General features: G+C 69.3%; 56 protein-coding genes (2 of these 56 running past the window's edge). 24 read left to right on the forward strand and 32 right to left on the reverse strand.

The features are described 5' to 3' along the window. A protein-coding gene (locus ABZW60_RS00235; RefSeq protein WP_355472404.1) for a discoidin domain-containing protein crosses the window boundary here: on the forward strand, nucleotides 1-2102 show its 3' portion. 1738 nt of this gene lie to the left of the window's left edge; 2102 of the gene's 3840 nt are visible here — the last part of the coding sequence; its start codon lies beyond the left edge, outside the window; its stop codon occupies nucleotides 2100-2102. Between the two features lie 36 nt (nucleotides 2103-2138). Here ABZW60_RS00235 and ABZW60_RS00240 read toward each other — a convergent pair whose 3' ends face one another. Together ABZW60_RS00240 and ABZW60_RS00245 are read right to left on the reverse strand one after the other, a co-directional pair. Beyond that, nucleotides 2139-2915, reverse strand: a complete 777-nt coding sequence (locus ABZW60_RS00240) for an FCD domain-containing protein (RefSeq protein WP_355472406.1) — start codon at nucleotides 2913-2915, stop codon at nucleotides 2139-2141. A gap of 39 nt (nucleotides 2916-2954) precedes the next feature. Next, nucleotides 2955-3410 carry a helix-turn-helix domain-containing protein gene (locus tag ABZW60_RS00245; RefSeq protein WP_355472408.1) on the reverse strand — a complete coding sequence of 152 codons (456 nt, stop codon included), beginning with the start codon at nucleotides 3408-3410 and terminating at the stop codon, nucleotides 2955-2957. Between the two features lie 112 nt (nucleotides 3411-3522). Between ABZW60_RS00245 and ABZW60_RS00250 the strand changes: the two genes are divergently transcribed. The 4 genes from ABZW60_RS00250 to ABZW60_RS00265 are packed head-to-tail and all read left to right on the forward strand — an operon-like array spanning nucleotide 3523 to nucleotide 7410. Continuing rightward, nucleotides 3523-4434: a nitrilase family protein gene (locus tag ABZW60_RS00250; protein ID WP_355472410.1), complete on the forward strand. Its 912-nt coding sequence runs from the start codon at nucleotides 3523-3525 to the stop codon at nucleotides 4432-4434. 4 nt (nucleotides 4435-4438) lie between these two features. Further along, on the forward strand, nucleotides 4439-5605 hold the full coding sequence (locus tag ABZW60_RS00255) for a hypothetical protein (protein ID WP_355472412.1): 1167 nt from the start codon (nucleotides 4439-4441) through the stop codon (nucleotides 5603-5605). Further along, nucleotides 5602-6894 (forward strand): amidase, encoded by a 1293-nt coding sequence (locus ABZW60_RS00260; RefSeq protein WP_355472414.1) that lies wholly within the window; start codon nucleotides 5602-5604, stop codon nucleotides 6892-6894. Before ABZW60_RS00255 ends, ABZW60_RS00260 begins: the two co-directional genes overlap by 4 nt. Before the next feature lie 24 nt (nucleotides 6895-6918). Beyond that, nucleotides 6919-7410 (forward strand): hypothetical protein, encoded by a 492-nt coding sequence (locus ABZW60_RS00265; RefSeq protein WP_355472416.1) that lies wholly within the window; start codon nucleotides 6919-6921, stop codon nucleotides 7408-7410. On the opposite strand, the gene ABZW60_RS00270 is transcribed toward ABZW60_RS00265, so the two are convergent. The 6 genes from ABZW60_RS00270 to ABZW60_RS00295 all read right to left on the reverse strand — a co-directional run bounded on the left by ABZW60_RS00270 (nucleotide 7309) and on the right by ABZW60_RS00295 (nucleotide 14305). Continuing rightward, nucleotides 7309-7686, reverse strand: coding sequence for a RidA family protein (locus ABZW60_RS00270; protein ID WP_355472418.1), 378 nt, complete (start codon nucleotides 7684-7686; stop codon nucleotides 7309-7311). The two genes, ABZW60_RS00265 and ABZW60_RS00270, sit on opposite strands and share 102 nt — an antisense overlap. Next, nucleotides 7683-8924 (reverse strand): FAD-dependent oxidoreductase, encoded by a 1242-nt coding sequence (locus tag ABZW60_RS00275; RefSeq protein ID WP_355472420.1) that lies wholly within the window; start codon nucleotides 8922-8924, stop codon nucleotides 7683-7685. The genes ABZW60_RS00270 and ABZW60_RS00275 overlap by 4 nt, the downstream gene beginning before the upstream one ends. Before the next feature lie 44 nt (nucleotides 8925-8968). Then, nucleotides 8969-9961: a membrane dipeptidase gene (locus tag ABZW60_RS00280; protein WP_355472422.1), complete on the reverse strand. Its 993-nt coding sequence runs from the start codon at nucleotides 9959-9961 to the stop codon at nucleotides 8969-8971. Between the two features lie 44 nt (nucleotides 9962-10005). Further along, nucleotides 10006-11451 carry an amidohydrolase family protein gene (locus ABZW60_RS00285; protein WP_355472424.1) on the reverse strand — a complete coding sequence of 482 codons (1446 nt, stop codon included), beginning with the start codon at nucleotides 11449-11451 and terminating at the stop codon, nucleotides 10006-10008. Nucleotides 11452-11517: 66 nt separating this feature from the next. After that, entirely contained in the window at nucleotides 11518-12963 is a 1446-nt protein-coding gene (locus tag ABZW60_RS00290; RefSeq protein WP_355472425.1) for a serine hydrolase domain-containing protein, read from the reverse strand. 136 nt (nucleotides 12964-13099) lie between these two features. Further along, nucleotides 13100-14305: a helix-turn-helix domain-containing protein gene (locus ABZW60_RS00295; RefSeq protein ID WP_355472427.1), complete on the reverse strand. Its 1206-nt coding sequence runs from the start codon at nucleotides 14303-14305 to the stop codon at nucleotides 13100-13102. Nucleotides 14306-14536: 231 nt separating this feature from the next. Between ABZW60_RS00295 and ABZW60_RS00300 the strand changes: the two genes are divergently transcribed. The 3 genes from ABZW60_RS00300 to ABZW60_RS00310 all read left to right on the forward strand — a co-directional run bounded on the left by ABZW60_RS00300 (nucleotide 14537) and on the right by ABZW60_RS00310 (nucleotide 17050). Continuing rightward, a complete protein-coding gene (locus ABZW60_RS00300) occupies nucleotides 14537-15760 on the forward strand; it encodes an MFS transporter (RefSeq protein ID WP_355472429.1) in 1224 nt (407 codons plus the stop codon). A 4-nt stretch (nucleotides 15761-15764) separates the two neighbouring features. Continuing rightward, nucleotides 15765-16145 (forward strand): GNAT family N-acetyltransferase, encoded by a 381-nt coding sequence (locus ABZW60_RS00305; protein WP_355472431.1) that lies wholly within the window; start codon nucleotides 15765-15767, stop codon nucleotides 16143-16145. A 131-nt stretch (nucleotides 16146-16276) separates the two neighbouring features. After that, nucleotides 16277-17050, forward strand: a complete 774-nt coding sequence (locus tag ABZW60_RS00310) for a GNAT family N-acetyltransferase (protein ID WP_355472433.1) — start codon at nucleotides 16277-16279, stop codon at nucleotides 17048-17050. Nucleotides 17051-17076: 26 nt separating this feature from the next. On the opposite strand, the gene ABZW60_RS00315 is transcribed toward ABZW60_RS00310, so the two are convergent. Then, nucleotides 17077-17715, reverse strand: a complete 639-nt coding sequence (locus ABZW60_RS00315; protein ID WP_355472435.1) for a TetR/AcrR family transcriptional regulator — start codon at nucleotides 17713-17715, stop codon at nucleotides 17077-17079. A gap of 151 nt (nucleotides 17716-17866) precedes the next feature. On the opposite strand from ABZW60_RS00315, the gene ABZW60_RS00320 reads away from it, so the two are divergent. The 3 genes from ABZW60_RS00320 to ABZW60_RS00330 are packed head-to-tail and all read left to right on the forward strand — an operon-like array spanning nucleotide 17867 to nucleotide 20230. After that, on the forward strand, nucleotides 17867-18307 hold the full coding sequence (locus ABZW60_RS00320) for a DUF5709 domain-containing protein (protein ID WP_355472437.1): 441 nt from the start codon (nucleotides 17867-17869) through the stop codon (nucleotides 18305-18307). Nucleotides 18308-18332: 25 nt separating this feature from the next. Beyond that, nucleotides 18333-19370, forward strand: coding sequence for a GNAT family N-acetyltransferase (locus ABZW60_RS00325; protein ID WP_355472439.1), 1038 nt, complete (start codon nucleotides 18333-18335; stop codon nucleotides 19368-19370). After that, nucleotides 19367-20230, forward strand: a complete 864-nt coding sequence (locus tag ABZW60_RS00330) for an alpha/beta fold hydrolase (RefSeq protein ID WP_355472441.1) — start codon at nucleotides 19367-19369, stop codon at nucleotides 20228-20230. The genes ABZW60_RS00325 and ABZW60_RS00330 overlap by 4 nt, the downstream gene beginning before the upstream one ends. Before the next feature lie 50 nt (nucleotides 20231-20280). Here ABZW60_RS00330 and ABZW60_RS00335 read toward each other — a convergent pair whose 3' ends face one another. Next, complete coding sequence (locus tag ABZW60_RS00335; RefSeq protein ID WP_355472443.1) at nucleotides 20281-20916, reverse strand: sigma-70 family RNA polymerase sigma factor; 636 nt, start codon at nucleotides 20914-20916, stop codon at nucleotides 20281-20283. Nucleotides 20917-21075: 159 nt separating this feature from the next. On the opposite strand from ABZW60_RS00335, the gene ABZW60_RS00340 reads away from it, so the two are divergent. Then, on the forward strand, nucleotides 21076-21681 hold the full coding sequence (locus tag ABZW60_RS00340) for a uracil-DNA glycosylase family protein (RefSeq protein ID WP_355472445.1): 606 nt from the start codon (nucleotides 21076-21078) through the stop codon (nucleotides 21679-21681). Here the strand turns inward: ABZW60_RS00340 and ABZW60_RS00345 are convergent. Further along, nucleotides 21625-21873, reverse strand: coding sequence for a hypothetical protein (locus ABZW60_RS00345; protein WP_355472447.1), 249 nt, complete (start codon nucleotides 21871-21873; stop codon nucleotides 21625-21627). The genes ABZW60_RS00340 and ABZW60_RS00345 overlap by 57 nt on opposite strands. A gap of 174 nt (nucleotides 21874-22047) precedes the next feature. Between ABZW60_RS00345 and ABZW60_RS00350 the strand changes: the two genes are divergently transcribed. Beyond that, entirely contained in the window at nucleotides 22048-22962 is a 915-nt protein-coding gene (locus tag ABZW60_RS00350) for an NADP-dependent oxidoreductase (protein ID WP_355472449.1), read from the forward strand. A 58-nt stretch (nucleotides 22963-23020) separates the two neighbouring features. Here ABZW60_RS00350 and ABZW60_RS00355 read toward each other — a convergent pair whose 3' ends face one another. The 5 genes from ABZW60_RS00355 to ABZW60_RS00375 form a co-directional block, all read right to left on the reverse strand. Continuing rightward, nucleotides 23021-23404 carry a nuclear transport factor 2 family protein gene (locus ABZW60_RS00355; protein ID WP_355472451.1) on the reverse strand — a complete coding sequence of 128 codons (384 nt, stop codon included), beginning with the start codon at nucleotides 23402-23404 and terminating at the stop codon, nucleotides 23021-23023. 38 nt (nucleotides 23405-23442) lie between these two features. Next, complete coding sequence (locus ABZW60_RS00360) at nucleotides 23443-24039, reverse strand: sulfite oxidase-like oxidoreductase (RefSeq protein ID WP_355472453.1); 597 nt, start codon at nucleotides 24037-24039, stop codon at nucleotides 23443-23445. Continuing rightward, complete coding sequence (locus tag ABZW60_RS00365; protein ID WP_355472455.1) at nucleotides 24039-24161, reverse strand: hypothetical protein; 123 nt, start codon at nucleotides 24159-24161, stop codon at nucleotides 24039-24041. Before ABZW60_RS00365 ends, ABZW60_RS00360 begins: the two co-directional genes overlap by 1 nt. 42 nt (nucleotides 24162-24203) lie before the next feature. Next, nucleotides 24204-24338: a hypothetical protein gene (locus ABZW60_RS00370; RefSeq protein ID WP_355472457.1), complete on the reverse strand. Its 135-nt coding sequence runs from the start codon at nucleotides 24336-24338 to the stop codon at nucleotides 24204-24206. 87 nt (nucleotides 24339-24425) lie between these two features. Next, nucleotides 24426-25151, reverse strand: coding sequence for a helix-turn-helix transcriptional regulator (locus ABZW60_RS00375; RefSeq protein ID WP_355472459.1), 726 nt, complete (start codon nucleotides 25149-25151; stop codon nucleotides 24426-24428). A 72-nt stretch (nucleotides 25152-25223) separates the two neighbouring features. Between ABZW60_RS00375 and ABZW60_RS00380 the strand changes: the two genes are divergently transcribed. From ABZW60_RS00380 to ABZW60_RS00395, 4 genes are all read left to right on the forward strand, one after another. Beyond that, a complete protein-coding gene (locus ABZW60_RS00380; RefSeq protein ID WP_355472460.1) occupies nucleotides 25224-26753 on the forward strand; it encodes an FAD-dependent oxidoreductase in 1530 nt (509 codons plus the stop codon). Further along, the gene (locus ABZW60_RS00385; RefSeq protein ID WP_355472461.1) at nucleotides 26746-27873 is read left to right on the forward strand and encodes a cellulase family glycosylhydrolase; all 1128 of its coding nucleotides are present in this window, start codon (nucleotides 26746-26748) and stop codon (nucleotides 27871-27873) included. Before ABZW60_RS00380 ends, ABZW60_RS00385 begins: the two co-directional genes overlap by 8 nt. 60 nt (nucleotides 27874-27933) lie before the next feature. After that, nucleotides 27934-30489, forward strand: coding sequence for a glycosyl hydrolase (locus ABZW60_RS00390; RefSeq protein WP_355472463.1), 2556 nt, complete (start codon nucleotides 27934-27936; stop codon nucleotides 30487-30489). Between the two features lie 128 nt (nucleotides 30490-30617). Further along, entirely contained in the window at nucleotides 30618-31577 is a 960-nt protein-coding gene (locus ABZW60_RS00395; RefSeq protein ID WP_355472465.1) for a hypothetical protein, read from the forward strand. A 46-nt stretch (nucleotides 31578-31623) separates the two neighbouring features. Here the strand turns inward: ABZW60_RS00395 and ABZW60_RS00400 are convergent, their stop codons facing one another. Continuing rightward, nucleotides 31624-33144 (reverse strand): alpha-L-arabinofuranosidase C-terminal domain-containing protein, encoded by a 1521-nt coding sequence (locus ABZW60_RS00400; RefSeq protein ID WP_355472467.1) that lies wholly within the window; start codon nucleotides 33142-33144, stop codon nucleotides 31624-31626. 118 nt (nucleotides 33145-33262) lie between these two features. Between ABZW60_RS00400 and ABZW60_RS00405 the strand changes: the two genes are divergently transcribed. Further along, nucleotides 33263-34480 carry an ROK family protein gene (locus ABZW60_RS00405; RefSeq protein WP_355472469.1) on the forward strand — a complete coding sequence of 406 codons (1218 nt, stop codon included), beginning with the start codon at nucleotides 33263-33265 and terminating at the stop codon, nucleotides 34478-34480. Here the strand turns inward: ABZW60_RS00405 and ABZW60_RS00410 are convergent. Genes ABZW60_RS00410 through ABZW60_RS00450 form a run of 9 tightly spaced genes read right to left on the reverse strand, consistent with a single transcriptional unit; the run spans nucleotide 34477 to nucleotide 45744 of the window. Further along, on the reverse strand, nucleotides 34477-36459 hold the full coding sequence (locus tag ABZW60_RS00410) for a hypothetical protein (RefSeq protein WP_355472471.1): 1983 nt from the start codon (nucleotides 36457-36459) through the stop codon (nucleotides 34477-34479). The genes ABZW60_RS00405 and ABZW60_RS00410 overlap by 4 nt on opposite strands. A 17-nt stretch (nucleotides 36460-36476) precedes the next feature. Then, nucleotides 36477-38075, reverse strand: coding sequence for an arylsulfatase (locus ABZW60_RS00415; RefSeq protein ID WP_355472472.1), 1599 nt, complete (start codon nucleotides 38073-38075; stop codon nucleotides 36477-36479). Between the two features lie 30 nt (nucleotides 38076-38105). After that, a complete protein-coding gene (locus ABZW60_RS00420) occupies nucleotides 38106-38840 on the reverse strand; it encodes an SDR family oxidoreductase (RefSeq protein WP_355472474.1) in 735 nt (244 codons plus the stop codon). Beyond that, entirely contained in the window at nucleotides 38837-39670 is an 834-nt protein-coding gene (locus ABZW60_RS00425; RefSeq protein WP_355472476.1) for a carbohydrate ABC transporter permease, read from the reverse strand. The genes ABZW60_RS00420 and ABZW60_RS00425 overlap by 4 nt, the downstream gene beginning before the upstream one ends. Continuing rightward, a complete protein-coding gene (locus ABZW60_RS00430; protein ID WP_355472478.1) occupies nucleotides 39660-40580 on the reverse strand; it encodes a sugar ABC transporter permease in 921 nt (306 codons plus the stop codon). Before ABZW60_RS00430 ends, ABZW60_RS00425 begins: the two co-directional genes overlap by 11 nt. Further along, complete coding sequence (locus tag ABZW60_RS00435; RefSeq protein ID WP_355472480.1) at nucleotides 40549-41712, reverse strand: enolase C-terminal domain-like protein; 1164 nt, start codon at nucleotides 41710-41712, stop codon at nucleotides 40549-40551. The genes ABZW60_RS00430 and ABZW60_RS00435 overlap by 32 nt, the downstream gene beginning before the upstream one ends. After that, entirely contained in the window at nucleotides 41709-42935 is a 1227-nt protein-coding gene (locus ABZW60_RS00440) for an ROK family protein (protein ID WP_355472481.1), read from the reverse strand. Before ABZW60_RS00440 ends, ABZW60_RS00435 begins: the two co-directional genes overlap by 4 nt. Beyond that, complete coding sequence (locus ABZW60_RS00445; RefSeq protein ID WP_355472483.1) at nucleotides 42932-44251, reverse strand: extracellular solute-binding protein; 1320 nt, start codon at nucleotides 44249-44251, stop codon at nucleotides 42932-42934. The genes ABZW60_RS00440 and ABZW60_RS00445 overlap by 4 nt, the downstream gene beginning before the upstream one ends. After that, nucleotides 44248-45744, reverse strand: coding sequence for a sulfatase-like hydrolase/transferase (locus ABZW60_RS00450; protein WP_355472485.1), 1497 nt, complete (start codon nucleotides 45742-45744; stop codon nucleotides 44248-44250). Before ABZW60_RS00450 ends, ABZW60_RS00445 begins: the two co-directional genes overlap by 4 nt. A gap of 229 nt (nucleotides 45745-45973) precedes the next feature. Between ABZW60_RS00450 and ABZW60_RS00455 the strand changes: the two genes are divergently transcribed. The 3 genes from ABZW60_RS00455 (at nucleotide 45974) to ABZW60_RS00465 (ending at nucleotide 48598) form a co-directional block, all read left to right on the forward strand. Beyond that, the gene (locus ABZW60_RS00455) at nucleotides 45974-46876 is read left to right on the forward strand and encodes a LysR substrate-binding domain-containing protein (RefSeq protein ID WP_355472487.1); all 903 of its coding nucleotides are present in this window, start codon (nucleotides 45974-45976) and stop codon (nucleotides 46874-46876) included. Between the two features lie 24 nt (nucleotides 46877-46900). Further along, the gene (locus tag ABZW60_RS00460) at nucleotides 46901-48001 is read left to right on the forward strand and encodes an enolase C-terminal domain-like protein (protein WP_355472489.1); all 1101 of its coding nucleotides are present in this window, start codon (nucleotides 46901-46903) and stop codon (nucleotides 47999-48001) included. Nucleotides 48002-48082: 81 nt separating this feature from the next. Further along, nucleotides 48083-48598, forward strand: a complete 516-nt coding sequence (locus tag ABZW60_RS00465) for a hypothetical protein (RefSeq protein WP_355472491.1) — start codon at nucleotides 48083-48085, stop codon at nucleotides 48596-48598. Here the strand turns inward: ABZW60_RS00465 and ABZW60_RS00470 are convergent. Both ABZW60_RS00470 and ABZW60_RS00475 read right to left on the reverse strand, forming a co-directional pair. Continuing rightward, nucleotides 48588-49079: a hypothetical protein gene (locus tag ABZW60_RS00470; protein ID WP_355472493.1), complete on the reverse strand. Its 492-nt coding sequence runs from the start codon at nucleotides 49077-49079 to the stop codon at nucleotides 48588-48590. The genes ABZW60_RS00465 and ABZW60_RS00470 overlap by 11 nt on opposite strands. Continuing rightward, nucleotides 49076-51523 carry a nitrate reductase gene (locus ABZW60_RS00475; protein WP_355472495.1) on the reverse strand — a complete coding sequence of 816 codons (2448 nt, stop codon included), beginning with the start codon at nucleotides 51521-51523 and terminating at the stop codon, nucleotides 49076-49078. The genes ABZW60_RS00470 and ABZW60_RS00475 overlap by 4 nt, the downstream gene beginning before the upstream one ends. A 200-nt stretch (nucleotides 51524-51723) precedes the next feature. Here ABZW60_RS00475 and ABZW60_RS00480 point away from each other — a divergent pair, with 200 nt between their 5' ends. Further along, on the forward strand, nucleotides 51724-52449 hold the full coding sequence (locus ABZW60_RS00480) for a sigma-70 family RNA polymerase sigma factor (RefSeq protein WP_355472497.1): 726 nt from the start codon (nucleotides 51724-51726) through the stop codon (nucleotides 52447-52449). A gap of 69 nt (nucleotides 52450-52518) precedes the next feature. Here ABZW60_RS00480 and ABZW60_RS00485 read toward each other — a convergent pair whose 3' ends face one another. Then, nucleotides 52519-52842, reverse strand: a complete 324-nt coding sequence (locus tag ABZW60_RS00485) for a plasmid stabilization protein (RefSeq protein ID WP_355472499.1) — start codon at nucleotides 52840-52842, stop codon at nucleotides 52519-52521. Nucleotides 52843-52961: 119 nt separating this feature from the next. On the opposite strand from ABZW60_RS00485, the gene ABZW60_RS00490 reads away from it, so the two are divergent. Beyond that, on the forward strand, nucleotides 52962-53111 hold the full coding sequence (locus ABZW60_RS00490; RefSeq protein ID WP_355472501.1) for a hypothetical protein: 150 nt from the start codon (nucleotides 52962-52964) through the stop codon (nucleotides 53109-53111). Between the two features lie 4 nt (nucleotides 53112-53115). On the opposite strand, the gene ABZW60_RS00495 is transcribed toward ABZW60_RS00490, so the two are convergent. Together ABZW60_RS00495 and ABZW60_RS00500 are read right to left on the reverse strand one after the other, a co-directional pair. After that, a complete protein-coding gene (locus ABZW60_RS00495; protein ID WP_355472502.1) occupies nucleotides 53116-53427 on the reverse strand; it encodes a hypothetical protein in 312 nt (103 codons plus the stop codon). Nucleotides 53428-53877: 450 nt separating this feature from the next. Next, complete coding sequence (locus ABZW60_RS00500; RefSeq protein ID WP_355472504.1) at nucleotides 53878-54864, reverse strand: iron-containing redox enzyme family protein; 987 nt, start codon at nucleotides 54862-54864, stop codon at nucleotides 53878-53880. A gap of 43 nt (nucleotides 54865-54907) precedes the next feature. On the opposite strand from ABZW60_RS00500, the gene ABZW60_RS00505 reads away from it, so the two are divergent. Next, nucleotides 54908-55102, forward strand: coding sequence for a CDGSH iron-sulfur domain-containing protein (locus tag ABZW60_RS00505; protein WP_355472506.1), 195 nt, complete (start codon nucleotides 54908-54910; stop codon nucleotides 55100-55102). Here the strand turns inward: ABZW60_RS00505 and ABZW60_RS00510 are convergent. After that, nucleotides 55071-55266: the 3' end of a glutamate-cysteine ligase family protein gene (locus tag ABZW60_RS00510; RefSeq protein ID WP_355472508.1), read on the reverse strand. Its footprint extends 905 nt past the window's final position; the window shows 196 of its 1101 coding nt (coding positions 906-1101); its start codon lies beyond the right edge, outside the window; the stop codon is at nucleotides 55071-55073. The two genes, ABZW60_RS00505 and ABZW60_RS00510, sit on opposite strands and share 32 nt — an antisense overlap.

The following is a 55266-nucleotide window of genomic DNA, read 5'->3' on the forward strand; positions in this document are numbered from 1 at the left end:
ACAGCAGGCAGCTCTACCTGCCGAAAGACAAGAACGGCCAGGTGGTCGACGGTCTGAAGCAGTACGAGCAGGCCGTGAAGCGGTACGGGATGAAGTTCGGGCTGTACTACGCCACCGAGGGCGGCGGGCTGCAGCACTACTCCACCGACGTGTTCGTGCAGAACGTCGAGGACCTGATCGGGCGCTACGACCCGGCGTACCTGTACTTCGACGGTCCGCAGGCGATGCCGAACGCGAACTACGACGTGATGTACAGCGCGGTACGGGATCACAGCAACGACATCGTCATCGACTCGAACGCCTGGGGTCAGGAGTACGGCGACCCGGACCTGCGTACCGGCGAGGCATCCGGCATCTATTCCAACGCGTCCGCGAACCACCTGGTCAAACGGACACCGATGGAGCCGTGGAAGATGATCCGCACCAAGAACCAGGTGTCGCCGTACTACGGCCAGCGCGACGACTTCCGCCAGGTCACCCAAGAGATGATCATGAACGCCGGCCGCGGTTACGTCGACAACAACGACCAGTCCGTGATCGACAGCCGGGGCCCGAACTGGGACTCCCCCACGGTGATCGCCACCAGATACCCGAAGGGCGTGCAGGAGTTCATCGACGTCCGGCAGAACCTGACCGACTGGTTCGCTCCCGCCGGCCTTCCCGAGCGGCACGAAGCGACCACCGGCACGACGCCGTACTTCCTGGCGGGGTACGGCTACGAGGACGACGGTCGCGGCAACTACGAGAAGTTCGCCTTCCCGAAGAGCACGACCGGGCCGCAGTGGGGCTACGCCACCGGGCGCGACAACAACATCTACTTGCACGTCGTGAAGGGACCGGACGGCAAGAAGGGCTTCGGCGCGATCCCCGGCCGGACGCTCACCATCAGCCCGGTCAAGGATCGGGTGACCTCGGTGACCTGGCTGAACCGGAACCTCCCGGTGACCTCGTTCAGCCAGACCGGCGACAGCCTGACGATCGACCTCGGTAACGTCGAGGAGGACCCGGTCGACTCGATCGTCAAGGTCGTCACCGACAACCCGGCGCGGACGTACAAGCTCACGAACGTCGTCGCCACCGGGGAACAACTCTCACCACGGGTCCTGCGGATCCGGCCCGAGGGCTACATGACGTACCCGGCGCTGAAGGCCGGCCTCTCCGCGGTCCGCTACACGAGCGCGGATCCCGGTATCGCGAAGGTCGTGCCCTCCGGTGTCGTGACGGGCGTCTCGAACGGCACTACGACGATCACCGTCACGGGCACTCACGAAGGCGTCACCAAGTCGGACAGCTTGAAGGTGTCGGTCACGGACGGCGTCGTCCGGGTCGGCGAGGACATGATCGGCGCGTCCCTCCTGGTCGGCGGCAAGGAGACGTACGGCGAGTTCGGCCTGAACGACGGACTCTCGTACCAGCTCGAAGGCCGCTCCGCCAAGGGCGGCGCGATCGGGCTCGACGCCGCCGAGGTCACCTGGCACGGCGGGATCGTGGACCTGGCCGGCGGCGACAAGTACACGCCGGTCGCGATCACGGAGGGCGGCTTCACCTTCGGGAACAATAAGATCGTCACCCCGCAGGTCGACCGCCTGACCAGAGGAGTCGTCTGGGCGGACGTCACCGTGAACGGCAAGACCGTGACGAGCAACAGGGTCTTCCTCGACCTGCAGCCCTATCGCAACCTGGCTGCTGCCGCGGAGGTCACCGCCGGCAACGACCAGGACGCGGCAGCGAGGTTGATCGACGGAAAGACCATCGACGCCACGCATTTCGACAGCGCGAAGTGGTCTGTCGCGGCCGGTACGCCGACGTGGCTCCAGTTCAAGCTGCCCGCGAAGGCCGAGCTGTCCAACCTGCAGCTGACCTTCAACACGCTCGATCAGCGGTATCTGAACACTCCCAAGACGATCACCATCCAGACCAGCGTCGACGGAGCGAGCTGGACCGACGTCAGCACGATCAACGGACCGACCGGACAGGCGTACTTCGGCGCCTACAACCAGTACCCGCTGAACGCGCAGGCGCAGTACGTCAGGTTGGCCTTCGACGGCGGAGCGAACGGGTCGGCGATCGACCTGCTCGAGGTCGCGGTCAACGGTAGGTAGCTCAACAGCCGTGGACGAGCATCGCCTGGCCGCCGGTCAGGCGGTGCCGTCCGCCGGGAACACCCGGCTGTGGATCTCCTGCTTGAACTGCTCGAGCGTCGTGTCGATGTGCTCGATCATCAGGGCCACCGCCTGCTGCTCGTCGCCCGCTCCGATGGCCGCCGCGATCGCCGCGTGCTGCTCCGCCGCCACCACGGTCGAGCCACCCGCGACACCGGCCAGGCCGATCACGCTGACCTGCCGCTGCAGCCGCTGCACCGAGTCGACACTCGCCGACAAGAACATGTTGGACGACGCGTCGCCGATCGCGCCGTGGAACTTCTCGTCCGCCCGGTTGAACGCCTCGAGGTCCCCCTGTGCCGCGGCGTCCGCGGTGAGCCGGGCCGCCTCGCGCAGTGCCTTGACCTGAGCCGGCGTGGCCCGCTGCGCGGCGAGCTCGGTCGTCTTGGTCTCCACGAACCGGCGGAACTCGAAGATCTCCTCGACCTGTCCGAGATCCGTCGGCAGGAAATGCACCAACGACTCCCGCCACAGCGCGGCTTCCGGCTCCGCCACATAGATCCCGCGGCCCATCTGCACCGAGATCCGCCCGAGCGCGGAGAGAATCTTGACCGCCTCCCGGACGATGGTCCGGGACATCCCCACTGCCTCCGCGAGATCCTTCTCGGTCGGCAGCCGATCACCGGGCTCCAGCCGAGCCTTGACGATGTACTCCAGGATCCGCTCGGCCGCGATCTCGTACCCAGGACGGTATCCGCGGTCCGCAGCCCCCTGCTGCTCCGCAGACGACAACCGCTCGGACCGGCCCGGCATCACATCCCCATTCTCCCGCTGACACACCGGATCCCAAGACTACTGCTCGTCCGAGACCTTGCGGACGAAGGCTTCGGTGGAGTCGAGGGGGCGGCCGGATTCGTCGGTGACGGTCAGCTTGCGGAGTGGTTTCTTGGTCTTGGTGTCGAGGAGGACCGAGTGGGGTTCGGTGGGTTCGAAGAGGTGGTCTTCGCCCCATTGCCGCAGGCTGACCAGGATGACGAACAGGTCGCGGCCCTTCTGGGTCAGGGCGTACTCGTGGTACGCCGTTCCGTCGGCAGCCGGGAGTACTTCGAGGATGCCGTGCGCGACGAGTTCACGCAGCCGTGACGACAGGATGTTCTTGGCGAGACCGAGGTTGCGCTGGAACTCGCCGAAGCGGGTGATGCCGTCGAAGGCGTCCCGGACGATGAGCAGGGACCAGCGATCGCCGATCACGTCGACGGCCCGCGCGACCGGGCACTCAGCTCCCTCATGCCTCACACGCTGCGGCATCAACTTTCCTTCCACCGAACCCTGAGCAAGTGGTTGCAAGTATAAACCAGATCCCCTACGCTCCAGATCTGGTTTCAAGGTGAAACCAGATTGCGAGCAAGGAGGCCCTGCCATGACGACACAGGCGCAGCACGAGGCGGATCCGAGGGTGAGCCCGGTGCGGGTCGCGGTCGTGCAGTTCGAGCCGCGCGTCGGCGTCGAGAACCTGAAGGCCAACGCGCTGGCGGTGGAGGAGCGACTGACGGCCGCCGCCGACGCGGGAGCCGGCCTGATCGTGCTCCCCGAGCTCGCGACGACCGGCTACGTGTTCGAGTCGCGGGAGGAGGCGTATGCCCACGCCGAGTCGGTGCCCGACGGGCCGACCGTGGAGATGTTCGCCCGGATCGCCGCCGCCCGGAACCTGTACATCGTCGGCTGCGTGGTCGAGCAGGTCGGCGCGAAGCTCTACGACACCGCCGTGCTGGTCGGCCCCGAGGGCTACATCGGCCGGTACCGCAAGACGCATCTGTGGAACACCGAGAAGCTGTGGTTCACCCCGGGCGACGAGGGTTTCGCGGTGTTCGACACGAAGATCGGGCGGATCGGCCTGCTCGTGTGCTGGGACATCTGGTTCCCGGAGACCGCGCGAATCGTGGCGCAGATGGGCGCCGACATCATCTGTATCCCGACCGGCTGGGTGTGGACGCCGCCGCCGCTGTACGACGCGAGCGGGGTCTGCATGGCGGCGTACCTGACGATCACCGCGGCCCACGCCAACAACGTCTTCATCGCCACCGCGGACCGGATCGGTCAGGAGCGCGGCGCGGGATTCATGGGCAACTCGCTGATCGCCGGGACGAACGGCTGGCCGATCGACCGGATCGCCGGCCCGGACGAGGACACGATCATCTACGCCGACGTCGACCTGACCGCCGCCCGGACGGCGCCGATCTGGAACCAGCTCAACGATCTGCATCGGGATCGCCGCACCGATCTGTACGACCAGATGCTCGGCTACAGCGACCGCGCTCCGCTGCCGAGGTGACTCCATGACAACAGTCCGCAGTACGACGGGCCTCACGGGCTCGCGCCGGACCGCTGTCTGGGCCGCATCCGCCTGCGTCGCGCTCCTGGCGCTCGCCGGCTGGACCTTCGCGCTGCTCTCCCACGACGCGCATCCGTGGAACGGCGACTACAGCCGGCCCAGCGGATTCGCGTCATGGCTGATGGGGTCGATCAGCGAACCCCAGTACTACGCCGTTGCCCCTGCCGGCGCGCTGCTGCTGATCGGGGGCCTGGTCGGCCACGTCGCGCACCGGATGTCGTGGCGATGGCAGGGCTTCGTCCAGGCATGCGGCTCCGGTCTGTGGCCGTGGGCCGCCGGGAGCGCGCTGCTCAGCCTGGTGCTCGGCAACGTCATCTGGGGATGGACCCTCGCCTCCGGAGGCTGGCAGCCGCTGTTCGTGCCGCTGGTCTCCGTGGCTCCGGCCATCGTCGTCCTCTACGGACCGGGCCGGAGGATCGCGCTCTCGGCGGCCGTCCTCGGCGCCGTCCTCACGCCGCCGGCATCGATCCTCGCCGTCAGATACATCTGCGTACCCCTCGATCTCCCGCCGGTCGTTGGCGCCACCACCGGTATGTGGGTCGGTGCCGCCGTCGCGTTCTGGATCTGCGGCCGGCTCAGCTGGATGCCACCGGCCGGAGCCTGGCGCGCCCAGCAGCGAGCCCAGCCGGGTACGGTAAGCGGTCGGCTCTGGGTCCCGCGCCGCGCCTTGGCGGACTTCTCCGAGGCGCAGTTCTTCGGCAACGAATGGGCCAGCGCGACCCTGCTCGCCGGTGCGATCGTCGCGCACGTGATCAGCCCGTCCAGTACGTCGTACGGATCCGGCCTCTTCACCGCGGTACTCGCGAGCCAGGTGATCACCGCGCTAGCCGGGGTCCTGATCTGGCGCCGACGCTGGGAACGGTACGGCTTCTACCCGACCTTCGTGCCGGTCGTCTCCGTGGCACCGGCCACCGTCCTTGCCTTCGGTGGGACGATCCAGGCGGTCCTGGCCGGAGCGCTGCTGGGTGCGCTGATCGCTCCGCCGGTCGCAGCCGCGATCTCGGCGCGGCTGCCGAACACCGTCCATCCTTTCGTCGGCAATGTCGCATCGATGAGCGTCTGTACTGCGCTGATCGTGCCTGCCCTTCGCCTCTTCCCAGGATTCGCATGACGACCGCCACCGAACTTGCCAGGGCACTGCGCCGCCGTGAAACCTCGGCGACAGCCGTCGCCGAGGCAGCACTACGCCGCAGTCACGAACTGAACCCCGACCTCAACGCGTTCGCGCTCATCGACGACGAAGGCGCTCGCGCCGCCGCGCGGCTGGCCGACGAACAACTTGCTCAGGGCATCGACCTGGGCCCGCTGCACGGCGTACCCGTGGCCGTCAAGGACATCATCGACATGGCCGGTCTGCCCACCACCTGTGGATCGGCCACCTCCTTCGGGGCCACCGCCACCGAGGACGCCGAGGTCGTCCGGCGCCTGCGCGCTGCCGGGGCCGTGATCATCGGCAAGACCACGCTGCACGAGTTCGCGTACGGCGCCACCGGCGACCGGTCCGTGCACGGCCCGTCCCGCAATCCCGACGATCCCCGCCGGATGTCCGGAGGAAGCAGCGGCGGCAGCGCGGTCGCAGTGGCCGCCGGCATGGTGCCACTGGCGCTCGGGACGGACACCGCCGGATCCGTCCGCGTACCGGCCGCGCTGTGCGGTGTGGTCGGCTTCAAGCCGGCGTACGACGCCCTTCCGACCGCCGGGACGTATCCGTTGGCGCCCAGCCTTGACCACGTTGGTCTCTTCGCGGCGACGGCTGAAGACGCCCTCGCCGGCTACGGAGCCATCAGCGGCCGGCCGAGCGAACCGTGGACCGGCAGCTTCTCGGTCGGATGGATACCGCCGCGGTCGATCGCCGTGACCGATCCGCGCATCGAAGACCTCACCATGCAGCTCGTTGATCAGGCCTTCGGTATCGCAGTGGTCGAGGGCCTTCCCAAGTGGGACCTGTTCGACGTGTTCTCGACACTCCAGGGCAGCGAAGCGTTCCGCGTGCACGAGCACCATCTCGACGCGGACGCCGACATCATCGATCCCGAGGTGCTTGCGCGACTCACCAAGGGTCGCGCGATCCCTGATCGGCTCTACGCCGAGGCCAACGAGGCGCGACGTGAACTCGCACAAGTCGTCGACGACCTGCTGTCGACGTACGACGTGCTCGCGCTGCCGACGGCGCCGATCGTGGCACCGGCGATCAACGAACGCACAGTGACAGTCGCCGGCACGGACCTCGAGGTGCGCTCAGCTCTGCTCTCCTTGACCAGCCCCTGGAACATGACCGGCTCGCCCGCGATCAGCGTGCCCGCGGGCCGGGTCGACGGGCTGCCGGTCGCCGTACAACTCATCACCGCACCGGGCAACGAGGGACTTCTCTTCGCTGCCGCGGACAAGCTCACCAGGTAGCTCACCAGGTAGAAAGGAACACCCATGCCGTCGATCCAGGTCGATCTGCCGCTGACCGCCGACGCAGCGACGAAACGCGCGTTCGCGCAACGTATCGGGGACATCTACGGGGAGATCATGCAGATCGGCAGGGATCTCCTCACCGTCTCCATCCACGACGTCGGCACCGGCGGGGTGTGGCGATGCCACGAGTCGGGCGCGCCCACCCCGTCGGGCCTGATCATGTGCGACATCCGGAACGGCCGTCCTCCGGAGACCAGGGCGCGGCTGGCGCAGTCGCTCATCGACGCCTGCGTGGAGACGTTCGACCTCGACGCCGTGTGGATGAAAGTCGAGTTCACCCAGCACGACGGCGACGAGATGTACCACCCGCACCTGGGCGGCTTCAACACCGACTGGACCGGCGACGAACGCTCACGTCGTCGCGCCGGGGTTGTCGAGCCACGCGACGACGTCGAGCTCGACGCGGAACGGCGGGAAGAGTTGCGCGCCGATCGTCGTACGGGCGGGGCGTAGGTCGGGGAACTCCTCGGTCCACACTTCGTTGTACGCGGCGAAGTGCTCGAGGTCGGACTGGTAGGCGGTGACCTTGAGGATCTGGTGCGGTTCGGCGCCGGCCTCGGCCAGTACCCGCCGGACGTTGCCGAAGGCCGCCCGCGCCTCGGCGTGAAACGTGTCGGTGACAGGGCACCAGCTCTCGTCAACGCCTACCTGACCTGACAACACCAAAAGATTGCCGTGCCTGCGGTACGACGGGGCGGGCGGCGGCGTGATTGCGCTCTGCGAGTTCACGCGCGGCGCCGTGGGTCGAACGGGGCCAGATCGGGGACGGCTGTGCCGGTCGTGATCTGGTCGGCCAGGAGCTTGCCGGTGATGGGGCCCAGCGTGACGCCCCACATGCCGTGACCGCCCGCAACGTGTACGCCCGGAACGTTGGACCGACCGATCACCGGCAGCCCGTCCGGCGTGAGTGGTCGGGGTCCGACCCATGGCTCGCGTACGTCGGTCCAGTCGGCGCCGTCGATCAGCGGGCGGATCGAACGCAGGATCGTGTCGAGGCGATGACTGTCGTACGGCGCGTCCCGGTCGGCGATCTCCATCGTGCCGGCGACGCGGACCCGCTCCCCGTACGGCGTGAGCGTGACGCGGACGCCGGGCAGATAGACCGGGCCCGCAAGCGATTCGGCCAGCCGGACGCTGCACGAATAGCCTCGCCCGGCCTGAACCGGCACCCGGAGGCCAAGGCGGCGCCCCAGTTCCGGAAGCCACGCCCCCGTGGCCAGTACGACGGCATCTGCCCTATATGGCGGCCGAGTCCACGTGTCCACCTGCAGCTCGCCGGGCCCGAACCCGACCGCGCGCACCAGAGCGCCCTCGACGATCTCACCGCCCCGCTCGCGCACCGAGTCGGCGAGCGCGTCGAGAAACAGGCCCGGTGCAAGGAACCGCTGGCCCTCCACGTGCAGGACCTGCGTGATCCGATCCGAGAACGGCGCCTCGTGCCCGGCAGCGATCCGGTGCGACACGTCCTGCCCGGCCGCGCGAGCAGCAGCAAGCTCGTGCTCGAGACCGGCACTGTCCTCGCCGGCGGTGAACCCGATCCGGATGCTCCGCTCATGGACCTCCAGCGGTACGCCGCCCTTGGCGAGCTCGTCGAACGCGTCGAGGCTGTCCACGGCCAACCGACTCAGCGCGGCCATCCCGCGCCGCCACCGCGGCCCGGTCGCGTTCCGGGCGAAGCCGGCCAGGAACGCGAGCGTCGTACCGGACGGCCGCCCGCGCAGCGTGACCGGCGATCCCCGGGTGAGCAGACCCTGGACACCTTCGCGCAGCAGCGCCGGCTCCGGGAGCGGCGCCACCATCGCGGGCGTGAGGTAACCGGCGTTGCCCCACGACGCACCGGCGCCGACCCCCGACCGTTCGAGAACGGTGACGTCCGCGCCGTGCTCCTGCAAGAACCACGCACACGACAGCCCGACGACTCCGGCTCCCACGACCACAACGCGTCGAGGTGAGGACGGTACGGTCATATCCACTCCTGACATGAGTCGTGCTGCCCGGTCGGTGCGACCGATCAGCGCCACACGTTCTCCGCCACCCGCAGGAAGTTGCCGCCGAGAATCCCCTCGACGGCCTCCGGCGGATAGCCGCGGTCCACCAGGGCATCCGTGATGGCGGGCAGGCGCTCCGGCTCGATGAAATTCACGTGATCCCACTGCGCGTAGCTCGGCGGGAACAGGTCGGGGTTCTCGGCGAGCTCGGCATCGGCACCGCCGAAGCAGAAGTCCAGCCCCAGCCCCACGTGCTGCCATCCGACGACCTCGACGGCATGGTCGAGGTGCCGCACGATCGCCTCGGTACTCGCATCGTTGGCGCCCAGAAAGATGCCCACACCGTTGATCCCGACGACGCCGCCGGTGGCCGCACACGCGAGCATCTGGTCGTCCCACACGTTGCGTTCGTGGTCGTGCACCGCACGCGCCGCCGTGTGGGAGAGCACGACCGGCGCGGCCGAGGTCTCGAAGATGTCCATCGACGTGCGGTAGGAACAGTGCGCGGCATCGACCACCATCCCCACCCGGTTCATCTCGGCAACGACCTGACTGCCGAACTCCGTCAGGCCGCCGTCGACCTCGTCGTGACAGCCCGAGCCCGCGGCGTTGCGATGGTTGTAGGTCAGCAACATGGTGCGTACACCGAGGTCGTAGTAGGTCTGCACCAGATCGACGCGCCCACCCAGCGGGCGGGTGTCCTCCAGGTCGAACGCGACAGCCAGCCGTCCGGAGGCCTTCGCCGTGCGTACGTCGTCGACCGAGCGCGCCAAGAGGTAGCGGCCGGGATTCGCCAAGATCTGCCGGCGGAACCCGGACAGCACCCGGATCGTGTCCGCGACGTCGTGCGGGGCGTAGCCGACGTTCACCGACACGTACGAAGCCCCCGCCTCGGCGTAGCGCCACAGCTCGTCGACATCGGTGTCCGGATCGAGCGGGAGGCAGCAGTGCTGCTCCCACACGACGGCCCGCGCATATCGGGCCGCGGATCCGAGCGTCGCCTCTTCCTGCGCCATGGTCCTCCCTTGTACCGACTTGTACCGAAGTCCGACCCCGGCCGTCAGTGCGTTCCGTTCGTACAGGCAGGACAACCGGGCAGTCGCGCACCATGGTGGAGGAACTTCTTGTGGTGGGCCTCTTCCTCGAGCGGAGGACGAAGGTCCGCGGTCAGCAGCGGCTGCTCCGGGAGCGCGTCGAGATTCACCACTGCGCCGTCCTTGATGACGGCGTGGATGCTCTGGTAGTTCTTGGCGCCCTGCAAGGGATCCTCGTCGAGCACCACCATGTCGGCGATCTTGCCCGCCTCGAGGGTTCCGAGATCGTCGTCGACCTGGTAGGCCTTCGCGATGTTGCGTGTCGCCGCGTGCAGCAACGCCATCGGCGACAGGCCCTTCTCCTCCATGGCGCGAAGCCAGACGAAATGCCCCGTCGCCAGCCGCCCCAGGCCCTCGTCCTCCGGCAATCCGTTCCACGTGCCCTTGATCAGCGGCTCGTTCATCACTTCCGGAGCGAGGATCCCGCCGTCGTTCGCGAGCAGGATCGTCGCCCCGGCGCTGATGAGATTGCGGGCGTTGGCATCCGAGGCCTTCCACATCGTCCATTCGAAGTCCGAGACGGAGTCCTTCAGGATCTTCAGGCCGCTGTCGGTCAACGGAAAGACGACGGCGCCGCAGTCGCCCTGGGCGAGGAGTTCGAGGGTCTCGCGCGGGATCTCGGTGGGCCCGGTCGCGTTGCAGTGCTGTACGAGATCACAGCCGGCGTCGATCGCCATCCGCAAGCCCTCGACCGAAGAGGTGTGGGCCTGCGCGGTCAGCCCGGCCCGATGCGCTTCCTCGACGATGACGCGCTGCGTCCGCTCCGAGAACTGGATGAACGCGCCGGCCGAGGTCCCGCCGTGCTCGTTCGACGCGTACTTGACGAAGTCGATCCCACGCTCGATGTACGTGCGCACCTCCGCGCCGACCTCCTCGGGGGTCAGCCACATCAGATGCCGGCCGGTGTTCTCGACCCACGTCGCATTCACCCGGTCGACGAAATGCGCGCTTCCCACGCCGGGGATCCGCCGGTCGAAATCATCGGAGAACGGGCCGTCGAACCCGACGATGTTGCCGGCGCAGCGGATCCGGCTGCCCGCGACGAGACCCCGATCGATCCGGTCCCGGACGGCCATCAGTGCACGGCGCGGGCCCCAGGTGTCGAAGACCGTGGTCAGGCCGCTCTTCAGGGCGACCTGGGCGGCCTCGGTGATCAGGTCCTCGTGGCGGTCCTCGTACCGGACGAGCGTCTCGAAGAGGACGTTGACCAGGAGATGCACATTGGCGTTCATCAGTCCTGGGATGATGAACTTCCCGCTGAAGTCGACGACTTCGGCGTCCGCCGGGGTCGGCAGGTCAGCCGGCCGGCCGATCGCCACGATACGGCCGTTCGCCACCAAGATCGCGCGATCGTCGACACCCTTGTCGGACACGCCGTCGATGACGGTCGCACCGGTCAGCAGCAGTGGCATCGTCTTCCTTCCTGATCGGCTGCCTCCGGTTCTCCGGACGCAGCGGGTCGAATGGTCGTACGGCGGTCAGGAGCGGCCGTCGGCGTGTTCGGCCGTCGATCGGCTGACCTTGGGGATGAAGCGGAGCCCGGTATGAATGCCGCGCGGTCGTCCGTGCGCGGCGGGGAGATCGGCGAGGAGGCTGAGCCGGCCGTAGAAGCCTGTGGTGGTTCGCGTATCGGCGCCCTCGGGCACGAAGAGGCCGGGGGCGGCTGGTACGTAGGTGACGGTGGACGAGCGAGGCATCCCGTAGGCATCCAGGATGCGCTCCAGCTCCTCGTCGTAGAACGGGACAGCCGTCCGGACGAGCAGCTTGCCGTCGCGGACTTCGATGTTCTTGTCGACGTGAAACGCGGCGTACTCACCGGCTATTGCGGGGTCTGTCGCCGTCTGACCCCCGGTGAACAACGCGGAGGCCTGCCGCCCGGTGAGGTGCTCGATGACGGTCGTGTGCAGCGTGTCGTTGAGCAGTGCGTTGGGGCCGCTGACGAAAGTGACGATGACGGCGTCGTGTTCGGGGACGATGCAGAAGCTCGACGCGCCGCCCGGTGAACCGCCACCGTGCCACGCCGCCGTCGTACCGGCAATCGGATCCAGCCACCAGCCGAGGCCGATCGGCGGCGCCGAGGGCAGCCCGAGATCGAAGGTCGGGGTCAGCATCGCCGCGGCGAGCTCCTGCGACAGCACGCGCCGGCCAGAAGGGGCCACGCCACCGGCGAGGTGCATGCGGCCGAATGCCAACATGTCGGCGACCGTCACGATTGGCGTCGCGCCCGCCCCGGCCGCGGACTCGGGCAGGGTGAACAGCGACGTGGCCCGCAGCGACCCCGGATCGTCGGAGGCGAGCGCGCCGATAGCGGTGGGCCGCAGGAACGCCTGGGTCTGGACCGCGGTGGCATCGCGCATGCCGCAGGGGTCGAAGAGCTCGGCCTGGATCGCCCTCTCGTACGGGAGCCCTGTCTGCTTCTCGATGATCCGTGCGGCGAGTACGAATCCGGGGTTCGAGTAGTGCAGGCCCGTGCCAGGCTCGAACAGGCAGCCGAAGGCGGGCAACCGGGCGACGTACGACCGGGTGGCGTCGCGTCCCCGGACCGCGGCGGGCATCAGGTCGTCGGCGTCGATGCCGTTGGTGTGGTTGAGCAGCATCCGCACCGTGATGGCCTCGGCGGTCCCGGCCTCCGCGAGGGTGAACTCGGGAAGGTACCGGTGGACTGGTGCGTCGAGGTCGACGGCGCCGGCCTCCACCAGCCGCAACAGGGCGGTCGTGGTCAGCACCTTGGTGACCGAGCCGAGCAACCATCCGGTGTCCGTCGTGAACTCCTGCCCGGTGTTGAGGTTCGCGGTCCCGTGCGCGAGCGTGAACTGGTCACCGCCCACCGCGACGCCGATCACGGCCCCGGCGACGCCGGTCGCGGCGGACTGAGCCGCGAGGATGTCGGCGATGCAAGCACGCAAGGAGACCAGATCGGCCACAGCGAGTTCCTTCGGATCGGCTGACGAGGCACATCGGGGTAGGAACGACAGACTGTCAGCTCATCCTGGTCCGGGCACGCGCAAGACGTCGAGTCTGCTGCTTCGGAACTCGACAGTTGTCAATCGGCGGCTGTGATCAAGTCCGTCCCAGCAGTCGCGCCACTTTGATGCCGAGATGAAGAACCAACCGCTGCTCACCGTCGGAAAGGTCGAAACCGGTCAGCTGTTCGATCCGGCGGATCCTGTTGTAGACGCTGGCTCGGTGCAGACCGAGCTGCTCCGCGACCACTCGTGAGTCGCCGGCGCGGTCGAGGAACAGCTCGGCCGTGACGAGCAGTGCCGGGTCGGGAGACAGCAGCGCATCGATGGCAGGCAGCACCTTCAGCGCGTCCAGTTGCTCCAGCGGCTGGGACGCGAGCAGTCCGTAGATGCCAAGCGCGTCGTACGCCGCAACCGGCCGAAAGGTGGGAACGACATCGGCCACCCTGATCGCCACGAGAGCCTGCTGACAGGAAATCCCGGCATCCGCGAAGCGTTGCGTCGCTCCACCGACGCCTGCCACCACCGCACGCCAGCGGTCGCCCGCGCCGAGCCGATCCTCCACAGCGGAGCGGAGGTCGTGGGGCACCCGCGGGAACCGCTCGAGGGTGGATTGCGGAAGGATGAGGACAGCGTGGCGCGGCCGCACAAGAGACAAGCACTCCCTCGGCGGAAGCGTGCTCACCGTGGAATGGAGCGCGGCGCTGAGCGCCAGTCGATCCCCCTCATGAACCTCGTGGCCGGCTGTGGGCAGCGGCTGTACGACGACGGCCACGACACCACCGCGAGACGCGAAGAATCCGCCCTCGATCAGCCCGTCGGCCGCCAGCTGCTGCGCCTCCGCGTCAGGCGACAGGAGATCCCTGACCAGCTCACCGACGCGAGCATCCCGGAGCTCGTCGATGACCCGCTCCCGGAACAGCACCTCCCCCGCGTCGCCGGCGGCAACCGTTGCGACCGCGAGGTCCTGATCGGAGAGGCTCTGATCGGCGTCGATCAGCCAGAGATAGCCGAACTGCAAGCCCTGGTGCCGCACCGGGATGGCCACCCGCGGGAGCAGGCCCAGCTCCGCGTCCGGCGGCAGGCGGACAGGGCCGGACGCCTGGCCGAGCCGGAAACGACGCAACCAGGCCAGCCCCTCGGGCGGCGCTTCCCGGGTCAGGATCACCCGCGCACGCATGTCGTCGATCGCACCGACCTGTGCGCTGTACGCGAGCAGGCGGAAGCTCGTGTCGTCCACGGCCACCGCCCGCCCCACCCGTCGCGCCAACGAGTCCACGACCCGTTGCAGCTCATCGCTCACGCTTCCGTCACCCGATCCCATCAGGTCGTGGACGCGACAAACGTCGCACTGCGATGGTGGCACACACGACGCCATACGCATGCCCTGCCACGTCCCGTCAGTGTCGGCCAGTCCGGCCGCCTTACGCGCACAACGCGTTCTGCCGGTAAGACAGCACGGCGCGATCGACGCTGACCAGAGACGCCACGACGGTACGGCGTGGCGCGGAGCTCTGGAGAGAGGCGCGACTCGATGCACGACGTGGCACCGGTGATCAATCTGCCCCGCCGGGACCGAGGGCTCGCACTGGCGTTCGCCTCCGCGGTGATCGCTCTGCTGGCGACGTTCGCCGCGGTGGGGTCGACGATCCCGCTCTTCAACATCTATCGCGCCGAGGAAGGGTTCACCAACGCCGACATCTCGCTGACCGTCGTCGCCTACTCCGCCGCGACGCTCAGCACACTGCTCTTCCTGGGACGACTGTCCAATCACGTGGGCCGACGACCGCTCGCGATCGCCGGCCTGGGACTGCTCGTGCTGGCTTGCCTGCTGCTCCTGAGCGTGCACGCCATCGGCATCCTGGTCGCCGGCCGGCTCCTGATGGGCCTCGGCGCCGGACTGGGCAGCAGCACCCTCACCGCCTACATCGTCGACGCCGCGCCGACCCGGCCTGCCTGGCTGGCTTCCGTTGCCTCGAGCCAGACAGTCATGCTCGGTCTGGCTGTCGGGGCCATCGCGTCCGGCGCCTTGGTCCAGTTCGGGCCCTGGCCACGTGACCTCATCTACCTGGTGGTCATCTGCCTGCTCCTGCTGTCTGTTGCGCTCGTAGCGGTCAGCCCGGAGACCGTGGGTCCAACGCCGGGTGGTTGGCGATCGCTGCGCCCGAGCGTTCGGCTACCGGTCCGGGGCAGGCACCTGGTACCTGTCGCGGCCGCCGTGTTCCTGGCGACCTGGGCGACCGGCGCCTTCTACCAAGCCTTTGTACCGGCACTGGTCGAGGATCAGCTCCACACCAGCAACTCACTCGTCCTCGGGCTGGTGTTCGCCGCGTACATGGGCCCCAGCGCTCTGGGCGCTCCCCTCGGCGGCCGGTTCTCACCGGCAACGGCGCAACGCCTCGGCATGGTCAGCTTCCTGGTCGGGTGGATCGGCATCATCACGGCTGTCGCCACTGGAACGCTCATGCTGTTCATCGCCGCAACCGTCGTCGCAGGCGCCAGTCAGGGCATCGCCATCAGCGCAGCCACCAGAGGGCTGCTGTACGGCAGCACCCTGTCCGACCGGGCACCGATCTTTGCCGTGGTGTATCTGCTCAGCTACAGCGGCGCGACCGTTCCCAGCCTCGTCTCCGCCCGGCTCTCCGGCATCTTCTCGGTGCCGCACATCTCCCTCGGGTACGGTGGACTCGCCCTCGTCGCCACGCTGTTCACCGTCCTCGCCGCACGTAATCCGCAGATCCATGCTGTGAAAGGCTGAGTTGATGAGCAACGAAGAACAGGTGTCGGTGGCCGAGGAGCTGATCGACAACACCGAGCAAGGGCGCTTCGAGCTCTACCGCGGTGGCGATCTGGTCGGCTGGCTCTACTACACCCACCTGCGGCCGAACCGGTACGCCCTGCTGCACACCGAGGTCGACCCGAGTCATCAGCACCAGGGCGTGGCCGGCGCCATGGTACGGCGGGTGCTCGACGAGGTCCGCACCCGCGAGGGCACGGTCACCGCGATCTGCCCGTTCGTGGCCGACTACTTCTCGCGTCCGACGGCCGATGCCGATCTGCTCGACCCGAAGCATCCGGGCTACCCCGACCGTGCCACCGCCGAGGCGGCCCAAGCGAAGTCCGCCCAGCGGCCGACGTCATAAAGAGGTCCGACCGGTCCACTTCCGAGCCTGTCGACTCGCGTGACTTCCCAGCCTTCTTCGAGGGTGGCCGTGATGCGGCCATCCTTGAGAGGACGATATAGTCCTCTTGGCGCAGCACAGAGGGAGTGGCGATGACTGATCAGATTGTTCGGCCCGACGGAACGGGCTTCCACCTTGCCGGTGGCGAGCTGTCCGTGACCGACCCGGACGCGCGCACAGCGCACAGCACTCCGCCGGTCGACGTCAGCGTTACCGCGGGCTTGTTCGGCAACGCCGACGTGGACCTGACCCTGGCCAGCTGGAGCCGCACGCGGACGGACGATCCCGACAGCGTGCAACCGGAAGAAGGGCGCCTGGTCCTGCCGTTGCGGACACAGCCGGTGATGCTCAACTCGCTTCCGAGCAAAGTGCGGGTGCAACTGCGGACCGGAGCAGACCATCACGAAACCGACGGCGCCTGGCAGCTCGCCCTGCACTTCCGCAACCAGGCGGGATCGAGCCTGACCTGGCACGCCGATCTCCCCCTCGAGGCGTTCGGCGCAGGCTGGCTGGCTCCGTTGGCCGACCTGCTGACCATCGACGACGCGCAGGCCGTCGCGCAGTCGTCCTCGTCCCCGACCCTCACTCTGGTCCATCACGCGGACGACGAGTACTACGAGCTCCTCGTCGACGGTCAACAGGCCGGACTCCTCGTCTATCACCTGATCGGCTCGCACCTGTCCATTACCCACACCGTCATCGAACCGACGTACCGCGGACGCGGACTGTCGTGGGAGCTGGTCGGCCGCGCTCTCGACGACATCCGCACGCGGTCCGTGACGGTGTCGAACTACTGCGCGGTCGTCAGCCGCTTCCTCGGGAAGAACCCGCAGTACGCCGATGTCCTCGGAGCTCCGCGGCCCTGAGTACGGGTGAAGGAACGCGCGGGCGGCTACTTCTTGCCGGGCGTCTTGGCGTACGCCCGGACCGAGTTCATCGCCAGGTCGAGCGCGACCTGCATCGGTTCGGCGTCACGGGCGGCCTGGGCGAGAACGTACCCACCCTGGAGGGCCGCCATGATTCCCGTCGCCAGGGCCTGTGGATCAGCGGCGTCGGACAGCGTGCCGTTCGACTTCATCCGCTCGAGCGCTCCGGCCAGCAGCGAGATCCAGGACGTCAGGTGCGCCTCGAGATCGATGCGCGCCGCCTCGTCCTGGTCGGAGAGCTCGGTCGACAACGAGCCGAGTTCACAGCCGCGCGCCCCGCGGCGGGCCGTGACGCGCTGCAGAATGGCCCGGCACCAGCGATCGAGTCCGCTGAACGAGTCGACCCTGCGGAGATACTGCTCCTCACGCTCGAGGATCCGGCCGCCCCGCAGCGCGATCACGGCCTGGACCAGGGCACTCTTGTCGCTGAAATGCCGGTAGAACTGCGACTTGCTCGTCCCGCTCGCCGCGGTCACCTCGTCGAGCGTGGTCGCCGCGGCACCCTTCAGTGACATCAGCTCGTCGGCAGCAGCGACGATCCGCGCCCGCGTGGCCGCACCACGGGCGGTCAGCCGGCGATCGACCTCGTTCACTGTCTCGGGCACGCACCGAGCTTATCGGTCCCGGCAACGACTGGTCGGCCGTCAGGGCAGGATGCGCAGCGGTGACCTCGCTCGACGGTAAGTATCGCCACCGGACCCGACACCAACCCTCCTGAGAAGCCGGCACGCTGCCGGCCGGTCGGCGGGAGGACGGATGGGCGAGGTCAGTCGGGAGTATTACGGCAGTTACAGCGTGGACGACGAGGACCAGCTCCAGTCCTCCGACACCCTCGACGAGCGCGGGGTCGCCGACCTGCTCGACGAGGGGTACTCACCGCCGGAGAAGTGGTCGGCAGGTGAGGGCTTCGGGACTACAGCGGAGGAAGCGTTGCGGGGTGAGACCTTCGAGCAACGGCTTGCCCAGGAGGAGCCGGACATCGACCCGTACGCCGACCCTTCGGAGTATGTCGACGGCCCGGAGGTCGGCCGGGTTCGCGCCGGTCGTCTCGTAGCTCCCGACGAGGGGTCCCCTGTCGATCTCGAGGAGGAGCTCATCGCGTCCGACGCCGGGATCGACGCAGGCGCGGCAAGCGCCGAAGAAGCCGCGATCCACGTCGTGGACGACGAGCCGCTGGAGCTCGATGAGGTCGACTGACCGGCGTACGGAGGACTGCGGAGCGATGCGAACCCTGTTGAACGACTCTGAGCGTGACCTGGTCGTGGCCGAGAACGACGAGCTGCGCCGGTACGAGCTAGACCTCGCGGGAACGACAGTAGGGACCCTCGACTTCCGTGTCCTCGGGTCGCGGCGGGTCCTCGGGCATACGGAGATCGCAGAGGATCAGCGAGGCCGTGGACTCGCTACAACGCTGATCAAGGCAGTTCTCGGCGACCTCATCGCCGCGGGTGTCCAGGTCACGAACTACTGTCCGGCGGTCCAGCGATTCCTGCACAGTAATCCGGAGTACGACGTGGTGCTCGACCGGTCGCATCGTGCGGGCGGAGGGCAACAACCGGATCGTTCCGCGCCACTGCGCGATGTCGTGCATGCCCAGCACTCGAGACTCAGGGAGCTTGCGGCGCGTTCTCAGGATCCGCGCGTCGACGGATTCGAGAGGCGTCGTGTCACGGACCAGTTCGCGGCTGTCGCCGCACAGCATGCCGCGGCCGTCGCCGATGTCCTGCTGAGCGCGGCGCGGACGACGTCCGCCGAGGACGCCGCGGTTCTGCTCGACAACCTCCGGCAGTTCGAGCAGGCGCTGCGGGTACTCAAGGGCAGGGCGTACGGCGACGCGCGCTTCCTGGATCTCAGCGCAGCCGAGACGTGGCAAGAGGTGGAGCGTCTATTGACCGAGCACGAATCGTCGGCGACGAGGATCGTGGCCGGCCTCGAGCGGACTCGCGGTTCCGGGGACGCCACCGAGCTGGCGCGAGCCTTGGTGAAACGGCAGTGGAGCTCTCCGACCAGACCGCATCCCAACTCGCCGCATTCCGGAGTCGCCGGACGTGTCGCGCGCCGGCTCTGGCGGATCGCCGACTCGACGTGGGACGAGCTGGAGGGCCGCGGGCTGCCGGCTGAGCCGACGGAGCACGCCAATCAGCATTCAGCCTTCTCCCATTACCTCTTCGGAACCGCCGACGACGCCGACCCGAGTCGGCCGTCCTCGACGCCCACCTACGGCTCAGGTCCCGGTGGAACGAGTGCGGAGTGCCGATGACGAGTTTTCGGACCGTGACTGCGGGTGGATTGGAGGTCTTCTATCGCGAAGCGGGGAAGCCGGGCGCACCGAAGCTCCTGTTGCTGGGTGGATTCCCGTCCTCGTCCCATCAGTTCCGGGACCTGATGCCGGCCCTCGCCGACAGGTTCCACCTGGTCGCGATCGACTGTCCGGGCTTCGGGAACACCGAGATGCCCGACCCCGCCGGTTGGGACTACACCTTCGATCACCTCGCGGAGATCGTCGACGAGGCGTTGCTCGCCATCGACTTCACCGGACCGATGGGGCTGTACATGCAGGACCACGGCGGACCGATCGGCAACCGGCTGATCTCGCTGCACCCGGACTGGCTGCGGTGGCAGGTCATCCAGAACTCCAACATGTACGACGAGGGGTTCGCGGAGATCTGGGACGGGATGCGGCACGCCCTGTGGATCGACCGCACCGCTGCGAACGAAGCACCAGTCGACGCCTTGCTCCGACCGGAGACGGTCAAGGCGATCTATCTCACCGGCCATGCCGATCCGACCAGGATCAGCCCGGACAACTGGAACCTGGATCTGTACTTCCTGGCCCGGCCGAACGCGCGCCGGGTCCAACTGGAGCTCTTCCACGACTACCGGACGAACGCCGCGCAGTACCCCGCCTGGCAACGGCGGCTGCGCCGCGACCAGCCCAGAACGCTGATCTTCTGGGGTCAGGGCGACCTCTTCTTCACCCCGGCCGGCGGCGAGGCCTACCTGCGCGATCTCCCGGACGCGCGACTGGTCCGCCTCGACTCCGGGCACTTCGCGCTCGAGGACTGCCTGCAGGAGATCGTTGACGGCATCAACAGTTTCTACGACGAGACCGTCAGGTAAGGCCGAGGTACGTCGCGTTCGACACCACGCGCGTGATCGTCGGGTAGAGCTCAGACCGCCTGCCGCTCGTGCAGGTAGCCGGCGTCGACCAGCGTGGCGCGCAGCTTGCGGCGGGCGTCGTACATCATCTTGTAGATCGCGTTGTGGGTCGCGCCGAGCTGATCGGCGAGCACGTCGGTCGGCATACCGTTCAGCACCAGCGCGACGAAAACCGTCCGTTGCTTCGCCGTCAGGCTCTCGTCGACGGCGCGACGTACGGCGGTCATCAGGTCCCGGCTCTCGGCCTGCGCCTCCGGTTCGATCCCCAGCCGCGCGGGCAGGCGGTCCCAGTCCTCCTCGTCGAACGCGACACCGGACCGCTGCCAGAAGTGCCGGTTGACCTTCGCCGCCACGTCGAAGATCACGAACTTGTACGCCCAGGTGGTGAACTTGCAGTCGCCGCGGAACGTCTCGACCTTGCCGCAGATCGCCAGCAGCGCGTCGGCGGCGGCCTGGTGCGCGATGTCGTCCAGCTCCGGCCCGGCGAGTCGCATCCTCGCCGCCCGGCGGCCGGCTTCCGCTCTCGCGGCGCGCAGGAGGACGTCGTACAACCGTCGGCTCGCGAGCTCGCGCCGATCGCCACTGCTGCTCAGGTCACGAACCCAGGCGCGGTTCTCCCGGGCTACCTCGGCGGAGACGGACGACAACTCGGAAACCTCCGGCGACTAACGGAACGCTCAACCAACTAGATGGACGATACCGTCCATTATTGAGCGCGTCCAGCCAGCTATTGCTGGTACTCTGTGCTCAACAACTGGTCTATGTCGTCCCATTTCTCCGGGCGACCTACGCATCCGAGGAGTCCCATGGACGAACTCGCAGTACTGCGGGACGAGATCCGGAACGACGCGTCGAACGCCTGGGCGGCGGAGCGTGGGTACGAACCGATCTACTCCGCGTCGCCTCGGGCGAGGATCGTCGTCATCGGCCAGGCGCCCGGCCGGCAGGCTCAGGAGACTCGGATCCCGTGGAACGACGCCAGCGGGGTCAAACTCCGGCAGTGGCTGGGAGTCACCGATGCCCAGTTCTACGACCCGGACACGATCGCCCTGCTGCCGATGGACTTCTACTACCCGGGCAAGGGCGCGCACGGCGACCTCCCGCCACGCCCGGACTTCGCGCCGCGCTGGCACCCGCGGATCCTGCAGGCGATGCCCGGACTTCGCCTCACCGTCCTGATCGGGAGCTACGCCCAGAAGCACTACCTGGGAACCGGCGCCGGGAAGAACCTCACCGAAACCGTCCGCGCCTATCGCGAGTACCTGCCCGACCGCATCCCGCTCGTCCACCCCTCACCCTTGAACTTCAGGTGGCAGGCCAGGAACCCGTGGTTCGAGACGGACGTGATACCCGCCCTACAGACCCTCGTCGCAGCCGCCGTCCAGCCGATCGTTCGAGATGGCGGTCAGTAGGCCGTCGGTGGCTTCCGCGCAGGATTCGCAGGCTGTCAGGTGGGCCGCTGCTCCGGGGTACCGGTCGGCAGGGTCGGTTCCCGCCGCGAGTTGCTCGGCGTAGAGGTGCAGGACGGCCCGCGTCTCGTCGCAGCCGACGTCGCGCGGGTCGGTGGCAAGGAACCGCTCCAGCTCTGCCCGCCCCCCGCTCATGACCCTTCGTCACCTCTACCTGTGATCAGTAGCCCCAGCCGGATATTCGTTAGTGATCGGCTGGTCGCGGATCTTACGCCTCCGGGCGGCGTAAGACGGCCAGGGTGTGGTGTCGCCAACGCTTGTGAACCGAAAATGCCTTGTGGGCGAAGGCCGAGCGCTAGGAGGTGCCTGATGAGGGCGATTGTGGTGACGGACCAGGCCGCGGGAACGGCCGGGATGACCCTGGCGGAGCGTCCTGAGCCGTCGGCGGCGATCAACGACGTCGTCGTCGAGGTCCATGCGTCGGGCTACGTACCGACCGAGCTGGACTGGCCGTCGACCTGGACCGATCGGGCCGGCCGTGACCGAGCGCCCTCGGTCCCCGGGCACGAGCTGGCCGGGGTGGTCGCATCGCTCGGGTACGGCACGACGGGCCTGTCGGTGGGCCAGCGCGTGTTCGGCCTCGCCGACTGGCATCGGGACGGGACACTGGCGGAGCACGTCGCGATCGAGGCACGCAATGTCGCACCGCTCCCCGGCGACGTCGACTTCACCGTCGGAGCGAGCCTGCCGATCTCTGGACTGACCGCGTGGCAGGGGCTGTTCCAGCACGGCCGTCTTCAGGCCGGGCAGAGCGTACTCGCGCACGGCGCGGCCGGCGCGGTCGGCACGATGGTGACCCAGCTCGCCCGCGAGGCCGGCGCGTACGTCATCGGTACCGGGCGCGCCGCCGACCGGGAGAAGGCGCTGGAGTACGGCGCCCAGGAGTTCGTCGACCTCGCCAACGACTCGCTCGACGACATCGGTCGCGTCGATCTGGTGTTCGACGTCATCGGCGGCGACGTCCAGAAGAGCTCCGCGGCCCTGGTCAAGACCGGAGGGACGCTGGTGACCATCGTGGGGCCGCCCGAGGCGCGGCCCGCGGACGGGCCGGCGATCGACTTCGTCGTCGAGGCCGATCGCGCGCAGCTGATCGAGATCGTCCGGCGGGTGCGGGACGGCCGGCTGCGGACCAACATCGGGACCGTCGCGTCCCTGGACGACGCGCTCGCCGCGTTCAACCCGACCGAGCGGCTCAAGGGAAAGACGATCATCCGCGTGCGATGACCGGCGGCAACGGTGCTGGAGAACGGCTCGGTCCGTTCTCCAGCACCGTTGAACGATCTCAGGGAGCGATCTCCAGCCTGGCGATGAGGCCGTCGGCCAGGGTGAAGCGGTAGATGATGTCCACGACGCCGCCGGGGAAGTCGCCCTCCAGGTGGTTGGTGACGACGTACTGGCTGTCGTCGAACTTCTCGACGTGGCTGATCTCGACGGTGTAGGTGTACTCGCTGGCCTCGGCCTCCCGCCACCGGTGGATCTCGTCGTGACCGGTGTAGGTGGTGCCGTCGTCGTCCACGACCGTGGCGCCGGCCGCGAAGGCCGACAGCAGATCGTGAGCATTCGCCTTGCGCTGAGGATCAGCCTCACGCAGAAACTTCACGATCGCCACCGGCAGATGCTTCGCCATCTCGGCAGCACTCGGGTCGGACGGGTGCTGAATAGTCATCGGTTGCCTTTCTAGGTTGTCGGGCCACGCGCACCAGGTCAGTCGCCGTAGTAGCGCTGTTCCTTCCACGGGTCTCCGTAGTTGTGGTAGCCGAACATCTCCCAGAAGCCGGGCTGGTCCGCTTGGCGTAGCTCCAGGCCGCGGATCCACTTCGCGCTCTTCCAGAAGTACAGGTGCGGTACGAGCAGTCGCGCCGGCCCGCCGTGTTCCGGTGCGAGGGGGCGCCCGTCGTACTCGTCGACGATCCAGGCTCGTCCACCGCGCAGGTCGGCCAGCGGCACGTTGGTGGTGTAGCCGCCGTCGGAGAAGGCGAGGGCGTACGACGCCTGCGTCGGCGTCGCGTCGAGGAAGGTGTCGAGCGAGACGCCCGACCAGGTCATGTCGAGCTTCGTCCACTTCGTCACGCAGTGGATGTCGACGGTGAACGTCTCGTGCGGCAAGGCCTGGACTTCGGCCCACGACCACGACACCGGGCTCTCGACAGCTCCCTGGATCGTGAAGCTCCACGCGTCCAGGGGCGTGGACGGGGTCGGCCCGGCCGACAGCACCGGGAAGTCCCGCGTCACGTACTGGCCGGGCGGTACTCGCGAGGAGTCCGCAGCGCGCCGGCCGACGAACCCCCTGGTCACAGCCATCAGGCCTCCTCACCGAGGTGCCCGCGCAACAGCCGCTTCTCCAGCGTCGCGACGGCCGCCCGGTCGTTCGGATTGTTCAGCGGTGGCAACTGCACCGAATTGGCAACGGATTCCCTGGACATACCTCCCCAGTGTCACGGTCACCGCCGCACCTTTCCTCGCGACTATCGGTAACCCTCCGTAGGCGGGTCGGCTCGGTCGAGGGCGCGGCCGTACAGGGGTGAGCGCGCGCCGAACCAGGCGTCCAGTGCGGCGTCGTCGCCGAGTGCGCCGAACGGCGTGGCGGTGCGTTCGATCATTCGGAGCAGCGCGCGCAGGCGCCTGCAGCATTCACACATCCGGTCTCCCTCCCCGCTGGTTGTATCGGGCAACGAGACCCCGGCGTTTCAGAATCGGCTGGACCGGCGGTACGCCGAGGGGGATTGACCGGTGTGGTTGCTGAAGACGCGGCTCAGGTAGAAGGCGCTGCGGTAGCCGGAGCGCTCGGCGACGGTCTGCAGGGTGTCGTCGGTCTCGGCCAGGAGTTCGCGCGCCTTCTGGAGCCGGCGGTCCCGGAGGAAGCCGACCGGTGTGACGCCGAGCACAGCCTTGAAGCGGCGGGAGAGCTGCGCCGGGCTGATCTCGAGGATCGCCGCCAGGTCGGTGAGGGACAGATCCGGCGAGGTGAAGTGGTCGAGGAGGTACGTCGTGGCGCGGCCGACCAGCGCGTCGTCGTGGCCGTCGCGCCGGGCGCGCCGCGTCATCAGGATGAGGTCGGTGACGACGTGCGCGGCGATCACGTCGGCCTGGGCGTCGGCCGGCTCCAGCATCGCCAGGTCCGCGCGGAGCCGGTCGAGATCCGGGACGCGGGTGCGGCCGACGGGCGGCTCCAGGTCGGTGTCGAAGCGGGCGTGGAAGAACGCCGTCGGCCGCAGCATCCGGCGCCGCAGCGTCGCTCCGGGCGGGCACACGACGATGTCGCCGAACCTCGCCTCCCCCGCGGGACGACCGCTGATCTCGAACGCGAAGGCCCCGGTCCGCGGCAGCAGGAGGCACCACGTGGCGTACGTGTCGAGGCTCAGGCTGAACTCGTCGCGCGCCGCCGCGAGCACGTGACCATCCAGGACCAGCACGGCAAAAAAGTACATGGAGACGCTCGATCACGCCATGTTCGCGGGTATCCGGGCCGCGCGACAGTACATGCCATGACGATGACGGCCGACATTTGTGTGTACGGAGGAACGCCCGCGGGCTGCGTCGCCGCGATGACGGCGTACGACGAGGGCGCGTCGGTGATCCTGATCGAACCCGGCCGATGGCTCGGCGGGATGCTCGGCGCCGGGATCAAGCCCCGCCAGGACTGCCCGGTCCCGGCGGCCGTCGGCGGGCTGACCCGCGACGCGGTCTTCGGCTTCGGCGACAACCCGCGCGACGTAGTGCGCGCCTTCCACGACTGGATCGGGGCCGCGGACATCACGGTCGTCTTCGAGCACCGGGTTCGCTCGGTGACGCGCGACGGCACCCGCATCACGGCGATCCAGCTCGAGACGTCCCAGCCGGATCAGTGGGGCGTCCCCCTGCCGGCGGGCGAGTCGGTCCCGGACCTCGAGATCAGCGCGGCCGTCTTCCTCGACGCGTCGTACGAGGGCGACCTGATGGCGCGCGCCGGCGTCCCGTACCGCACCGGTCGGGAATCGCAGGACGCCTTCCACGAGGACCTCGCCGGCGTCCGCCCGGTCACGAACTGGACCCCGATCGACCCGTACGTCGACGGCGAGCTCCTGCCGCTCCTCGACAGCGACCACGGACTGCCGGTCGGCGCGGCCGACGACTACACCCAGGCGTACAACTTCCGCTTCTACGTCACCACCGACCCGGCACACCGCGCCGAGATCACCCCACCCGCCGACTACGCCGCCGCCGACTACGAGCTGGTACGGCGGTACGTCGAGCACCTGGCCGGCGACCTGGAGGCGCTGCGCGGGATCTTCCCCGGCTGGCTCAACTCGGGCGAGTACAACTACCAGCGCGCATCCCTGATCACGAATGCCCCGCTCGGCGTGAGCCGCGAGTACCAGGACGGCGACTGGGACGCGCGGTCCCGGATCTGGCGCCGGCACATCGACTACCTGCGCGGACTCCACCACTTCCTCTCGACCGACCCCTCCGTGCCGGAGGCCTTCCGCAAGGAGACGGCCGCGTACGGGCTCGACAAGAGCCTCTTCCCCGACACCGACGGCTGGCCGCCACAGCTGTACGTACGAGTGGCCCGGCGACTCGACGGCATCTACACGCTGACCCACGCCGACGTGGTCAACCGGACCGACCCCGAGGACAGCATCGGGCTCGCGCTGTTCGGCGTGGACGTCTACCCGGTACGGCGCATTCCGCACCGCGACCCGGAGACCGGGCAGTGGGGTGTCGCGACCGAAGGCGACATGTTCATCGGTGGCCACCTCGGCACCGGTCGCCCGTACCCGGTGCCGTACCGCGCGATCACCCCGAAGCAGACCGACTGCGGAAACCTGCTGGTCCCGGTCTGCCTGTCCGCCACGCACATCGCGTACGCCGCGACCCGCATGGAGCCTGTCTTCTGCGTCCTCGCCGAGTCCGCCGCGGTCGCCGCGGTCCAGGCGCTGCGCGAGCAGACCGACGTACAGCTGATCGACGCCGCGAAGCTGCGCACACGGATCGGCCGGCGCGGCCAGGTCACCACGTGGGGGACGCATGCCTGACGGGCCCGCGTTCGGCGTCAACTACGTGCCGCGCGACCAGTGGTGGAACGCGTGGGTCGACTTCGACGAGACGTCCGTCGCCGACGACCTGAGCGCGATCGCGGCGCTCGGTTGCGACCACGTGCGCGTTCAGTGCCTCTGGCCGGTGTTCCAGCCGTTCCCCACGGCGGTCTCGCCGACAGCGCTCCGGCGGTTGTCGACGGTGCTGGATCGCGCGTACGACGCGGGGCTGGACGTCTGGGTCACCGTGCTCAACGGGTTCCTCAGCGGCTGGGTGTTCCGCCCGGCCTGGATGCACGACCGGAACGTCTTCACCGACCCGCTGGCGATCGCCGGGGCGACGGCCTTGCTCGACGCGGTCGCCGAGGTCGTCGCCGCCCACCCGGCCGGCGCGGGGATCGACCTCGGCAACGAGCCGAACATGCTCGTCGGCAGCGAGCGGGAGCCGGTGACCACCGCGGATCTCGACGGCTGGGCCCGGACGATGATCGCCGCGGTCCGCTCGGCCGCGCCCGGCCTGCCCGTGGTACTCGGCGCCGATCATCAGCCGTGGACGACCGGCAAGATCGGCTTCAGCCGGAGTCTCCTCGCCGACGAGCTCGACGTGACGACAGTGCATGCCTGGCCCTACTTCAGCGGCTTCCTCGGTCACTTCGGCGAGCGCGACGACATGTCGTGGACGATCGGCGCCTACCTCGCGCAGGTAGCGGCCGCGCACCAGACGGCACCGCGCCCGATCTGGATCCAGGAGATCGGCGTCGCACCCGAATGGGTGTCCGAGGTCGACGTCGAGTACGCCGCCGAGCGGCTGATCCGGCACGCGCTGTCCGTACCCGCTGTGACCGGTCTGTCCTGGTGGGCCTCGCACGACATCCGGCCCGAGTACGCCGGCTTCAACTCGGTCGAGTACGAGCTCGGCCTGCTCGACGTCCACAACCGGGTGAAGCCCGTCGGCCGCCGCTTCGCCGACGTCGTCGCCGAGCTTCGGCGTACGCACGCGCCGCGGGCCGTGGCGGAGGGGGTCGCACTGCCGGCGGGCGCACCGGCCGACCTGGAGTTCGCGGACCGGTGGGCGAAGAACTGGGTGGACGGTCCACCTCGGGTGACGCTGAGCCGTTGACACCCGGCCGGTGCCGCAGCAAGGTGTGCGAAAGCGGTTTCGCATCCCTAAGGAGCCGGCATGAAACGCACTGTCGCCGTCGTCCTCGGCGTCCTCCTCCTCTGTTTCGGCAGCAGCACCCCCGCGCACGCCGCCGTCCTCACACTCACGCCCATCACCCTCGGCAACGTCTTCACCGACGGTCAGCAGGTGAAGATCGGTCTCGCCACCGACGCCGCGTCGGTCACCTGGTCGGCCGCCGACGTCAACGGCACCGTCGTCGCGACCGGCAGCCAGGCCGCGGCCTCCACGCTGCAGGTGTCCGTCACCACCCGTGGCTGGTACCAGCTGACGGTCCAGGCGGGTACGACGACCGCCCGGACCACGTTCGCGATCCTCAGCCCACTCAGTACGTCGGCGGTCGCCGGCCTCACCACCAACCGGATCGGCGACTTCGAGAATGCCAGCGAGGGCTGGACGTTCTACCCCGGCAGCGAGTACCCCGGCGCGACCGGAAGCTTCGCGCTCAGTACCGCGGACAACCACTCGGGCACGGCATCTGGCAAGCTGGCCGGCGACTTCAGCGCGGGCGGCGCGTACGTCAGCGTCAGCCGTCCGCTCCCCTCGGTGAGCGCCACGAGCGTCAGCTTCTGGGCCAAGTCGCCGAACCTGAGCTTCCTCACCTTCCGCCTGACCGACTCGACCGGGCAGGTCCACCAGCAGCGTCTGACGTTGTCGGGGGCAACTGGCTGGCAGCCGGTGGCCGTCACCCGGTTCGACGGCGGCAAGCAGTACGTGCACTTCGGCGGCGCGAACGACGGTGTCTGGCACGCCCCTGCCAAGGCCGTAGAGGTCGTGCTCGACAAGGCCGCGATCCCGGGGGCGACGAGCGGCAGCGTCACCCTCGACGACTTCACGCTCAACGCGCCGGCGGCCAAGCCGACGACCCCGCTCGGCAACTACGAGAGCGCGGCCGAAGGCTGGTCGTTCTACCCGGGGAGTGAGTTCCCCGGTGCGACGGGGAGCCTCATTTACGACACCGCCGGGCCGCAGTCGGGTGGTCAGTCCGCCAAGCTGTCCGCCGACTTCTCCGGCGGCGGGAACTACGTCGCGCTCCAGCGCACGTTCGTACCGGTCGACCTGCAGTCGCTCAGCCTGTGGGCCAGGACCAGTCAGGTCTCCGCGATCGGACTCCGCCTGACCGACTCGACCGGCCAGGTCCACCAGCAGCGCCTGACGCTGTCGGGCTCGACCGCGTGGCAGCAGCTCACCGTCACCCGGTTCGACGGCGGCTCGGCGTACCTGCACTTCGGCGGCGCCGACGACGGCGTCTGGCACGGCCCGGCGAAGGCGATCACGCTGACGCTGGACAAAGCCCTGATCTCTGGCGGCGGTACGACGGCCGCGCTCAACGTCGACGCCGTCACCGCGACAACGGCGCCGACGCTCCAAGGTGCCGGCACGCACTTCAACTTCAGCTGGAACCCCGACCTCGTGCCGCTCATCACCCAGGCCGGTGCGCGCGGCGGCCGGGACGAGGCCGACTGGGCCGGCGCCGAGACCGCACTCGGCGTCTACAGCTTCCCGGCGAAGGTCACCAGCTACCTGCAGTCCTGGCAGTCCAACGGCATCGATCCGCTGCTGATCGCCGACTACGGCAACTGCCTGTACGACTGCCCGGACCAGAAGTTCAACGCGCCGTACACCGACGCCGGACGAGCCGGATTCGCCAACTACGCGGACGCCCTCGCCACCCGGTACCCGCAGGTGAAGAACATCGCGGTCTGGAACGAGTGGGACATGAACGCGGCCGGCCCGTCGAACTTCACCCCCGACAGCTACCTGGCGTTGCTCAAGGCCACCTACACGAAGCTGAAGGCGAACCACCCCGGCCTCACCGTGGTCGGCGGCGGCGACAACGACGTGAACCAGCAGGCCTGGTTCCAGGCGTTCTGCCAGCTGGGCGGGCTCAAGTACCTCGACGTCGTCTCCATCCACCCGTACAACTTCCTGGGCGCCCCGGACAGCCTCGGCGCGAAACTCGACCAGATCCGGGCGACGATCCGGCAGTACAACGGCGGCGTCGACAAGCCGATCTGGATCACCGAGGCCGGCTGGTACACCTCCGGCGGCCAGGCACCGGTGAGTGAGCCCACGCAGGCCATGTACCTGGCCCGCGAGATGCTCGACGTGCCCGGGCACGACATCGACCGGTTCTACGCGTACGACTTCAAGAACGACGGCATCGACCCGACGGCCGAGCAGCAGAACTACGGTCTGGTGCACCACGAGAGCGACGCGCTCGGCAAGTACACCCCCAAGCCGGCGTACGTCGCCTACGCCACCGCGGCGCGTCAGCTCCGCGGGGCGACGTTCCTGGGCAAAGAGAACCCGGGCAACGGGCTGATCGACCAGGTGTACGCGGCCAACGACGGTACGCCGTTCCGCGCGATCTGGGCCACGAGTGGGTCGAACACCACCGTCACCGTCAATGCCACCGGCCCGATCCAGGTCACCAGCCTCTACGGCCTGCCGGCCACATTGACCCCGAACGGCAACGGTCAAGTAACGCTGACGGTCGGCGTCTGGCCGACCTACGTCTCCGGATCGGGCGTGACGTCGATAACTGCGCCGTAGGTGTAACGGCGACCCCTGCCGCAACGATGTGGTGGTTGCTGCCCAGCTCGCCGGCCCCCCGTCCGGCGAGCTGGGCCATCTCAGCGCGAGCTCGAGTTGTTCGAGACATTCCCGAAGGGCAAGATTCCATGAAACTGCAGCGCTTTGCGCTCGCACTGGCCGGCGCCGGGCTGATCGCCGCGGCCGCCGCCTCCGCTCCGGCCGCCGCCACCGGCCAGGCCGACCCCAAGCCGCGCTTCTTCAGCAAGTCCGGCCTGGCCAAGACGATGTCGACCTCGGCTACCAGCGAGGCCTGCGGCACCGCGGTCGGCGTACCCACCGCCGCGGGCACCATGCAGGAGATCGACGTGACGGCCGGCAAGCCGCCGACGTCCTTCTCCTGGGACCCGTTCAAGTACGTGGGCAGCCGCGCTGACGCGACGTGGTACGCGGCGTTCAACGCCACGGGCACCCAGTTCTACTTCTACGGGCTGCTGCTGCAGGGCGGGAACCTGTACCGGCACACGACGTACCTGCCGGCGGACGAGACCAAGCCGTGGGTGCCCACCTTCAAGAAGGTCGGACCGGGCTGGACGACGTTCAAGTCGATCGCCACGTCGAACTACAGCGTCGCCGCCCCGCGGCACGCGTACCTGTACGGCCTGAACACCAACGGCAGCCTGTACCGGTACCAGATGGTCGGCACCAGCTTCCGTGGCCTCGGCCCGATCCCGGGCTTCCGCGGCTTCAAGGCGATGACGGTGCTCAGCGAGACCGCGACGTACGACACGCTGCTGATGACCACCACGGCCGGCGCGCTGTGGACGGCCCACATCCCGGTCGCGGCCGGAGCCAAGCCGGTCATGAAGCTGATCCGCTCGTCCGGCTTCGCGGCGTACGAGTCCATCGTCGTCGACGGTTGCGGTGAGCGCGGCGGCTCGCTCGTCACCGGCGTGGACCACGACACCCAGTCGGCGTACCTGTACGCGATGAGCAAGGCGAACGGCTCGGCCACCGCGCTCACGTCGTACGGCAAGATCCCCGGCGTCTTCAACGGCGTCAGCCACGTCCTGCTCACCACGCACTACGACCAGCTGGTCGGCGAGTAACCCCTCGCAACCCCTCAGGGGCGCCGCGCACCCGCGCGGCGCCCCTTCATGTCGTCCTGGGACACGCGGTGACGAGCGGGGCCGCTGTCGTCAGTCGGATGATCGAGTACGAGCTGGGCGGCAGCTCCAGGCGGTGATCCTCGTCCAGCTTGGACTCCTCCGAGTGGGGTGCGACCCGGTCAGGGGCCGCGAGGGTGTTCATGGTCAGTGGGTCGCCTGTGTGCAGCTGGTCGACGCGTACGACGTCGGTCGCCAGCGCCTGGCCGAGGTCGATGGAAAGCTGGACGGGGTTGTCGCGGTCCCGGTTGACCACCGACAGCCAGACGGTCGAGCCGCCGGGATCGGCCGAGGCGCTGACATCGAGGGCCGGGACGTCGATCGGTGCGCGTTCCAAGGTCTCCCCCGGGACGGTGCTGCATGAGACATCCCCGGCCAGTGCGATTCGCCCGCTGTGGTGGCGTTGCATCCATAACGGCCAATAGACCGTCTCGCGTACGACCTCCTCGTCGGTGACGACCAGGGCACCGACAACGTTGATGGTCTGCGCGAAGTTCGCGAGCGTGACCGAGTCCGCCTGGCGCTGCAGGACGTTGAGGAACGACGCGACCGCAAGTGCGTCGACCGTGCGGTAGCGGGTCTCCCCCGGTCGCCACTTGGGGCTCATCTCGAACCGGGTCGCGTCGGCACAGTTCCACTCGGTGAAGGCCAGCTCGGGCTTCGGCGTGCCGGGCTTCTCCCGAGCCACCAGGTCCACGAGCCCTTGGATCGCGACGATCGCGCTCTCCGTGCGGTACGGCCCGCTGAGCACCCGCGCGTAGTCACCGTCGTCGGCGGTCGGGTCGAAAGGCCAATAGGTGTGCAGGGTCAGGTAGTCGATGTGCTCCCACGCCTCGCGCAGCAGGGCGAGATTCCAGTCGACCGCCTGGGTCGGCTCGAAGCAGCCGATGGCCAGCACCTTCAAGTCCGGGTCGAGCCGCTTGATCGCCTTGGCCCATTCCCGGCAGCGGACGGCGTTCTCCTGCGGCCCGACCTGGCCGAGCTCCCACGAGCCCCACTCCTCGTTGCCGATCTGCCAGTACCGGACGCCGAACGGCTCGTCGTACCCGTGGGAGCGTCGCAGATTCGCCCAGACGGAGTCCCCGGTCCCGTTGCAGTACTCGATCCAGGCGAGCGCCTCGCGCAACGACCCGGTCCCGGTCGTCAAGTTGATCTGCGGCTCGGCGCCGATCCGCCGGCAGTACGCCACGAACTCCGCGGTCCCGAACCCGTTGCCGACGTCGTACCCGAAGTGCCAGTCGACGGTGCGCTCACGCCGGGCGCCGACGCCGCGCTCCCATTCGTACGATGTCCCGGTGCAGCCGCCCGGCCAGCGGACGACGGGTGCGCGGAGCTCAGCGATCGCGTCGACGATCGGGCGGCGCAGGCCGGACGCGTCCGCCTGCGGGTGTCCGGGGTTGTGCAGCGCCTCGTCGGCCACCCACCGGCGGCGGGACAGGAACTGCCCGTAGATCTCCGGGCGGATCGTCCCGCTCACCGTGCCGCGCAGCCTGAACGTCGCATGCTTCATCGAGCCGCATCCCTCCGCCGGAGTATTTATCTTCCAGTCGAAGATAAATAGCCGGACCGCCGGTGTCAACGGGGCGGTCAGTTGGACCGGGCCCGTCTGCGGTGTTACAACCGAGGGCATGACGGAGCCCACGGGCAAGTCGCGCTCGACCCAGCTGGGTGACCTGCGGCAACAGAACTACTCGACGATCATGCGCGAGCTGATGCGGTCCGGTCCGACCGCGCGCACCGACCTCGCCACGACCATCGGGATGTCCACCGGTTCGGTGACCAGGCTGACCGGCGCCCTGGTCCGGGCCGGTCTGCTCGCCGAGGTCGCGGAGCCGGCGCAGCGCGGCAAGGGCCGCCCGAAGGTCCCGGTCGCGATCGACGGATCGACGTACGGCGTGGTCGGCGTGCACTTCGGGCTGTACCGGGTCAACACCTGCGTGATCGACCTGCGCGGGCAACTCGTCGCCGAGCTGCACACCACCGAACGCACCACGCGTCTCGACGCGCTCGTCCGCAGCGCCGCTCGTTCGGTGCGCAAGCTGGTCGACGGCAGCGGGCTGACGATCCTCGGCGTCGGAGCGAGCACCGGCGGCTGGGTGGACAGCTCGATCGGTCGTGTGGTGAACCAGCCGATCCTGAGCTGGCAGAACGTGCCGCTGGCCAAGGCCCTCCAGGACGCCGCCGGGCTGCCGGTGCTGATCGACTCGCAGGTCCGGGCGCTCGCGCTGGCCGAGCACTGGTTCGGCGCCGCGGCCGGGGTGGACGACTTCATCCACCTGTTCGTCGGCAACGTCGTCGGCGCCGGGTTCGTCTTCAACGGCTCGCCGTACCGCGGGGCGCACTCGGCCGCGGGTGGGCTCGACCATCTGCCGGTCCCCGGCCGGGCAGGCGAGGCGTGCGTCTGCGGCAGCCGGAACTGCTTCGCCGTCGTCGGCGGGGACCTCGAGGTCGCCCGCCGGGCCCGCGCGGCCGGTCTGATCGGCGACGACGACGAGGTGTACGACGTGTTCAGGCTCGCGGCGTCCGGCGACGCCCGGGCCCGGCGACTGCTCCAGGAGCGGGCCGCGCTGGTCGGCAAGGCGACCGCGACCCTGATCGAGATCCTCGATCCCGAGCTGGTCGTGATCGGCGGCGGGATCAGCGCGCCGGTCGACCACGTGTCGGTGCTCGGCGACTCCGCCCTGAAGGAGCTCGAGGTCGCTCGCGGCGGCAATACCGCGGTGCGGATCGTGCCGAGTGCGTTCGGCCCGCACGCGTTGGGCATCGCCGCCGGAGCGATCATGCTGGACGCGGTCTACCGCTCCCCCGAGGCCTTCGTCCCGGCACTCACCGCACCCGTCGCCTAGTACGTCAACTCGATCAGGCTTGCCGAGTGCGGCGGCAGTTCGGCGTCGACCGTCCTGCCCTTCGGAGCAAGGGTTCTCGTCGTCGGCTGGACCGGCTGCGCCTGGTCGTTGTTGTACGCCGTGATGTCTTCGTCGGTCACCGTCGTCTGCCGGGCAGACCTCGCCGCGCCGGCATCGACCGTGATCGGCACGGTCTTGTCGAGACTTCGGTTGACCACCAGCAACCGTGCTCCTTCCTTCGTGCGCGTCGCGGCTGCCACGACGGCCGTGTAGTTCTGACCGGCAAGCACCGGGTTGCCGGTCACCGTCACCTTCCGCGGCGCCGCGCCGATCATGCCGGCGGCGAGCGTCAGCGACATCGAGCGCCCGGTGATCCCGAAGCCCGGTGGTGAGGCCAGGATGTTGCCCCAGTCCCGTTTCGCCGGGTCGGCGTTCGGCCCGCCGTTGAGGTTCGAGTTGATCGACAGCCGGACGCCGTTGGCGATCTGGCCGATCAGCATGGTCGTCTCGTACACGTTGTGCATCTGCATCGCCGCGAAGTTGTTCGGCGTACTCACGCCGGTCGGGCCGTTCCGGCTGATCGTTCCGTACTCCGTGACGGTCAGCACCGGCCGCTCGCGCGCGTCCGGGAAGTGCTGCGCGATCCGCCGTCGGAGGTCCGCGAGCTCGTCGGTCGGCACATCGCTGGCGTTCATCAGCTGCTGGTAGAGCTCCGTGGAGTCGAAGGCGCCGTCGGCGTCACCGCCCGCCTGGTCGGTGTAGGAGTGGATCCCGACACAGTCGTACGGACGGTTGCCCATGGCATCGACGAACTCGGGCTTGCCCCACCCGGCGCAGACCGTGATCGCCGGATCGACCGCCTTCATCGCGCGGACGAAGTCGAGGAAACCGTCCTGCCGGCCGGTGGTGTACTCGATGCCGAGCCCGGCCCCCGCCGCCGGGATCGCGCCGTGCGTCCCGTCCCCGAACGTGATCGTGCCGTCGGCCTTCCCGATCTCATAGACCTGGTCGGCCGGACCGCTCCCCGCCAGCGAGTCGACGCGCGTCCACCGCACGCCACCCACGGTCAGCACCGGCTCCGCGATCGGTCCGGACGCGGGCGTCGCGTCCGCGGGCAGAGCGATCGGGTTGTAGCGCGTGCGGTACGTCTGATGCGCGGTGCCCGTACCTGTCTTACGGTTGACCAGGTCGCAGCCGCTGAACAGTCCGTCGTCGTCCTGGTACGTCGTCGACGCCGCCGTCTGCCGGCTCCACCCACCCTCGATGAACTGCGTGACCCGGGTCTGCAGGTCCTGGTCGCGCCAGTACCGCTGCCCGTCGAGGAACGGCTCGTTGCCGTACTCCCAGACCTTGATGCCGTACGGCGCCGCATGCCCGTTCGCCGCGCGCACCTCGGCCCAGTCGACGCCTCCTGCGGGGTTGGTCGCCGTACCGTCGCTCGGCGAGTTCATGTACTCGACGTAGTCCGCCGCGTCCTGCGCGGTCTGGTTGATCGACGGGACCATCACCATCGTGGTCGCGCCGATCGCCGAGACCAGCTTCTCCTCCTCGTCCGGGCCGAAGCCGTTGCGGGCGCCGGCCAGGTTGCCGAAGCGGACGGCCGCGAACCCGCCCGAGGTCTGGCAGCCACGCCGGGCGAGCGGACCGATCGCCTTCTTGAAGTCGAAGAAGTTCGCCACCGTTCCGCCCGGATAGCGGATCAGCTTCAGCCTGGCGGCCTCGGCCGCGGCGGTGAAGCCGGCCGCCGGGCCGTGCGTCGCGGGATCCCAGGCGCCCAACTCGTCGTCGATCCAGCGGGCGTTGGCGCCGAAGATCTCCGGGGCGATCTTCGGCGCCGGAACACCGTCGGCCATCACGAGCGGCGCATTGTCGACGCGAATGCCGACCCGGTCGTCCGGCCGCGCCCCGGCCGATGCCGCTCCTGGTGTCAGTCCGGCCGCGACCAGCGCGATCGCGATCGCCGCAGTTCTCTTCCGCATGGTCGTACCTCCTGGAATCAGGCGGGCTGGTTCGGCATCGTGGCGCGGGCCGCGAGGACGTCGGCGTACGGGATCACGCCGGCTTCGTCGGCCCAGCGCTGCCAGCGGTTCGACAACTCCTGCACGCGGTCCGGCTGGTCAGCGGCCAGGTCGGTGCTCTCGCTGCGATCGGTGGCGAGGTCGTACAGCTCCCACGGGCCTTCGAACTCCCGGACGAGCTTCCAGCGGCCGGAGCGGATCGCCGCGTTGCCGATGTGCTCCCAGAACAGGTCGTGCTCCACCGGCGCGCCGCCGCGCAGCAGGTCGAGCATGCTCACGCCCGGCAGCGCCGGGATCGGCTCACCGCCACGCCGGTCCGTCCGCGGTACGTCGGTTGCCTCGAGCAACGTCGGCGCGATGTCGGTCAGCTGGTGCGGTGCGTCGAGGACGCCGCCGGTCAGGCCGCCCGCGGGCCAGGACACGATCAGCGGCGTCGCGATACCGCCCTCGTGCACCCAGCGCTTGTACAGGCGGAACGGCGTGTTGGACAGATTCGCCCACGCCTGGCCGTAGCTCGTGTACGTGTCGGCGGTACCGGGCCGGATGTCGGGCGAGTTGCCGACCTTCATCGGCGTACCGTCGGGGGCGCTCGGCGGGATGATCAGGTGGTGCCGCCGGAACTGGGCCGCGCCCTCGGGATCGCTGCGCAGTTCCTCCGCGCAGCCGCCGTTGTCGGACAGGAACACCACCATCGTGTTCTCCCGCTGACCGGTCTCGTCGAGCGCCTCGAGGATCGTCCCGACCGCGCGGTCCATGGCCCGGACCTGGGCGGCGTACGCCTCCATCCGTTCGAGCTGCCACTTCTGCTCCGGCTCGTCCGCCCACGCGGGAACGGCCGGATCGCGGCGGTCGAGCGTCGCGTCCGCCGCGCAGATCCCGGCGTCCACCTGGCGTTGCCGGCGGCGCGTGCGCAGGACGTCCCAACCTTCGTCGAACAGGCCGCGGGTCTCGGCCAGGTCCGACTCCTTCGCGTGCAGTGGCCAGTGCGGCGCGGTGAAGGCGACGTACCCGAAGAACGGCTGCTCACCGTCCGCCGCGTCCCGGATCGCCGTCGCGGCATGCGCACCGATCTCGTCGGTGTAGTAGAAGTCCGGCCCGAGATCGGACAGCGGTACGGGCGTCTCGCCGTCGTGCAGCGTCGTGGTCTGGAAGTAGCTCCCGGCCCCGCTGATGGTTCCCCAGAAGCGCTCGAAGCCCCGTCGCGTCGGCCAGCTGTCCGCGGGCTGCTCGCGCTCGTTGGACAGATGCCACTTGCCGGTCATGTGCGTGTGGTAGCCGGCCGCCCGGAACGTCTCGGCGAGCGTCGCGCAGCGCTGGGTCAGGCTGCCGGGGTACCCGCCGGGGCCGTCGTTGTTCACCAGTTCGGCGACGCCGGTCTGGTGCGGGTGGAGCCCGGTCAGCAGCGACGCGCGGGAGGGACTGCAGCGGGCGGTGTTGTAGAAGTTCGTCAGCCGCGCCCCGTGCTCGCCGAGGCCGTCGATGTTCGGCGTGCCGATCTCGCCGCCGTAGCAGCCGATGTCGGAGTACCCCATGTCGTCGACCAGGATGATCAGGACGTTCGGTCGCGCAGTTCCCATGAAACCCCTCGTTCTTCCGTCGTTGTGCGTTCAGGCCCAGCTCGGCAGCAGCGCGAGCAGGCCGCCGTCGACCGGCAGGGCGACGCCGGTGACCGCTCGCGAGTCCGGGCCGAGGAGGAAGGCCACCACGTGCGCCACGTCCTCGGCGGTGACGAACCGGCGCAGCGGATGGTTGGCCAGCAGCTCCTCCGCTCGCGCCCGATCGGACCAGCGGTCCTTGTTCCGGGACACCGGGACGAAGCCCGGAAGTACTGCGTTGCAACGCACCCCGCGCGGGCCCCACTCGACGGCGCTCGCGCGGACCAGCGCGTCCAGCGCCGCCTTGCCGACCGCGTAGGCCGCCATCCCGGGGCCGGCGCGCTGCGCGTGCACGCTCGACAGGTGGACGATCGACAGCTCGTCCGATGCCACCCCGACCACCGCCGTACTCCAAGCCCAGGCCGCGGCGACCTGGACGTCGAACACGCTCGTCAGGGCTGCCGGCTCGAGGTCCTCGAGTCGTCCGCGCTGCTCGGCCAGCGTTGCCGTCACCAGACCGCTCGGCGTACCGAGACTCGTCGCGACGGCGAGCGCCTGCCGGATCACACTCTCGTCCCGTACGTCGCCGGCCACCCACTCGATCGAGCCCGGATCCAGGCCGGCCGGCCGTTCGACGAGATCGACCCCGACCACCGCCCAGCCGTGCTTCGCGAGTGTCGTGGCGACCGCGGAGCCGATCCCGCCACCCGCACCGGTGACCAGCGCGACCTGCCGGCCCGTGCTCATCCCTTCAGTCCTGACGTCGCGACACCGTCGACGATCTTGCGCTGGAAGGTGACGAACAGGACGAGCGGCGGCACCAGCGCAAGGGTGCTCATGGCAAGCATCGGGCCCCACGACGAGTCGCCCGTCGAGTCGAGGAACTGGCGCAGCCCGAGCGGGACGGTGAACAACTGGACGTCGTTGAGGTAGATGAGCTGCTTGAAGAAGTCGTTGTAGGTCCAGATGAAGGTGAAGATGACCGTGGTCACCAGCGCGGGCCGCAGCAGCGGGAACACGATGTAGCGGTAGGTCTTCCACGGCGAGCAGCCGTCCAGCCGCGCGGCCTCGTCCAGCTCCCGCGGCAGCGACCGGATGAACTGCACCATCAGCAGCACGAAGAACGCGTCGACGGCGAAGAAGTGCGGCACGAACAACGGGTAGAACGTGTTCACCCAGCCCAGCTTGTTGAACAAGATGTACTGCGGGACCAGCGTGACGTGGGTCGGCAGCATCAGCGTCACCAGCATCGTCGCGTAGGCGATCCGGCGGCCGATGAAGTTCAGCCGTGCGAACGCGTACGCGGCCAGGCTGCAGGAGATGACGTTGCCGATGATCGCGGCCACCGAGATGAACAGCGAGTTCTCGATGAAGATGCTGAAGGCGGTCGACACCCCCTTCCAGCCCTCGGCGTAGTTCGACGGCTCGAAGTGCCGCGGGACCAGGCCGGGCTGGGAGAAGATCTCGTCGGTCGGCTTGAAGGAGCTCGCCACCATCCACACCAGCGGATAGAGCATGACGAGCGTGACGACGATCAGTGCGAAGTGCGCGAGCAGCCGCTTCGGTTCAGTTCTCATAGTGCACCCAGAACTTGCTGAAGAAGAAGTTGACCGCCACCACGGCGCCGGCCAGCAGCACCAGCATCCAGGCCATCGCCGCGGCGTAGCCCATGTCGAAGTTCACGAATCCCTCCTGGTAGAGGTACAGGGAGTAGAAGAGCGTCGAGTCGGCCGGGCCGCCCGAGCCGTCGCTGATGATGAACGCCGGTGCGAACGCCTGGAACGACCGGATCAGCTGCAGCGTGAGGTTGAAGAACAGGATCGGGCTCAGCAGCGGCATCGTGATGCTCCAGAACTGCCGGCCCCGGCTCGCGCCGTCGACCTGCGCGGCCTCGTAGAACTCGCGCGGGATCTGCCGCAGGCCGGCCAGGAAGATCACCATCGGGGCGCCGAACTGCCACACCTCGAGGGCGATCAAGGTGCCCAGCGCGGTGTGCGGTTCGGAGATCCAGGACGGGCCGTGGATCCCGACGAGCGCCAGGATCTGGTTGACCAGGCCGTCGCCGTTGAACACCTTGCGCCACAGCACCGCGATCGCGACGCTGCCGCCGAACAGCGACGGCAGGTAGATCGCCGACCGGTAGAAGTCCAGGCCGCGCAGCCCGCGGTTGAGCACGACCGCGACCGCGAGCGCGAAGCACAGGCTCAGCGGCGTACCGACGACGACGTAGATCGCGGTCACCTTGAGGGACTGGACGAACAGCGGGTCCTCGCCGAGCATCCGGCGGAAGTTGCCGCCGCCGATCCACTTCGGCGCCGACAGCAGGTCGTACTTGGTGAACGCGAGGTACAGCGACATCAGCATCGGGCCGGCGGTGAAGGCCAGGAAGCCGATCAGCCACGGCGCCAGGAAGGCCAGCGCCCAGCCGTTCTGGTACCGGGTCCGGCGTCTGCGATCACCGCGGATCGACGGATACGTGATCGCCACGGATCACTCCTTTCCTGCTCGGGTCCTGCTCGGGCTCCTGCTCGGGATCGAGGTGTGGGAGGCCGCCGATGCCCGGTCCGGCCGGCCGGAGGGTCCCGTCGGCGACGGCCTCGGGCGGTTCCAGGAGGCCGGCGCGATCGGCCTCGCCGCGGGCGAGCTCGAGCCACGTCGCCGGACCGCCGAGCGCGGCGAGCTGCGCGGCGTGCGCGGTGCCCACCGGGCCGCTCGGGTTGTGGAAGGTCAGCTGCGTACCGGCGACCGCCTCCGCGATCCGCGCGACACCTGGCGGGCCGCCCGCGTGCTTGGGGTCGACCAGCCAGTACCGGAACGCACCGTCGGCGCATGCCGCGGCCGCCGTCTCCGGGCTCCAGATGTGCTCGCCCGTGGCCAACGGGAGTCCAGCGGCCGCTGCGCGCTCGATGGCAGATCGATCGCCCACGGGAACGAGGTCCTCGACCCAGTACAGCCCGAGCGGCGCCAGCTCCCGGACGACGGCCGGCAGCAGATCGGCCGGCACCAGGTGGTGACAGTCCACCATCAGGTGCACGTCGCGCGGAAGCACGTCCCGCACCCGTCCGACCAGCGACAGGCCCTCCGCGATCAGCCGGCTGCCCGACAGACCGGCGGCGTGGTTGTCCAGGAACGGCGCCACCTTCACCGCCCGGTATCCGTCGCCCGCCGCCCGGAGCGCTTCGGCCACGATCGTGTCCGGGCCGTCCGCGCCGAACGTGCGATTGAGATTCGCGTACAGCCGCACGGGCCGCGGCTCGCCGAGACCCAGTGACGCCGACAACGCCCGGCCTTCGAGCCGTGCGAGCAGATCCGCGAAGGCGGCCTCGTACCCGCCGAGAACCGTCGACCACAAGAAGGCGTCCTGCGCAGCTCTCATCGCGCCGAGCCGGCGACGCAGCTCGGTCCTTGCCTGCTGCAACGATCGTCCGACGACAGCGGAGTGCACCGATCGAGCAGCCGTCAGGAGCGTGCCGGGCGGTGCCCCGTCGGACAGTTCGCCGACGCCGCGGACGCCGTCGGCCTGCACCTCGACCATCACCCAGGTGCTGCGTCGCGAGGCGCGGTGCGACCAGACCCGGGCGGCGTCGACGGACGTGTCGGAGTCGATCAAGCCGGTCACCCGTACCGCAGCTCGAGCAGACCGGGCACGAACTCCGACGGCGCGGTGTAGATCCGGTCGAGGATCACACTGGCCGCCGACACCGCCACACCATCGGTGCCGAAGGCACTCAACCGCACCACCGAGTCCACGTCGACCGGACGCTTGTCGCGCAGGTACGCGCGGGCGCCGCGCCGGACCGCGGTCAGGTACTCCGGCGCGTCCACGACACCGCCGCTGACGACGACCAGCGCCGGATCGAGCATGTCGACGAGCGCGCCGGCCGCCGTACCGACAAGTTCCGCGCGGGCGATCAGCAGCTCGTCGGCCCGGACATCGTCGTTCCTGGCACGCTGGATCAGGTGCTCCAGCGTGCCACGATTGCTGATCAAACCGGCGCTGCGGGCTCGGGCCAGGACGGCCAGGTCACTCGCCGCTACGTGCAGACAGTCGTGGCGTCCACAACTGCAGAGTTCGTCGGCCGGTGTGCCGACCGACAGATGATCGACACTGCCTGCGGCGGCCCGTGACCCGCGGAACACCCGGCCGCCGAGAACGAAACCCGCGCCGACCACGTTGCCCACGAACAGGCTGACCAGATCGTCGACCTCCTGGGCGCCGCCGAACCAGCGTTCGGCCATCGCCAGCGAGCGGAAGCTGGAGTCCACCTCGGCGGGCAATCCCAGCCCGCTCGACAGCGCGTCACGCAGCGGTACGTCGTGCCAGCGCAGGACCCGGTGGTCACGAACCAGCCCGGCCTCGCGGTCGACCCAGCCGCCGGTGCTCGCGCCGATCCCCAGGACCCGCCCCGGTGTCCGGGCGATCAGCTCCCGGATGCCCTCGACGGCTTGGGCGACCAGCGGCCCGAATCCGCGCCGTCGGTGCGGTAGCCGGCTCTCGGCGAGCAGCCGGCCGCGCAGGTCGAGCAGGCACGCCGTCGTACGCCGCAGCCCGAAGTGGACGCCGGCCACTCTGAACGACCGGTCGTCGATCACCATCGGCGTCCGGGGACGTCCCGGCACGCCGTGCTCCTGCTCGGCGGGGAGTTCGCGCAGGACACCCGCCGAGCAGAGCAGGCTGGTGAGCCGCGTGACCGTGCCGGTGGCCATGCCGGTGAGACTCGACAGTTCCGACCGCGCGATCGGGCCACGCTGCATCGCCGTCCGCAGGATCGCCGAGCAGTTCCGCTCCCGCAGGTCGTACTGCTGGGCGGAGCGCAGGACCCCCACGGCGACAGCGGTCACTTGAGTGCGGCCTGCGCATCGGAGAAGAACTTCGTCACGGCCTGCGCGACCGTGCTCTTCCCGAAACCCACGACCTGGTTGACGTTCGGCAGCGAGGTCTGCAGGAGCTTGCTGGCGCCGGGCGGGTACATCTGCAGCGCTGCCGGTCCCTGCGACGCGACGAGGGCGTAGTTGTCCAGCACCAGCTTGTTCAGCCCGGTCGCGGACGTGCTGACCGTCTTGCGGATGTCCTCCGGGATCGGCACGCCGCGGGCCAGCCCCATCGCGGTCGCGGCCTCGGGGTTGCTGGTCAGGAACTTCAACATCGAGACGGCGCCCTCGATGTTCTTCGACTTCGGCGAGATCGCGAACCAGCCGGCCGGGATGATGTTGGTGCCGGGCTGCGAGCCCGCGCCGCCGGACGGGAAGGTGCCGAGGCTCAACGCGTCCTTCGTCAGGCTCTGCATCGACGGCAGCCCGCGGGACGTCGCCGTCCCGGTGTACGCCGCCTTGCCGACCGTCACCGGGTCGTTCTGGAATCCGGTCGCGGCCGCCGTCACGGCCATCGGGACGGCGGATCCGTTGCCGCGCAGGTCCTGCCACAGCTGCAGCCACGCGGCCAGGTCGTCCTCGCCGAAGCCCAGCGCGCTGCCGTCCCCGAACAGCGCCTTGCCCCTGCCACGCAGGAAGGATTCCAGGGCGATCGGGCTGCCGCCGAGGTCCGCCGTACCGGCGAGCTTGTGACCGCTCTTGCCCCAGACCTCACCCATCGTCGACTTGTACTGGTCGAGGGTCCAGTCGGTGCCCGGCGCCGCGAGGCCGAGAGCCTTCAGCTTGGTCGTGTTGACGATGATCGCCGGCTGGGTCGCGGCACCGAGCAGCGCGAAGTAGTACTTGCCGTCCGCCTTGGTCGTGGTGGCCACGTAGTCGGGCATCGAGTCGAGCCCGAGGTCGTCCTTGTACTGGTCCAGCGGCTGTACGGCCTGCCGCTTGATGTACTCCATCAGGTACGGCAGGTGGATCTGGAACACGTCCGGCGGGTTGCCGCCGGCCACCCGGGTCGCGAGCTTGTCGTAGTAGCCGGAGAAGCCGGAGTACTGCGGGTTGACCTTCGAGGCGCCCTCGGACTTCTGGTAAAGGTCGAGCGCCGCGATCAGCTTCTTGTTCTGATCGCCCTCGCCCCAGAACATGAACTCCAGCGTCGAACTGGACCCGCCGCCCGACGACGAGCCGCCGAGGCCGCGCGAACACGAGGACAGCGCCGCGGCGCCGGCCGCCGCCGCTCCGAACTGCAGGAGCGTCCGGCGGGAGACCTGGGGACCTGGGAACGACGTCATGATGTGCCTTTCGCTGTCGATGCGAGTGGGGCGCGGACCAGCGCCGCGGCGGCCGGCAGCACGTCGGCCACCTCGTCCGCGACCAGTCCGGCCAGCCGGGCGACCACCGGTGCCGCCTCGGGTGTTGCCGCGATGTTGCGTTGCTCGTGGGGATCGTCGACCAGGTCGTAGAGCTCGGCCTCGTCATGGGACCGGAAGACGTAGCGATGACCGGCCGTCCGGACGGAGACGTTGAGGCTGTCTCTCGGCCACTGCCAGTCCCGTGCGTGGAACGGCGAGCCGTCACCGCCCGGGTGCCCGTCGTGCAGCATCGTCTCGGCCGTCACGTAGTCACGGATCGGCGCGGCCGACGCATCGCCGAGCATGCCGGCGAAGGAGCGGCCGTCGTGCTCCTCGTGCCAGGGCACGCCGGCCACCTCGCACAAGGTCGGGCCGATGTCGCACAGCGAGACGAAGTTGGCGTTCCTGGACTGCCGGCCGTCGGGATGACGGACGATCAGCGGGACGCGGAGGTCTTCCTCGTAGTGCAGCCAGTGGCCCTTCTCCATCAGCCGGTGCGCGCCCATCATGTCGCCGTGGTCCGAGGTGAACACCACCACCGTCCGGTCCCACTCCCCCGCGTCCTCCAGGTACTGCCGGATCCGCCCGAGCTGGGCGTCGACGAGCGCGCAGAGACCGAGGTAGTGGCTGGTGACCTCGATCCAGTCCTGTTCGGAGAGGTGCTCGAAGTCCCGCGCGAAGTGCGACTCCCGCACCTCACGCGGTGTGCTCGCGGTGCCGCCGGCCCAGCTCTCCGGCAGCCGCACCTGGTCGCGATCGATGATCCGGTCGTACGGACTCGGGACCGACATCGGGAAGTGCGGCGCGTTGAACGAGCACACGGCCAGCCAGGGCGTGTCCGCCGGGCGCTGCTCGAGGCTGTCGAGGAACCGGTCGCACTGCCACGTCTCGAGGTAGGCGTCGAGCGGAAGACTCGACGTCGCGTACGGCCGCTCGGCCAGGGCGGCGAGGTCCCGCGCGGTCAGGTTCTCGATGTGCTTCGCGTCGAAGGTGTAGCCCTGACCGGCGGCCCACGTCCGGTACTCCTCGATGTAGCGGCCACGGTCCTGCCCGTTCAGTACGGCGGGAATCGCGCTGCTGCTCGCCCAGCCCATCCGGTCGGGCGTCGTCCCGGGCACGTGCCATTTCCCGTTGTAGTGCGTGTAGTACCCGGCGTCGGCGAACGACCGGGCGAACCCGGCCGAGCGCAGCCGCGGCTCGATCGGGCGCCAGTTCCCGAGTACGCCATGGTGCCGCGGCATCAGCCCGGTCCACAGACTCGTCCGGGCCGGGCAGCACAGCGGGAACGGCGTGTAGCAGGCGTCGAACACGGTCGACTCACCCGCCAGTTCGTCGAGCCACGGGGTCCGCGCGGCCGGGTTGCCGGTGCAGCCCATCGTGTTCCAGCTCTGCTCGTCGGCCATCACGACCAGCACGTTCACGGGGCGCGTCACGCTGTCGGTCACCTGCTTCCGATCGCTCTCAACCCATTTACTTCAAGCTGAAGTTAATTGGGCGCCCAGAGGCTGTCAACCGCCTGCAGCCTATTAACTTCAAGCGGAAGCAAATGTCTGGCGCTACCGGAGCGGCTCAGGCCTACCCACCTGATTGATAATCTGCTGTTATGAATCAGGCGGTATTTGGTCTTTGTGTCGGGAAAACCTCCCGATCTAGCGTGAAGGCATGACGATGGATCTCAAGCAGCTGCGGTACTTCGACGCCGTGGCCGAGACCTGTCATTTCAGCCAGGCCGCCGAGCGGTTGCACGTCGCCCAGCCGGCGCTGTCCCAGGCGATCCGTCGTCTGGAGGCCGAGCTAGGCGTCCTGCTGTTCACCCGCACGACCCGGCAGGTCCAGCTCACGCCGGCCGGCGAGTTCTTCCACCGTGAGACCCGGCGCATCCTCGGGGACCTCGAGGCGAGCGTGCTCGGCGCGCAGAGCATCGCCCACGGCCGCCGCGGCCTGCTGCGGGTCGGGTTCACCGGGACCAGCGCGTTCACCCAGCTCGCCCGCCTGTCCCGGATGGTCCGCGCGGCCCTGCCCGGCGTCGTCCTCGAGGTGCAGGCCGACCTGCTCACGCCGGCCCAGGTCGAGCGGCTGCTCGACGGCCGCCTCGACCTCGGCGTACTGCGTGGGCCGGTCGTCGAGCCCGGCATCGAGACCCGGACGCTGACGCGCGAGCCGCTGGTCGTCGCGCTCCCCGCCGACCACCGCCTGGTCCCGGAGCCGGCCCTGGACGTCGTCGACCTCGCCGCCGAGGAGTTCGTCGGGTACGCCGACGCGCGGTCGGCCGTCAACGAGGCCGTCGTCGCCACCTGCCGGCGGGCGGGATTCTCGCCTACCGTGACGCATCGGGCACCCGGCACAGCCGCCCTTCTCGCGCTGGTCGCGGCCAACCTCGGTGTCGCGCTCGTGCCGGAGTCCGTGCGCAGCATGCAGCTCACCGGCGTGGTGTTCCGCGACGTCCTGGACCCGACCACCATCGACCTCTCCCTGGCCTGGCCCGCCGGCCACGCCTCGCCCCTGGTCTCCGCGGCGCTCGACGTGCTCGAACGCGAAGGCTTCTACGACCTGAACCCGGCCTGAGCCGCCCTGACCCCGAGGACAGCCATGAAGATCACCGCCATCGACGCGATCCCGTTCCGCATCCCGTACCGCAAGCCGCTGCGCTTCGCCAGCGGCGAGATTCACGTCGCCGAGCACGTCCTGGTCCGGGTGCACACCGACGACGGTGTGGTGGGCGTCGCCGAGGCGCCGCCGCGCCCGTTCACGTACGGCGAGACCCAGCGCGGCGTGATCGCGGTGATCGAGACGATCTTCGCGCCCCAGGTGGTGGGACTCGCGCTCACCGACCGCGAACGGACGGCCGCGCTGCTCGGGCGCACGGTCGGCAACCCGACCGCCAAGGCCGCGATCGACATGGCGGTCTGGGACGCCCTGGGCCGCACCCTCGACCTGCCCGTGTCGGAGCTGCTCGGCGGCTACACCGACCGGATGCGTGTCTCGCACATGCTCGGCTTCGACGAGCCGGCCGCGATGGTCGAGGAGGCCACCCGGATGCGCGAGGTGCACGGCATCACGACGTTCAAGGTCAAGGTCGGCCGCCGCCCGGCCGCGCTCGACGTCGCCGTCGTCCGCGCGCTGCGCGAAGGCCTCGGCCCGGACATCGTGCTGTACGTCGACGGCAACCGCGGCTGGACGCCGTCGGAGTCGGCGCGCGCCATGCGGCAGATGGCCGACCTCGACCTGGCCTTCGCCGAGGAGCTGAGCCCTGCCGACGACGTCCTCGGGCGGCGCTGGCTGGTCGGGCAACTCGACGTACCGTTCATCGCCGACGAGTCCGCCACCACGCCCGCGGAGGTGACCCGGGAGGTCCTCGGCGGCTCGGCCACCGCGATCTCGGTCAAGACCGCGCGGACCGGCTTCACCGGATCCCAGCGGGTCCTGCACCTCGCCGAGGGCCTCGGGCTGGAAGTTGTCATGGGCAACCAGATCGACGGGCAGCTCGGCTCGATCTGCAGCGTCGCGTTCGGCGCCGCCCACCAGCGCAGCAGCCTGCACGCCGGCGAACTCTCGAACTTCCTCGACATGAGCGACGACCTGCTCACCGAACCGCTGCGGATCGAGAACGGCGAACTCGCGCTCCGGCCGGGCCCCGGCCTCGGCGTCGACATCGACGAGGACAAGCTTCGCCGCTACCGCACCGACTGAACAGGTCGACAGGCTCGCGCGTCGCATCCTCGACGCCGTAGACCGCCTACGGGTGGGTACAGGGTGGGCGAGGTGGTGCAGATGTACGACGTGTTGGTGCTGGTCGAAGAAGAGATCAGCGCGGCGGATGCCAAGGTGCTGGTGGAGTTGTACGCCGGTACGGCGGACCCGGTGAAGTTCCACGTGCTGGTTCCGTGCGAGAACGCGAAAGCCCAGGTCGAGGCCTCCCTGACCGGGCTCGCCGGGTCCGACCTGTTCGGGATGCCGAGCCAGCGGTACGCGTTCCGGCCCGACGAGGACGTCCGGCGGGCCGCGGACGACGCGCAGCGAGCGGTCGACGCCCAGGCGACCGCGGCCCTCGATCGCAGCCTCGGGCGTTTGCGGTCCTACGACCGGGACGCGGACGGCATCATCACCCACCGGCACCCGGTCGACGAGCTCGTCGACTACATCCCGCGCGTGCACGGGCAGGAGGTCGTCGTCCTCACCCGCCCGCACGTCATCGCCGAACTCCTCCACGTCGACTGGTCCGCCCAGGCCCGCCGCCACCTCGGCGTACCGGTCCTGCACGTCCTCGAACAGCAACCTACGGAGTGACCATGATCTGCGCGGCGTTCGCCTTCAGCGAGGCGTTCGCCCAGCGCAGCTGACGCAGCGTCTGCGGATGGCAGGTCCTGGTCAGCTCGAGCAGCTCGTTGTCCTTCAGCGCCTGTGCGGTCTGGGCCAGGACCTCCCAGTCGAGCGACACACCGGCGGCCTTGCGGTGGATCTCCCGCAGATCCCTGAGCAGCAGCAACGCCGCGTCGTGCTGCCCGCCGAGCAGCTCCGCGCCCATATGCCGAGCGGCCGCCAGCAGACCCGCTTCCTCGTGCGGCTCCGGGTCCAGCCGGACGTCGTAGTTCTCACCGTGTTTCGCGAGTGCCCGGACGTGGTCCTGGGACCAGACCGCGAGATCCCGGCCGAGATAGAAGATGTCGTGGTCCGGCTTGTGCCGGCTCGAAGCGTGCAACAGCTCCGCCGCCAGATCGCTCTCGGCACGATGCAGCTCACGCAGCGCCAGGCCCACCTTGTTCGTCATCGATCGCTTCCCTCCGCGGTCAGGTCGTCCACGACGACCGCGTCCGCGCCGCCGCGCGTGGGCGGAACCCGGCCGGTGACAGGCCTCGACGCCGTCGTGGTCGGCGCCGGGGACGGCCCGTCACCGACGGCGATCCGCTCGGCCCGGGCCGCCGCGCACTTGAACAACGGTTGCTTCGAGCACGGATCCCAGTCGGTGACGGTCAGTTCGTTCGCCGCCCGCCCGGTGTGTCCGTCCGCCAGATCCCAGTCCCCGTAGTGGAACGGCAGGAACAGCGTGGACGGCCGGATGCCGCTGATCCGCAGCCGGGCCTGCACCTGTCCGCGCGCCGTGGAGATCCGGAGCAGGTCGCCCTCGTCCCATCCGTTCAGCTCCGCGTCGTACGCCGACAGCTCCACCCAGACGTCCGGCGCTGCGTCACGCAACTGCGGAACGCGGCCCGTCTTCGTCCGGGTGTGGAAGTGGTACAGCGTCCGCCCGGTGGTCAGCAGGTACGGGTACTCCGGCGACGCCGGCTCGTGCGGACGCAGGTACTCCGCGGCCTTCAGGACCGCCTTGCCGGACGGATTCATCGCCTGGTACTCGACCGGGTCCAACGGCGCGCCCGTGACCAGATCCTTGCCGTAGCTCTCGCAGTACGACGGGGAGCTCCAGAACTCACCGTCGACGTAGATCCGCTCGGTCCCGTCCGGACGGTCCTCGGTGCACGGCCACTGGATCCCGCTCCCGCCCCGCAGCTTCGCGTAGCTCAGCCCGCTGTAGTCGCATGGACGTCCCGCGCTGCACGCCTTCCACCCCTCGAACGCGCCCTCGGCGTCCGACCACTTCACCAGCGGCTGTCCGTCCTTGTCCCGCAGGTCGAGCCGGTGCGCGTAGTCGATGAAGATGTCCAGGTCCGCACGCGCCGTGCCCGGCGGCTCGACCGCCTTCTCGGACAGGTGCACCGTCCGGTCGGCGTTGGTGAACGTCCCCGTCTTCTCGCCCCACGTCGCGGCCGGCAGCACCACGTCGGCCAGCCGCGCGGTCTCGGACAGGAAGATGTCCTGGACGACGAGGAACAGCCGCTCCTGCGTGAGGATGTCGCGGATCCGGCGCAGCTCGGGCAACGAGACCGCGGGATTGGTCCCACTGACGTAGAGGAATCGGATCGAGCCGTCCTCGACGTACCGCAGCATCTGCATCAGGTGCGTCGGCTCGGAGTAGTGCGGAATCTGCTCCGGCTCGATGTTCCAGACCCGGGCCAGGTCGGCGACCTGCTCGTCGTTCGCCCAGTTCCGGAAGCCCGGCAGGTCGCCGTCCGCGCCGCACTCGCGGGTGTTCTCCGCCGTCGGCTGGCCGTTCATCTGCAGGATCCCGCAGCCCGGCCGGCCGAGCATTCCGCGGATCAGGTTGACGTTGTTGACCTGGACGGCGGCCGCGGTCGCCTGATGGGACTGGTAGAACCCTTGCAGGACGGTCGACAGCAGGCGCTCCGCCGTACCGAGCAGGCGGGCCGCGTCGCGGATGTCACCGGGCGCCACGTCGCAGATCCCGGCGGCCCATCGCGGATCGCAGTCCGCGACCTGCTTCGCGAGTTCGTCGTACCCGACCGTGTTCCGGTCGACGTAGTCGCGGTCGATCCAGTCGTTGGCGATGATCTCGTGCAGCAGTGCGTTCATCAGCGCGACGTTCGTCCCGGGCTTCGGCGCCAGATGGATCGTCGCGGCGTCGGCCACCGGCGTCCGGCGCGGATCCACGCACAGCACCCGCGGCGGGTTCGGGCCGGCGAGCCGGTCGAGGATCCGGGTCCACAGCACCGTCTGGGTCTCCGCCATGTTGTGCCCGTACAGTGCGATGACGTCGGCGTGATCGATATCGGTGTACGAGCCGGGCTGGCCGTCACACGCGAACGACTCCTTCAGCGCGGCCGCCGCGGTCGCCGTACACAGCCTGGTGTTGCCGTCCAGGTGGTTGGTGCCGATGCCGCCGTGGCCGATCAGGGCGAGCGTGTAGTACTCCTCCAGGAACAGCTGGCCGGTCGTGTAGAAGCCGACCGAGCTCGGACCGCGTTCGGCGAGCAGTTCCTTCGTGCGCCCGGCGACGGCTGCCATCGCGGTGTCCCAGTCGGTCCCCACGAGCTGCCCGTCGCGGCGGATCAACGGCGTCGTCAGCCGATCGGGCGAGTGGTTGGCCTGGTAGCCGAACAGGTCCTTCGGCCCGAGCCGGCCGTGGTTCACCCGGTCGGCGGCCCGCCCCCGGACGCCGACGATCCGGCCGTCCTTCACCGCGATGTCGAGGCCGTCGCCGTTGGAGTGCAGGATCGTTGCCGACTGCACCCAGTCGTCGACGTCCGCCGGCTCCAGTCCGTCGTCCAGGCGCAGATCGACCCGCTGCGGCCAGTCCTCCCCCCGCCCGTACGGCGTCCGTGTCCCCCAAGGCTCCGCGATCCGGTCGATCCGTCCCATCTCCGGCCGGTGCCCCCGGGTGCCGACGGCAAACCGGCGGCCGGTGCCGGGTTCAGGTGCGCGTGCGCGGGTACCCGGAGGGAGTCCTGGTCGCGGTACAACCCGCTGCCGCAGCCCACCGGGACGGACACGGACAGGGCCCACACATGGCACCGAGCAGTCCAGTCACAGTTTCCTCGCGTCGTACCGAATCCCGCCGGTTGGAGCAGTTGCTCCGGAACGCACACGCCGCGCGGGGACGACGGCGGGACGACCTCCTCGACGAAGCCGTCGTCGCCGGCCTCCCGCTGGCCCGGACGCTGGCCCGGCGGTTCCGCGGCCGCGGAGTGGACGCCGAGGATCTCGAGCAGATCGCCGTCGAGCACCTGATCAGGGCCGTGCGCAACTACCAGCCGAGCGACGGCTCGGACTTCCGGTCGTACGCCGTGCCGACGATCCGCGGCGGGATCCGGCACCACTTCCGGGACAACGCGTGGGCGATCAAACTCCCGCGCCGGCTGCAGGAGGTCCAGGCCCGGGTGAACAGCGTCCAGACCGCGCTGGCGGTCGACCTCGGGCACTGGCCGACGTACGCCGAACTCGCGGAGGCGACCGGCATCGACGCCGCCGAGATCCGGGCGGCGGAGCAGGCGCGGGGCTGTTTCCAGCCGACCTCGTTGGACGCCGAGCGGGCGTCGGAGGGCAGCTGGAACCTCGGTGGGCAGATCGCCGACCCGCGCAACACCTACGAGCTGGTCGACCAGGTGCATTCGCTGTGGCCGGTGGTCAACGAACTGCCCGAGCGCGATCGGCTGATCCTGCGCAGGCGTTTCGTCGACCACCTGACCCAGGCGGAGATCGGCGCCGAACTCGGTGTCAGCCAGATGCAGGTCTCCCGGCGCCTCCGCACGATCATGGGCCGCCTGCAACTAGCACTGTCGGCCTAGCAGCCTCCCGGCGGCTGCCCGGGCACCGGTCTCGCCGGGGCCCGGCCGCCACCAGGGCGGTCGGTGCGGCTAGCGGCCGACGGCCTTGGCGAGCTCGGCCTTGCTCATCGAGGAGCGGCCCTTGATGTTCTTCTGCTTCGCCTCGTTGTAGAGCTGTTCCTTCGTCCGGCCCTTCGACCCGCTGTGCGACCGCAGACCACCACGGCGCCCCGACGAGATGTCGTGGGTCGACGACCGGCTCTTCTCCTTCGCCTCACCGGAGCGGGCCCGTTCCTTGTTCACGGTGCGCGCCGCGATCTCCTCGGCGGTGTCCTCGCTGCGGCCGCGTTCCTTCAGGCCCGCCTTGATGTGCTCGTACTGCCGTTCACGCTTACGGCTCGATCCTGCCGGCATGGTGGTCACACTCCCTTCCGCCCGTCCGGTACCCGGCGTCGGCGCCGGACAAGCAGGCGCATGGAGTGCGCCCCGACGGGCACCGGAGCGTCATCACGTCGGCTCGCAAGGAGGCAGACATGACTACCATCCCCAACCCGCCAGGCCCGGTCCCCCCACTGCCCGATCCGGACCGCCCCGGCGGCGACGATCCCGATCTGAACCCGTTCCCGGAGCCCGAACCGGATCCCGACGAGGACCCGGACGAGCAACTCCCCCGCAATTCCTGAACCCCTACTGCCGGTGGTGCTCCCTCTCCGAGGGAGCACTCCGCTGTTGCATGTCGATCCGGCGCGTCCGCAGCAGGAAGAACGTGCCGCCGGCGACCAGTACGACGACGATCCCGGCGCCCACCACAACCCAGACCGCCTTGTCGTAGTCGTCAGGACTCGAGTCGGCCGAGCCCGGAGGATCAGCCGCCGGCGAGTTCGTCGACCCGACCGTCGGCGACGGCCCCGGATCCGCGCCGTACGCCTGCACCGGGACGGCAACCGCCAGCCCGAGCGCCACTGTCCCGAACGCCGAACGCAACACTTTCCTGCCCATTGATTCCCGGTGCCCGGCCCCCAGACCCACAAAACCGCCGTCAGCCGGCCCGCTTGAACCGGTGCGACCGGGTCCGCTGCCGTTGCCAGGGCAACGCGCGGCTCGTCGCCGACCGGGCCCCCGACCGGCACGGCGACCGGTACGGCGTGAATCGCGCCACCGTAGGATCCGCCGAAACCCGCCGCGGCCGCTCCTGATCAAGCTGTTCGTCCATGTCCGTCACCTTCTCCACCACCCGGTACCCGCCCCGAATCCGCGACGTCCGGTGACGTACGGCGGGCACCGCACTGCGTGTGAAGGCCGGACCACGTGACTCCCGTCGGGAGTGGTCAGCGGGATTCGGAGATCTCGCTGACCGTCCGGCCGGCGCGGCCCGGGGCCGCCTGGATGACGTCGGCCTGCGCCAGCATGCCGACCAGGTCGTGGCCGTCGATGACCGGGAGCCGGACGTCAGCCGCAGCGGCGGGCTGGTGGAGTGGTCCAGCTGGTGAGGAGGGTGTCGGCGAAGAGGTTGTCGAGGGTGAGGGCGCAGTGGGCGCCGAAGAGGACGTCGGGGAGGGCGTCGGGGTGTTGGCGGACGTAGTTGCCGCACAGGTCGTGGGCCGCGATCTGTTCGTGGACCGCGTCGGCCTCGACGTGCTCGGTGAAGTAGCGGGCCTGGTCCTCGGACGCCCCGAGGCGGATGGCTCCGGTCGCGTACTGGCGGTTCGGCAGGGTCGAGGTCATCTCGAGCGCGGCGAGGTGGCCGAGGAGCGCGCCGGTCCAGCGGCAGTGGATCGCGAACAGCGACATCACGTTCGACAGCGCCAGCGTGACCGCCGGTACGTCGGGCACGTAGCGGCCGTACGTGTCGTCGAGGCCGAGCCAGCGCATCGTCGTACGGAACAGCTCCGAATGCATCCGCTCGGGCCGGCCGCCGCCGTACTCGTCCGCCTCGATCTCGACCAGCGCCGCCTTCGCCGCGCCCTCCAGCCGCGGGATGCCGAAGCTGTGCGGATCGGCCTCCTTGAGCTGGTACACGGACCGGTTCAGCACGAACTCGCGGAACTGCTCACGCGTCGCGTGCCGGCGCAGGTACGGCGCGAACCGCGGACCGTCGGTGCTGTCGGCGCTGTCGATCAAGGCCCGCAACTGTTCCGCGACCGGCCGCTGGTCCGGTGAGACCCCGCAGGTCGCCTGCAACCAGTCGATCCACGGCCGCTCCAGCCGGGTCCGGAACGCGATGACCGCGGAATCCCACTGCCGCTCGGCGTCCACGCCGTCGAAGCCGCGATACTGCAGCTCGTAGGCGACCCACAGCGCCAGCTGCAGGTCGTCGTCGGCGTACGGAAGTTCGCGGACACCGACCTCGGGAACGTCGCCGCTCGTGGTGTCGCTGTGTGTGAGTCTGTCGTTCAGCCAGGCGGTGAGCGGCCCGCGCGGCGGTGGTAGCTGCATGAGGGACCGGTACCCGCCGGATAACCATGGGTACCGCGACACCATGACCGAGATCCGTGCCTACCCGGAAGGCCCGCTGCTGGTCCGCGGCGACTTCGAGCTCCTGGACGAGAACGGCGCCCCGCTCTCCACACCCCGCCGAACCATCGCCCTCTGCCGCTGCGGCCGCACCAGCATCCCACCCCTCTGCGACGGTACCCACACCCTCACCCGAAAGCCGCCGCACTCTCCCGACTGAACACCTCCGCCAGCCAGGGCACGGTCCTGTCCGGGCCGAGTGCCCGAAGATGTTCCACGGGCGGATGGGCGAGCACTGCCCGTACGTCATCGAGGCCTTCCGCCGCGTAGGGCTCCGCGGCGTCGATCAGGTCGTGCAGGCAGCGGCTGGTCGGGCGGGATGCG

It is taken from the genome of Kribbella sp. NPDC003557 (assembly GCF_040610805.1).
Taxonomy (GTDB): Bacteria; Actinomycetota; Actinomycetes; order Propionibacteriales; family Kribbellaceae; genus Kribbella.

Coding starts and splice junctions, on each gene's coding strand:
- ABZW60_RS00240 (WP_355472406.1), bottom strand. CDS start 2,915: ATGCCGGGCCGGTCCGAGCGGTTGTCGTCTGCGGAGCAGCAGGGGGCT.
- ABZW60_RS00245 (WP_355472408.1), bottom strand. CDS start 3,410: ATGCCGCAGCGTGTGAGGCATGAGGGAGCTGAGTGCCCGGTCGCGCGG.
- ABZW60_RS00250 (WP_355472410.1), top strand. CDS start 3,523: ATGACGACACAGGCGCAGCACGAGGCGGATCCGAGGGTGAGCCCGGTG.
- ABZW60_RS00255 (WP_355472412.1), top strand. CDS start 4,439: ATGACAACAGTCCGCAGTACGACGGGCCTCACGGGCTCGCGCCGGACC.
- ABZW60_RS00260 (WP_355472414.1), top strand. CDS start 5,602: ATGACGACCGCCACCGAACTTGCCAGGGCACTGCGCCGCCGTGAAACC.
- ABZW60_RS00265 (WP_355472416.1), top strand. CDS start 6,919: ATGCCGTCGATCCAGGTCGATCTGCCGCTGACCGCCGACGCAGCGACG.
- ABZW60_RS00275 (WP_355472420.1), bottom strand. CDS start 8,924: ATGACCGTACCGTCCTCACCTCGACGCGTTGTGGTCGTGGGAGCCGGA.
- ABZW60_RS00280 (WP_355472422.1), bottom strand. CDS start 9,961: ATGGCGCAGGAAGAGGCGACGCTCGGATCCGCGGCCCGATATGCGCGG.
- ABZW60_RS00285 (WP_355472424.1), bottom strand. CDS start 11,451: ATGCCACTGCTGCTGACCGGTGCGACCGTCATCGACGGCGTGTCCGAC.
- ABZW60_RS00300 (WP_355472429.1), top strand. CDS start 14,537: ATGCACGACGTGGCACCGGTGATCAATCTGCCCCGCCGGGACCGAGGG.
- ABZW60_RS00305 (WP_355472431.1), top strand. CDS start 15,765: ATGAGCAACGAAGAACAGGTGTCGGTGGCCGAGGAGCTGATCGACAAC.
- ABZW60_RS00310 (WP_355472433.1), top strand. CDS start 16,277: ATGACTGATCAGATTGTTCGGCCCGACGGAACGGGCTTCCACCTTGCC.
- ABZW60_RS00320 (WP_355472437.1), top strand. CDS start 17,867: ATGGGCGAGGTCAGTCGGGAGTATTACGGCAGTTACAGCGTGGACGAC.
- ABZW60_RS00325 (WP_355472439.1), top strand. CDS start 18,333: ATGCGAACCCTGTTGAACGACTCTGAGCGTGACCTGGTCGTGGCCGAG.
- ABZW60_RS00330 (WP_355472441.1), top strand. CDS start 19,367: ATGACGAGTTTTCGGACCGTGACTGCGGGTGGATTGGAGGTCTTCTAT.
- ABZW60_RS00340 (WP_355472445.1), top strand. CDS start 21,076: ATGGACGAACTCGCAGTACTGCGGGACGAGATCCGGAACGACGCGTCG.
- ABZW60_RS00345 (WP_355472447.1), bottom strand. CDS start 21,873: ATGAGCGGGGGGCGGGCAGAGCTGGAGCGGTTCCTTGCCACCGACCCG.
- ABZW60_RS00350 (WP_355472449.1), top strand. CDS start 22,048: ATGAGGGCGATTGTGGTGACGGACCAGGCCGCGGGAACGGCCGGGATG.
- ABZW60_RS00355 (WP_355472451.1), bottom strand. CDS start 23,404: ATGACTATTCAGCACCCGTCCGACCCGAGTGCTGCCGAGATGGCGAAG.
- ABZW60_RS00360 (WP_355472453.1), bottom strand. CDS start 24,039: ATGGCTGTGACCAGGGGGTTCGTCGGCCGGCGCGCTGCGGACTCCTCG.
- ABZW60_RS00365 (WP_355472455.1), bottom strand. CDS start 24,161: ATGTCCAGGGAATCCGTTGCCAATTCGGTGCAGTTGCCACCGCTGAAC.
- ABZW60_RS00370 (WP_355472457.1), bottom strand. CDS start 24,338: ATGATCGAACGCACCGCCACGCCGTTCGGCGCACTCGGCGACGACGCC.
- ABZW60_RS00380 (WP_355472460.1), top strand. CDS start 25,224: ATGACGATGACGGCCGACATTTGTGTGTACGGAGGAACGCCCGCGGGC.
- ABZW60_RS00385 (WP_355472461.1), top strand. CDS start 26,746: ATGCCTGACGGGCCCGCGTTCGGCGTCAACTACGTGCCGCGCGACCAG.
- ABZW60_RS00390 (WP_355472463.1), top strand. CDS start 27,934: ATGAAACGCACTGTCGCCGTCGTCCTCGGCGTCCTCCTCCTCTGTTTC.
- ABZW60_RS00395 (WP_355472465.1), top strand. CDS start 30,618: ATGAAACTGCAGCGCTTTGCGCTCGCACTGGCCGGCGCCGGGCTGATC.
- ABZW60_RS00400 (WP_355472467.1), bottom strand. CDS start 33,144: ATGAAGCATGCGACGTTCAGGCTGCGCGGCACGGTGAGCGGGACGATC.
- ABZW60_RS00405 (WP_355472469.1), top strand. CDS start 33,263: ATGACGGAGCCCACGGGCAAGTCGCGCTCGACCCAGCTGGGTGACCTG.
- ABZW60_RS00410 (WP_355472471.1), bottom strand. CDS start 36,459: ATGCGGAAGAGAACTGCGGCGATCGCGATCGCGCTGGTCGCGGCCGGA.
- ABZW60_RS00415 (WP_355472472.1), bottom strand. CDS start 38,075: ATGGGAACTGCGCGACCGAACGTCCTGATCATCCTGGTCGACGACATG.
- ABZW60_RS00420 (WP_355472474.1), bottom strand. CDS start 38,840: ATGAGCACGGGCCGGCAGGTCGCGCTGGTCACCGGTGCGGGTGGCGGG.
- ABZW60_RS00425 (WP_355472476.1), bottom strand. CDS start 39,670: ATGAGAACTGAACCGAAGCGGCTGCTCGCGCACTTCGCACTGATCGTC.
- ABZW60_RS00445 (WP_355472483.1), bottom strand. CDS start 44,251: ATGACGTCGTTCCCAGGTCCCCAGGTCTCCCGCCGGACGCTCCTGCAG.
- ABZW60_RS00455 (WP_355472487.1), top strand. CDS start 45,974: ATGACGATGGATCTCAAGCAGCTGCGGTACTTCGACGCCGTGGCCGAG.
- ABZW60_RS00460 (WP_355472489.1), top strand. CDS start 46,901: ATGAAGATCACCGCCATCGACGCGATCCCGTTCCGCATCCCGTACCGC.
- ABZW60_RS00465 (WP_355472491.1), top strand. CDS start 48,083: ATGTACGACGTGTTGGTGCTGGTCGAAGAAGAGATCAGCGCGGCGGAT.
- ABZW60_RS00470 (WP_355472493.1), bottom strand. CDS start 49,079: ATGACGAACAAGGTGGGCCTGGCGCTGCGTGAGCTGCATCGTGCCGAG.
- ABZW60_RS00475 (WP_355472495.1), bottom strand. CDS start 51,523: ATGGGACGGATCGACCGGATCGCGGAGCCTTGGGGGACACGGACGCCG.
- ABZW60_RS00485 (WP_355472499.1), bottom strand. CDS start 52,842: ATGCCGGCAGGATCGAGCCGTAAGCGTGAACGGCAGTACGAGCACATC.
- ABZW60_RS00490 (WP_355472501.1), top strand. CDS start 52,962: ATGACTACCATCCCCAACCCGCCAGGCCCGGTCCCCCCACTGCCCGAT.
- ABZW60_RS00495 (WP_355472502.1), bottom strand. CDS start 53,427: ATGGGCAGGAAAGTGTTGCGTTCGGCGTTCGGGACAGTGGCGCTCGGG.
- ABZW60_RS00500 (WP_355472504.1), bottom strand. CDS start 54,864: ATGCAGCTACCACCGCCGCGCGGGCCGCTCACCGCCTGGCTGAACGAC.
- ABZW60_RS00505 (WP_355472506.1), top strand. CDS start 54,908: ATGACCGAGATCCGTGCCTACCCGGAAGGCCCGCTGCTGGTCCGCGGC.